We start from the raw sequence: 57,671 nt of genomic DNA, 5'->3' as shown, positions 1-57,671 counted from the left end.
GCTTGTGCCGTCGCGCGCTCAGTACGGCGACATTGAACGCGCCTTTGAGCGTCTTGGCGTGCCCTATATATTGTCTACGAACAAAAGCTACTTCGCGCGCGGCGAGATTGCGGACATGGTGAACCTTATATCGCTGCTCGCCGAGCCGGAGGACCCGCTTTATCTGGCTGGGTGGCTCGCCTCCGCCTTCAGCGGCATCTCTCAGGCCGAGGCGGAGCTTTTGCACGCGGAGGCGGAGGCCGCGTCGGACGGCAAAAAGGCCTTTCCGATCGCGGCGCTCGTTATGGAAAAATATCCGCGCGAGTGGGAGCGGCTTTTGTCGCTCCGCAGGCTCGCGCTTTTGAACGGCGTCTCTGCGCTCATCCTCGAGCTTTTAAAGAGGCCCTTCTTCCTTGAACGCTACGCGGGGCTTCGCAGAAGGCGCGTCAACGCGAACATAATATTCCTCGCGCAGCTGGCGGCGGAGTACGAGTCGTCTCAGGGGCGCTCTCTTTCCGGCTGCGCCGCCTATCTGCACGGCGCCGTGGCCGCCTCAGGCGCAAAAGAGGAGCCGGATACGGCGGACGACGAGACGGACGCGGTGCGCGTCATGACGATACACGCCTCAAAGGGCCTTGAATTTCCGGTGACGGCTCTTGTCTGCGCGGACAGGTCGAGCTGCAACAGAGATAGGCTGCGCGTCTCAAAAAAATACGGCGTCATAGCGCAGAGCGTGCCCGATTTTTTGAGCGGCGCGGGCGAAGAGATAAAGACCTCCGCGTGGCTTTGGGAGAGCGAGGAGGAGAACGAGGCCGAGGAGGCCGAACGCAGACGGCTCTGGTATGTCGGCTTCACGCGCGCGCAGGACAAGCTCATTCTTTGCTCCGCGCGCAAGAATACGCTGATGACGATGGCGGCGGAGGCGGGGCTGCCCGACGAAACGCGCGAGGCGGCAAAAGGGCCGGGCGAGCTTTTAAAGTACGCGCCTTATGTGCAGAAGCCCGAAGCGCCGCGCATGACGCTCAAAGATACGGCGCCCGCGATGCTGGCGAGGCTCTCCGCCTCCGCCTACGCGCTTGTTTCATGGTGTCCCGCCGCCTACAGGATGGTCTACCGTCAGGGGCGGACTATTGGCTGGACTGTGAAGGGCGGTGAGGGCGAAGGCTCTGAGTTCGGCAGCCTCACGCACTGGGCGCTTGCGCGCTGGGATTTCACGGCGGAGGCTCTGCCGCCGCTTTTGCCGCACGAAAACGGCGGCGCGGCCTTTGAAAGGGCCGCCGCTAAAGTTCCCGTGGAGCTTCGCGACGAATTTGCCTCCCGCGCGAAACGAGCCGAGATACGCCGGCTTCTTTCTGATTATTCACAGACGGAGGAGGCGCGCGACTTCGCGGCTATGGCCTCTTGCGACAGCGCCGTGAAGCTGTGGCGTGAGATGCCTTTTCGCGTGCCGGCCGCCGGAATGACGCTCATCGGCGCTACGGACCTTTTTTGGTATGACGGCTCCGTGCTGCATCTGCGCGACTGGAAAAGTTCCGACGAGCGCTACGCGCCCGCCTTCTATTATGAAAAGCAGCTTGATTTTTACGCCTATGCGCTCCGCCGTTTTTACGAGGCTGGGGGGACGAAGGGCCTTCCAATAGATTCCGCCGTCATTTATCTGCGTTCGCCTGAGGCGGCGCGTAAGGTCAAGGTGTACGGCGACGACGCCTTTGACGAGATAGAAAAAAGTATAGAAGAGGCGGCGCGCACGGCGCTCGCTTCAGAGTATGAGACGAGCGCCGCGCGCTGCGCCGCCTGTCCGTGGCGAAAAGACTGCACTGAACGCGTAAAAAAATAAATGCCGCGTCAACTTTGTGCGAAAGAATAAATAAACTCTTTGCCCCCATCTTTTGCATCAACGAAGAAGTTGCCCCTTAAATTTAAAAATCCATCAATTTATAAGGGGCATACTGCGTAATTTTTATAATCTCCACGGAAATGACAACATAAATCAATACATATAAAAAAGAGGCCTTAGCAGAAATAAGGCCTCTTTCTTTAAGCAAAAACAATATACGCGCTGGAATCGGCGAATTTTTGCAATTTTGCCGTGAGATTTGTTATACATTATTTTTTTATGTTTTTGACGATATAACAGCCTGAAAAGGTTTTTAAATAGTTCTAATAAACTATTCAGCGCCATTTATGCCTAATGTGTGAAAATTGACGCAATTTAAAGATAAAGGTAAAATCTATTTTGTATTATGGGTAACCCTATGATTATGGAGGGGAGGTGATCTTGTTGGCAGAGAATCTGGCACAGGAGATCAGAGATCAAGAGGCTCTTGCAAAGAGTATAGTATCCAACGCAAAATCGGAGGCTGCAAAGTCGGTGGCTGCCGCTCATGCAAACGCGGAGCAGTCTGTCAAAAGCACAAAACAGCAATGTCACAGACAGTGGCGCGAGAAAGTTGCCGCGGCGGACAAAGAGGCCGAAGAAAAAGCTCAGGTTATTACGGCTCGCGGTGAGACCGACGCGAAAGCGTTCTACGAAAAGAAGAAAAATGAAACGGAAGCAGTAGCAAAATGGCTGGTTAGAGAGGTGATGGCGGCTTATGGCTCTCGCCGAGATGTGTAAGGCGCGTATAGCCGTTCACAAATCTGTGGCGGACGAGCTGGCGGCAAAGCTTCAGGCTTTAGGCTGCTGCGAGTTCATCTACAGGGACGGCGACAGGGAACATGGCGGCGCTATGTTCCGCCTGCGTGAAAAACGTCATCATGTTGACGAGCTGATCGGCGACACAAAATTTATCCAGCGTCTGCTTGAACCCTACGAATCAAAAAAAGAGGGTTCGCTTGCGAAGATGCTGGGAGAGGTCCCGACTCAAAGCTTTGATCAGCTTGCGGCGCAGGTCAACGAAATAAAATTCAAAGAATTTACAACTTACATAAGAGATGTCGAAAGACGTCTCACCGAGACGCGCGCGGAGCTTTCCCGCCTCAGGGGGCTGCTTGCCCAGATTTTGCTTTTTGAGAGCATAAAGTATCCGCTTGAGTTCTTCACCACGGGAACGGATATGATAGCTGGCGCCGTCTATTCTGTGCCTAAGGTCTATGCGCCGGCGATGGCCGCGCGCATCACAAAGGACTTGGGCGATCTTGTGGAGTTTCAGGAGCTTTCCGGTTCGGAAAAAGATCCAAACGAAACCTTCGCAGTTCTCTATGAAAAGCCAAGTTTTGAAAGCGTCCAGGCGATAGCCGCGGACTTCGGAGCGGCGCGCATAGAGGTTCCGAAGGATTTTGCGAAGACAGCCTCGGTGGAAAAAGAACGCCTCGCTGAAAAAATAGGCGAGTGCGAGAGCCGCGAGGCCGTCTGCGTCAAGGAGCTGGAGGCTTCCGCCGACGAAGGGCTTGTTATGGCGCGCAATTACGGCGACTACTGGCTTATTCTGCGCGACAGGCTTGAAGCGATGGAGACTGGAGTTCCTACCGAGGACGTCCTCATTTGGGAGTTCTGGGCGCCCAAGGAGCTTTGGAAAAAGGTCGAGGCGGTCGTTCACGACTACGACGCTTTCACGGAGTTTGCGGAGGTGGCGCCCGAGGAGGGAGAGCTTCCCCCGACGCTGCTAAAGAACAAACCGTGGTCGTCGTGCCTTGAACCGCTTACGATAATGTACGGCACGCCCACTTACGGCAAGGTGGATCCGACGTCGCTTATGGCGCCGTTCTTCTTCGTCTTCCTGGGCATGTGTTTCGGAGACGCGGGCTACGGTCTGCTCGTCGCGGGCATTCTGGGCTATCTGCTCGTCAAGCATCAGCTTTCGCCGACTCTGCGCAAGTTTTTCATAATGATGACGGTCGGTATGCTGATGTCGGTCATATTCGGCGCGCTGACGGGCTCATGGTTTGGAGACGCGGTGACGGCTTTCCCGTTCCTTAGCGGCGTGGCTCCGTTCTTTAAGAGTATGCAGAAGCTCGACCCGATGAACGACCCGATAACGCTGCTTATGATCTCGCTTGCGCTGGGCTTCATCCAGGTCATTTTCGGGCTGCTCATCGCCTTTAAGGACAACTGGAAGGCGGGCGACAAGATGGCGGCCGTTTCCGATCAGGGCGGATGGATAATCTTCCTCTGCGGGCTTGTGCTTATGGGCTGCGCTATGACTGGGAGCATCCCAGCCTCTCTTGCGATGCCGTCGAAGCTTATTGCGGGCGCGGGCGCTCTTCTTCTCGTAGCCACTCAGGGCAGGGAAAAGCAGGGTATTGGAGCGAAGCTCTTCTCCGGCGTCCTCAGCCTTTACAACGTTACGGGCTTTCTGGGAGACGTGCTCAGCTACAGCCGCCTTCTGGCGCTCGGACTCGGCTCCGCCGCAGTGGGCATGGTCATCAACCTTCTGGCGAACCTCGTGTCGTCTGCGCCTTATGTCGGCATCCCCTGCGCGATACTGATTTTCGTGCTGGGACATCTTTTCAGCATCATGGTGAACCTCTTAGGCGCGTTCATACATTCGCTGAGGCTCCAGTATGTCGAGTTCTTCGGCAAGTTCTACAACGCAGCGGGCAAGGATTTCACGCCGCTTCGCAACGCCGCGCAGTATTCGCGGATACAGGAAGATTCGTCTGTAAACTAACAAAATATTAGGATCATTCATTCAAGGAGGTAAAGTTCATAATGGAAACAATAATCGCAACAATGACAGAACAGCTTGGACAGATGCTTGTAATACTTGGAGGCGCTCTCGCTGTGGGCTTTGCAGGTTCAGGCTCGGCGTGGGGCATAGGCATAGCCAATGAAGCGGCCGCAGGCGTCATGACAGAGGATCCAAAGAAATTCGGCTACGCGCTCGTGCTTCTCGCGCTCCCGGGCACACAGGGCATCTACGGACTGCTCGTCGCGGTTCTCGCCATGCAGAAGGCCGGCCTTCTTGGAGCCGGCGGCGCGGTGCTTACCGTATGGCAGGGGCTGGGCATCTGCTTTGCCTGTCTCCCGATAGCGATTTCAGGCTTTTATTCCGCCATTTGGCAGGGAAAGTCCTCGGCCGCGTCCATCCTTATGATTGCAAAGCGTCCCGAACAGATAGGCAAGGCGGTCATCCTTCCGGCCATGTGCGAAACTTACGCCGTCTTTGGGCTTCTCGTCAGTATCCTGATGCTCAACGGAATCAAGCTGTAACCGAGAAGACGTGAAATTATGTCTTTAGCCCAGATCACAGAAAAAATAAAAAATGATGCTCAGAAAGAGGCTGATGAGGTTCTCTCAAAGGCTAAAGGACAGGTGGAGCTCATCACACAAAAGGCCGGTCAGGAGTGCGATGAGATAAAGGCAGGTTTTGACGCCCGTTTTGACGCTGAGCGTCCCGAAATAATCAGGCGCAGGGAAATAGTGGCGCATCTTGACGTTGAAAAGATGAGCCTGCGCGCGAAGAGAGATCTCATTGAAGACGTCTATAAAAAGACGCTTGCAATGATGAAGGTCCTTCCTAAAGAAGAATATCTCGATTTCTGCGCGCGCCTTCTCGACGAGGCGGTCTCCTCAAAGGATGAAAAGGTCTCCGTCGCAAAGGATGAAAAGTATCTGGACGGCGAGTGGCTGCGCGTCTACAACGAACAGCACGGCACGAACCTGGAGCTGGCGGAGGAGCCCGCGGAGATAGAAGGCGGCTTCATCCTCTCAAAAGACAAGATAAGCGTCAACTGCTCATGGGAAATGCTGCTCACCGTACAGCAGGAAAAACAGGAATCTGACGTTGTAAAGCGTTTGTTCCCGTCAGAATGATGAAGGAGGTGGTCTGATGTCAAGTAAGGAGGCTTATGGTTATGCCGTGGCTCGAATCCGCGCCATGGAACTGCGCCTTCTTGATGCCGCGGCCTTCGCAAGGCTGCTGGATGCCGATGATACGGCCTCCGTCCTCAAGATACTCGGGGAGACATCTTATGCGTCAGTGCTGACATCAGTCTCCGGCGACACCGCTTTTGACAAGATACTCGAAACGGCGCTGCATGATACTTATGAAGAGCTGGATTCGTTTGTCCCGAACAAAGAGCTGATCAGCCTTCTGCGTCTGCCGTACGATTTCAGCAACGCGAAGGTGATGCTGAAGAGCTATTTCAACGTAAGGAACGGGGGCAAAAAGAGATGGGATCTTCTGACATCGCTTGCCTCGTACCCGGTTGACAGGCTCATCGCAGACATTGAGGCTGAAGATTATCAGCTTCTGCCGTTCGGCCTAAACACTCTGTATCCAAAGTGCGTCTCGATATGGGAGCAGAGCAAGGACGTCCTGGAGACCGAAAGGCTCATGGACAGGCAGATGTACGATGTTATGTTGAAAGAGGCGGAGTCTCTCAATATGCCGGAGATACTAGGCTGGGTGCGCACTAGGACGGACGGGGAAAACATCCGCTCGCTCCTCAGGCTCAAAAGGTTCGGCTTCGACGCCGGACGCGCCTGGCCCTTCATGAATGATGGCGGCAGAATAGACTTAAACATACTGGTGCCGTTGATTTCAGAGCCATTTGAAACATGGGCTAGAATACTGGAATTTTCGGACTTCTCTCAGCTTCTGGGCTCTATAGACGCGGGCGCCGGATTTGCGGACGTGATAATGGATCTTGAAAGAGACCTTGACGATTTCTATCTCGATTCAGTGTCAAAGAGCAAATACAGCCCCGACGCTCCGGGGAACGTTATTGCGTACCTGTGGGCGAAAGAGCTTGAGGTCAAGAATATCCGCATGATCGTTGTCTCCAAATCTAACAAAAAAGACAAAGATCTGGTAAGGAGGCTCCTGCGCCATGTCTACGTCTAAACACAAGGCCCCGATGGCGGCCGTCGGCAGCTACGAAAGCATCCTGCCCTTTAAGGCTATTGGGCTTGATGTGGTGGTGGTCACCGAGGAAAATTATGACAGCACCGGCTTTGCGCTGCAAAAATTTTCCCGCTCAGGCTACGCGGCGCTCTTTCTTGAAGAGGAGCTTTTTGAGAGATTCAGGGATACGGTGGACGAGATAAACGAAAATTCGGATCTCAGCATCATCCCGGTCCCGAACCAGAGGGGCTCCCTGGAGATCGGTATCGAATCAATACGCCGCAATGTCGAACGCGCGGTGGGTATGGATATATTTGGTGATAAATGATGAAAATGATGGAGGCGATGTAATTGACTACACCCAACGCCGTTACTGGGTACATCGAAAAAATTTCCGGCCCGCTGGTAATTGCCGGCGGAATGGCTGGCGCCTGCATGTTCGATGTCGTTAAAATAGGCAACGCGGGGCTTATCGGAGAAATAATCGAACTGAAAGAGGACAAAGCCTCTATTCAGGTATATGAAGAGACATCAGGCCTTGCCCCCGGCGAGCCTGTCGTAAGCACGGGCGAACCTTTGAGCGTGGAGCTCGCGCCCGGACTCATCGAAGAGTTCTTCGACGGCATCCAGCGTCCGCTTGAAGCTATCGAAGAAAAGGCGCAAAGCCCCTATATATTGAGGGGCATCAGCGTTCCCGCCGTCAGCCGCACAAGAAAGTGGCCCTTTGAGTCATGGCTCAAAGAGGGCGACGAGGTGGCGCCCGGAGACATCATCGGTTCTGTAAAAGAGACGGTGCTTGTCGAGCATAAGATAATGGTTCCCCATCGCGTCAAGGGGAAGATAAAAGAAATCAAATCAGGCGAGTTCACGGTCGAAGAGACTGTAGCCGTCGTGGTCGACGAAAAAGGCCGCGAGCACCAGATCTCTCTGCTCCAGCGCTGGCCCGTTCGTAAGCCGCGCCCCGTCGTAAAACGCCTGCCGCCGGAGGTTCCGCTCGTAACAGGGCAGCGCGTGGTAGACACCTTCTTCCCGATAGCACGCGGCGGCACCGCCTGCGTTCCCGGGCCGTTCGGCTCTGGAAAGACGGTCATCCAGCACCAGCTCGCGAAGTGGGCCGACGCTGAAATAGTCGTTTACATCGGCTGCGGCGAACGCGGAAACGAGATGACGGACGTTCTTCTTGAATTCCCGGAACTCGAAGACCCGCGCTCCGGCCAGCCGCTTATGAAGAGGACGCTGCTTATAGCGAACACTTCAAACATGCCGGTCGCCGCGCGCGAAGCCTCTATCTACACCGGCATCACGATAGCGGAATATTTCCGCGACATGGGATACTCGGTCGCCCTTATGGCCGACTCCACCTCACGCTGGGCCGAGGCTCTGCGCGAAATGTCGGGCCGACTTGAAGAAATGCCCGGTGAAGAGGGCTATCCCGCCTACCTCGGCACACGTCTTGCCTCCTTCTATGAAAGAGCCGGACGCGCCATCTGCTTTGGCAAAGACGGACGCGAAGGCGCCGTTTCTGTCATCGGAGCCGTCTCGCCTCCCGGCGGCGACCTTTCCGAGCCTGTCACGCAGAACACGCTCCGCGTTACGAAGGTCTTCTGGGGCCTCGACGCGCAGCTTGCCTATCAGCGCCACTTCCCGGCCATCAACTGGCTCAACAGCTATTCTCTCTACGCTCAGAAGCTCGGAGAATACTGGGACGGCTTCTACGACGGAGAGTGGAGCGTCTTCCGCACGCAGGCAATGGCTCTGCTTGAAGACGAAGACAAGCTCAAAGAGATCGTCCGCCTCGTTGGCGTCGACGCGCTCTCAAAGGACGAACGCATGGTGCTTGAAACCTCAAAGTCCATTCGTGAGGACTTCCTGCATCAGAACTCTTTCCATGAGATAGACACCTACGCCTCGATGGACAAGCAGTTCAAAATGCTGCGCAACATCCTTTCGTTCCATGAACTGGGGATGCAGGTGCTGCAGCGCGGCGGCACGCTCCGCTCCGTATTCGACCTGCCGGTCCGCGAAGAGATTTCGCGTATGCGCTACGTCGAAGAGGGCGACATCTTCAAACTCGACGAACTTGATACAAAGATAAAAGCCGAATTCGGCAAACTGCTTGCAATGGGAGGTGAGCACGATGAGGTTGCCTGAGGAATATAGAACGATTACCAACCTGTCGGGCCCGCTTATGATGGTCAATAAGGTCAGGGACGTCAGCTTTGACGAACTGGCCGAGATCACGCTCGCCGACGGCGAACACCGCCGCGGACGCGTTCTTGAAATAGACAAGGACAGGGCGCTCGTACAGGTCTACGAAGGAAGCAGCGGCATCGACGTAAACTCGACGCAGGTGCGTTTCCTTGGCGACGTTTTGAAGCTGCCAGTCTCAAAAAACATGCTCGGACGCATCTTCAACGGACGCGGCGACCCAATAGACGGAGGACCTGCCATCATTCCCGACGCCTACCTTGACGTCAACGGAAACCCGATGAACCCCTTCTCGCGTGACTTCCCGTCGGAATTTATACAGACGGGCATCTCCACCATCGACGGCATGAACCCTCTAGTCCGCGGCCAGAAGCTCCCCATCTTCTCTGGAAGCGGTATGCCCCACAATAAAATGGCGGCGCAGATAGCGCGTCAGGCGACCGTCATCAGCGGACATTCCGACTTCGCCGTCGTGTTTGCCGCGATGGGCATCACGTTTGAAGAAGCCTCCTTCTTTATGGAAGACTTCCGCAAGACGGGCGCTCTCGAACGTACCGTCATGTACGTCAACCTCGCGGACGACCCTGCGATCGAACGTATCTCCACGCCGCGGCTTGCTCTGACGGCGGCTGAATATCTCGCGTTTGAACAGGGTATGCACGTCCTTGTCATAATGACCGACCTTACAAACTACAGCGAAGCTCTTCGCGAGATCTCCGCCGCGCGTAAGGAAGTCCCCGGACGCCGCGGCTACCCAGGCTACCTCTACACCGACCTCGCTACGATGTACGAGCGCGCCGGACGCCTTCGCGGCAAAAAAGGCTCGATCACCCAGATACCGATACTGACGATGCCCGAAGACGACAAGACCCACCCTATCCCCGACCTTACCGGATATATAACGGAGGGACAGATAATCCTTTCGCGCGCGCTGCACCGCAAGGGCATCTACCCGCCGGTCGACGTCATGCCGTCGCTCTCAAGGCTCAAAGACAAGGGTATCGGCAAAGGCAAGACGCGCGAAGATCACGCGGACCTCATGAACCAGCTCTTCGCCGCCTACTCGCGCGGTAAAGAGGCCAAAGAGCTCTCCGTCATTCTCGGCGAAGGCGCGCTCTCAGATGAAGACAAGGCCTTCGCAAAGTTCGCGGATCAGTTTGAAGACCGCTATGTCCGTCAGGGCGAATACGAAAACCGCACCATCGAAGATACTCTTCTTCTTGGATGGGAGCTTCTCACGATCGTTCCCGTCCGCGAACTAAAGCGCGTAAGAGACGAGTACATAGAGAAGTACCTGAAACCGCTAGAGGCGGCAAAAGAGGATCTCGAACAGCTGGCACGGCCGTAGGAAGGGGTGACCTCTGATGGCAAAGGCGCTTAATGTCAACCCCAACAGAATGGAGCTCTCGAAGCTCAAAAGACAGCTTGTCACCGCGAAGAGGGGCCATAAACTTCTGAAGGACAAGCAGGACGCGCTTGTAAAAGAATTTCTCGAACGCGCGCGTTCCGTCTACGACCTCCGCCGCGAGGTGGAGCGGGAGCTTGGCGACTGCTATGGCGGATTCCTTATGGCGCGGGCGCAGACGCTTCCGCAGATGCTTGAGCAAACGCTCATGGCATCAGGCGGAGACCTAAGAGTAGAGGTGGAGCACAAAAACGTAATGAGCGTAAGAGTGCCGAAGTACGAGCTTCCCGAGCTTCACGCGGAGCTCAACTACGGACTCGCTACCTCTCCCGGAAGCCTCGACGTAGCGCTTGAGAAATTTCTCAAAGTCATGCCGAAGCTGGTTCGTCTGGCCGCCGCCGAAAAGGCGATACGCGCTATGGCCCTTGAAATAGAACGCACCCGCCGCCGCGTCAACGCGCTCGAACACGTCATGATACCTTCGTTCACGGAGGCCATACGTTCGATCACGATGAAGCTGGACGAAATGGAACGTTCCACGCTCAGCAGGCTCATGGTCATAAAGGAAATAGTCAGAAACCACTAAAGGCAAAAGACGAAACAATGACAAAGGCAGCGCGTTCCCGCAAATGGACGCACTGCCTTTTTATTTTAAGCTGTGTTATAATGTCCGTTCGGAGTACTCGATCCGGTCGCTGGCGTTAAACGCGAGAGGAAAGTCCGGGCTCCAAAGGGCAGGATGCAGGAGAAATTCCTGCGGGTGCGAACCCAGGGAAAGTGCCGCAGAAAAGCAAACCGCCGCGCGTGCGCGGCAAGGGTGAAAAGGCGGGGTAAGAGCCCACCGGACGCGAGGGGAACCCGCGTGCCTGGCAAACCCCATCCGGAGCAAGGTCGAATAGGGAAGGATGAGGCGGCCCGCCGACTTCCGGGTACGACCGCTCATTCCTGTCTGCAAAGGCAGGGTTAGATAAATGACCGGAGGGAGCGCAAGCTCCTTACAAAACCCGGCTTACTGAGTGCTCCGACCGCAAGTCAGCCGCAACGTAACGTTGCGGCTGACTTGCGGTTTAAGGCTTAGTGCTAACGTTCTGTTATAAATCCTAAGTTAATGATTTAAGTTAAATGTGACAGCAATAAGCCACGGCGTACGCCGTGGCTTATTGCTGTCAGCATAGGGCCGTTTATGAGGTGTTTTTTGCCGCGGGGGGCTTTGTCATATCTCATTCTTAATGTTTGATAAGTGATATGTATTTCTACCTATTTAAATAAAGAATCTTAAAAAAACTTGTATGCATACACTGAGGCAATACTCTGCGTAAATGCGCCTCTAAAGTACCCAAAAGCCGCGCGCAGTGTGGGTTTGTAAATATAATAGGCCTAGAGGCTCAATAAAATTTATGACTTTGTAAAACGAAGCTGTTGCGTATTGCCTCTTGTGAGGGTAATGTGTGACGTAGTGGGGTAAAGTGTCAGAAAGTGGGTGTATTTGGTATGCTGGTGGGTAGTTATAACCATAAACTTGATGGAAAAGGCCGCACGGTTCTCCCCGCGAAGTTCAGGGGCGAGCTTGGCTCATCGGTTGTGGCAACTATCGGCATAGACCGCTGCATCGCTTTGTATCCTCTTCCCCGCTGGGAAGAACTTATAAATAAATTAAAGGAACTCTCAACGTTCAAAAAAAAGACGCGTGATTTCAGGCGCGTGCTTCTGTCGATGGCGACGGAGCAGGAGATAGACGGCGCGGGACGTATCCTTATCCCTCAGGTGCTGCGCGATTACGCGGGCACGGAGAGCGACGTTACTCTGATAGGCGCGGAAGACCACATGGAGTTGTGGGACACGCAGAAGTGGGAGGAACACCGCGGCGAAGTGCTGGCGGATTTCTCTGATATGGCGGAAGAGCTGGACGAAATATGAAAGAACATCTGTCGGTGATGCTGAACGAGGTGCTTGAGGCCATTGACGAACCTGAAAAGGTCTTGTGCGTCGTCGACGCCACTTTAGGGCTTGCCGGCCACAGCATCAAGATACTTGAAAAATGCGCAAGCGCCCGTCTTTTTGGCTTCGACCAGGACGCGGAGGCGCGTGAAATAGCGGGAGAGCGGCTTGCTCCGTTTGAGGGACGCTTTGAGATCGTGGCGCAGAATTTCCGCACGATATCGGAGCTTCGCGAAAGAGACGATTTTGACGGCGCCGATGTGATCCTCTTTGACCTCGGTGTTTCAAACTTGCAGATAACGGAGCCGGAACGCGGCTTTTCATTTCAGAATGACGGGCCGCTCGATATGAGGATGGACTCCGAGGATTCTACGGAGCATCACAGAAGAGCCGAAGAGATCCTTCAGAACGCCGACATCAAGGAACTTACGGAGATTTTTCGCAATTACGGCGAGGAGCGCTACGCCTATGAGATAGCAAGGGGCATCGTCCGCAGCCGTGAGCACGGGGGCGAACTGCATACGACGACGGAGCTTGTGGAGCTTATCCGCCGCATCCTGCCCGCGCCGGTGCAGCGAAAGATGGGCGGACATCCTGCCCGCAAGGTCTTTCAGGCGCTGCGCATAGCCGTCAATGATGAGATAAACGCTCTTAACGAGGCGCTTGACGGTGCGCTGGAAGTGCTGAAGCCGGGCGGCAAGATGATCGTCATCTCCTATCATTCGCTTGAGGACAGAATGGTCAAGCTGCGTTTCCGCAAGTGGAAGGATGAGGAAGCGGGGGAGCCGGCGCCAAGGAAGGCGCTCGTGCCATGCGAAGAGGAGATAGAGGCGAATTATAAGTCTCGCAGCGCTAAGATGAGGATTTTTCAGAAGTACGAAGAAGATACAGAGTATGAGACGGATGGCTCAGAGGAGGACAGTGAAGATGCGTAATACCGAATTTAAACATGAAGATGAAACAAGACAGTCGTCGCTTTTGTTGCTTAGTTTTCTTTGCGTCTTTTTTTGCGCGGCGGCGCTTGGATCGCTCAGGCTCTACGGACTTTATCTTGAAAACCGCATATCCGAGACTACGGGACGCATTGAGGCCTGCAAGGAGGAGAATCTCGAGCTTTCACGCAGATATTCTCAGCTTTTGTCTCCGGCGAGGGTCTATAACTACGCCCGCACGAATCTTGGAATGGTCAACGCGGAAAATGTAAAGGTCGTAAGGATAGATCCCAGCGAGGTGCGTGTAGCTCAAGTCAGTGAAAAAGAAGAGATTCAGGATGGAGGCCTTTTTGAGAATCTGAACCCCTTCGTAAAGAAGGCACATGCCAAAAATTAGGAAAGAGCAGGAGAGAGGCCCCCGCCATTCTAAAGCAGTATGGTTCGCAGCTTTCCTGACATTGTTTGTCTTAGCCGCCGGAACAGCCAAGATCCAGCTTTGGCCTGACCGGCGAATTGTCTTACAGTCACAAAAACAGTATTGGGCGAATGTGGCGGTGAGCCCGTCGCGCGGCAGGATAGAGGACAGAAACGGCATCCCGCTTGCAATATCCGTTCCGACTACAAGTTTTTTCATCGACCCTAAATTCTGGGACCCCGCAAGCTCTGATAAAGTTCTGTCGCCCTTTTTCGGGAAGGCAGTAGGCTCTAAATTCGCGCAGGAACGGCCCGGACGTTTTTACTGGGTGGCGCGCAACATCCCGGTGGACAAGGCGAACACGCTCGCAAAGCAGAAGGTTCCCGGCCTCTATACCCAGACGGAAAAAAGAAGGATATATCCGCACGAGTCGCTGGCGTTCCACGTCCTCGGCTTTTGCGACATAGACCAGTACGGCCAGGCGGGCGTAGAGCTTGCCTGGAATCATATTTTATATTCGCCGCCGCGTTCGAGGTTCATGACGAGGGATTCCAAGGGGAACGCGCTTGACATCATGAGCGGAAAATCTGGAGTTGTGAAGGATACGGCCGGTTCAATAAAGCTGACCATTGATTCGCGCATCCAACAGATACTTGAATGGCGTCTGAGTGAAGGGGCAAAGGCCTCCGAGGCGGGATGGGCCGCCGGCGTCTGCGTCGACCCGCACACAGGGCAGATAATCGCACTTGCAAGCTACCCGACGCTGAACCCCAACAACAGAAAAAATCTCATCCACACCGACGCCGTGCGCAACAACGCTGTTGGCCGCGTCTTTGAGCCCGGCTCCGTTTTTAAGCCGATAACGATGGCGATAGCGATGGAGACGGGCGCAGTTAGTGCGAACAGTACGTTTCAGTGCGGCGGTTCGATGATACTCTTTGACAAGACGATGAGTGAAGTGCACAGAAAGGCGCACGGCGTTCAGGACCTCACTCACGTTCTTATGAATTCCTGCAATATCGGGATGTCCAAAATGTCTATGGGGGTGCCAAGGTATCAGGCCTATGGTATGCTTAAACAGTTTGGCTTCGGCGACAAGACCGAGGTCGAAATAGCCGGCGAAGAGGCCGGGCTTATCAAGCAGCCGGAAGAATGGCTAGGCACTGTGCCCGCCAACATATTTATCGGACAGGGCATTGCTGTTACGCCTCTTCAGGAGGTGATGGCCATCGCCTCTATCGCAAACGGAGGCACGCTGCTTAAGCCGTATATTGTGGAAGAGGTAAGGGACAGCGCCGGGAAGATGATCCATAGAGGAACGAAGCGCGCGCGCTATCAGGTGATCTCTCAAAAGACCTCCGATTTTGTGAGGCAGGCTATGAAGATGGTCGTCGCGGAGGGCGGCGGAAAGCTGGCTAAATCCACTAAGGTGGCCGTTGCCGGAAAGACCGGAACGGCGCAGGTGGCTCAGTCCGGCGAGTATCAAAAGGGGCAGTACGTGGCCTCGTTCGTCGGTTTCTGGCCCGCGGACAGACCGCAGTATGTGATGCTGATATCCATAGGCGAACCAAAGGGCGCCAGATATTACGGAGGGCAGATAGCCGCTCCGGTATTTAAGTCTATAGTGGAAGATATCGTTCAGATAAATCCTGGGAAAATATAAGAGGGGGGTATATGTTATGTTGTTGAACAAAGTGGCTCAGGCGGCCGAAAAACTGCCTATAAAGGTTAGACTCCATCTTCCGGAAGGTTGCGTCCTTGAGGCTATAAATGTGGAGGGCGTGGTGTGCGACAGCAGAAAAGCTGCCCCGGGCATGATGTTCGCGGCCACCAAGGGCGGACATGTCGACGCACACGACTTTATCGCGGGCGCTGTCGCAAAAGGAACTTCCGCCGTTTTATGCGAAAGAGAGACAGACTGCCCCGTTCCGCAGCTTATAACGGACGACGTTCGCGCGGCTATGGGGTATATATGCTCGCTCGTCCACGACGAGCCTGCGAAAAAATTGACGATGATAGCGCTTACCGGCACGAACGGAAAGACGACCTCCACCTTTATGACGCAGAGCATACTGAACCACGCCGGCATAAAGACGGGGCTTATGGGCACCATCATCTACGACGACGGGAAAACGCAGGAAGAGGCGGAGCACACGACGCCAGAGGGCAGCGACGTTCAGAATATACTTGCCAGAATGACGGAAAACGGCTGCAAGGCCTGCGTCATGGAGGCGTCGTCCCACGCCATAGACCAGGGGCGCATAAACGGCATAAGCTTCGACAGGGCCGGCTTTACGAACCTCACTCTGGATCATCTCGACTACCATAAGACTATGGAAAATTATTTCCTCGCTAAAAAGGCGCTCTTTGACAAATATATGAGAAACAACTGGAAGGCCTGCGTCAACATCGACGACGCATACGGCCAGCGGCTGCGCGACGCATTGGGCGCGCGCGCCATTACCTACAGCATGGTGAACGAAAGCGCAGATTTCTGGGCCTCTATCAAAAATATAAGCGTCGGCGGCCTCGACCTTGAGGTCAAAACGCCGGACTTGCCGAAAACACAGAAGGTCACTCTGCCGGTGCTCGGCGCCTACAATGTCTCGAACGCGCTGCAGGCGCTCTCGCTTGCGTGGTCTCTAGGCGTCTCGTCGCAGACCGCGCTTGAAGCGCTTGAAAATATGCGGCAGGTGCCAGGACGGCTTGAACGCTATGCGATAGAGGGTTCAGGCGTATGCGTCATCGACTTTGCGCACAGCTCCGACGGGCTTGAAAAGGTGCTGACGGCGGTGCGCCCCATCTGTAAAAAGAAGCTCTATGTGCTGTTTGGAGCGGGCGGCGACAGAGACACGACGAAGCGTCCCGTTATGGGCGAGATAGCGTCGCGCCTTGGCGACTATGTGGTGGTCACCTCCGACAACCCAAGAAGCGAAGACCCGACCGCGATCATGAAGGCCATAGAGCCTGGCGTAAAAGAGCACGACACGCCCTATGTGATGATAGAGGATCGCCGCGCGGCCATCTATTACGGGCTGGAGCAGATAGGCGAGGGCGACATGCTTGTGATAGCGGGGCGCGGCCCCGAGACGCACCAGATCTTGAAGGATGGGCCTATCCCTCTTGTAGATAAAGAAATAATGGAGGACTGGCTTGCCGCGCATGGAAAGAGGACGGCAAGGTGACCCCCTTTACTGCCTCCGCCGCCGCATCCGCGTGCGGCGGGAGCCTCTGCGGCCCTGATATAAAAATATGCCGTGGGTGGAAGAGCGACAGCCGTGAGGTTTCGCACGGAGACGCCTTCGTCGCCATAAAGGGCGACGTGACGGACGGCCATCTATTTTTACAGCAGGCGGTGAACAACGGCGCGAAGCTGCTGCTCGTCAACGCCTCCGAGATGGAGCGCCTTGAACTGCGCCGTCCAGAATACGCCGGCATCACCTTCATCGCGGCGGAGGATACTGTGCGGGCTTTGTCGAAAATAGCGGAAGAATATTTAAGAGGCGTAGCGCCGCATGTGACGGCTATAACAGGCAGCGTTGGAAAGACGACGACGCGCGAGCTGACGGCGGCGGCTATGAAAAAGCGTCTGCGCCTGCACAGCGCGATACGCAGCTTCAACACGCTCATCGGATGCAGCCTGACCGTGCTTGCGATGCCGGAGGATACTCAGGAGCTTGTGCTAGAACTCGGCACCAACCATTTTGGGGAGATATCGGAGCTTGTGGAGCATTTTCAGCCGCAGACCGTGATAATTACGGAGGTCGTTCCCGCGCATCTTGAAGGCTTTGGTGACATCCATGGCGTTCTGCGCGCCAAAATGGAGATATGCAAAAGCCCGGCGCTTGAAAAAATCATCTTCAACAACGACAATCCGCTGATTCGCGAGTATATGTCATATAATTATAATAACATTACAAAATATTCCATAGGTTACGACGAGGGAAGCGACATCAGGATAATCGACAGCTATATCACGCTGGACGAGGGCGGCCCGCGCACGACGGCGCTCTATGAGGAAAAAGGAGAGCGCTTTACACTGGAAAGCACGCTCTTTGGCATCCAGCACGCCTATAACATGGCCTATGCCTGCTGCGCGGCGGAGCTTTCCGGAGTTTCCAAAAAAGAGACGGCGCAGGCCTTCGCCGCGATGCCGCCGATATCGGGACGCGGCCTCTGCCGCAGGTGCGGCGCGCAGGGCTGGGTGATAGACGAGGCCTATAACGCAAATCCGGCCTCTATGTCGGCCGCCATAAAGAACGCGCGCTCCGCGGCGGAAAAGCTCGGCGTAAAAAAATGCGCTATTCTTGGCGGCATGAGGGAGCTTGGCGAAAGCACCGCCGAGTGGCACGCTAAAATCATTTCCGAAGTGTCGGATTTTGACGCCGTGATGCTGCTTGGCCGGGAGTGGGCGGAGTGCGGAGCGCCTGTCGGCAAGAGCGCCGCAGTCTACCTTTCGCTGGAAGACATCATAGGCGCCATCGACTACACAGACCTCTCCCGCCGCGTCATACTTGTCAAAGGCTCCAATTCCTATGGCCTGAAAAAAGTGGTCGGGGCTTTAACGGAGGCGTAAGATGCTTATAGAATTTACTCTGCTTCTCATGTTCGCCTTTGTCTGCGAACTTGTCTTACAGAAATACTGGATAGCCGTCATGCACAAGATGAAGATAGAGCAGGTGACGAAGCTTTACGGCCCCTGCTGGCACGAAAAGACGAAGATGGGTACGCCCACGATGGGCGGCATCGTCTTTATTCCCGTCATTCTTCTCTGTCTGCCTCTTTTTATGACGTTCGCTCCTGATTTTTCATGGGAGGCGGCCGGCAGGATAATCTCCTATCCCGTGCTCGCCGCGGCGGTGGGCTTCATCGACGACTGGCTCAAACATACGAGGCGTTCAAGCGACGGCCTTACCAGCCTTCAAAAGCTGGGGCTGCAAATTTTGGTCACTGTTCCGTGGGCCGTCTGGGTTTCCGTGCCTCCATATATGATAGTGCCAGGCTTTGAACTGCCCAGAATATTATATATCCTCTGCGTCGTCTTCGTCGGCGTCGGCCTGCAAAACGCGGTCAACGTGACCGACGGCCTTGACGGGCTTGCCGCGGGCTGCACTCTGATTTCGCTCATAGCGGCGCTTTCGTTTATAGAATGCGGGCCGCTTATGATGCTTGTCATTTCCGCCTCGTGCGGCGTCTGCCTAGCCTTTTTGTGGCACAACGCAAACCCGGCCTCCGTTTTTATGGGAGATGTCGGCGCGCATTTTTTTGCGGGGCTGCTGCTTTCGATATGTATAAATTCCGGCGTCTTTGTCTTCGTCATACCGCTGGGATTTTTCTTTGGAGTTGAGATATTTTCCGTGGCCGTCCAAATAATAGCCATTCGCCGCTTCCACAGGAAGGTCTTCAAAATGAGCCCGATACACCATCATTTTGAAATGTCCGGCTGGAAAGAGACGGAGATCGTGACGCGTTTTTGGATAATCCACATCCTGGGCATCTGCCTGCTCATGTCGTGCCTCTTTTATTTTACGCTTAGAGACTTTTGAGGTATGATTATATCTTGATTTTTTATTAGAACGTTCTATTCGGAAGGTCGTTGGTTGTAGTGACAGAAGATAAAGTTTTGACAGGCAAACGCATATCCGTGATAGGCGCCGGAGTGAGCGGCAGAGCCCTTGCCGAACTTGCGGCCTCGCTTGGCGCGGATGTATTTGTCTCCGACGCAAAAGAGATAAAAGAAGAGACGAAGGCCGCTTTCGCCGCCTCCGGGATAAACTGGGAAGAGGGCGGCAACACCGACCGCGCGCTCTGCGCTGACCAGATAGTGGTAAGCTCCGGCATATCGCCTAAGATACCGGTCCTAGCCGCCGCCGGCAAAAACAACGTGCCAGTCACAGGCGAGCTGGATTTTGTAAACCCGTATCTTTCGGGCATAGTGATAGGCGTCACCGGAAGCAACGGCAAGACGACGACTACCTCGATGATAGGCTATCTGCTTGAAAAACTTGGTTATTCCGTAATGACCGGAGGGAACATCGGCAACGCTGTGGCGCTTGCCGCCGGAAAAGATTTTGACTTTATCGTGCTCGAACTTTCGAGCTTCCAGCTTTACTGGGCGAAGGATTTTATGTGCGACCTGGCCGTCGTCACCAACCTCGCCCCAGACCATATAGACTGGCACGGCTCTTATGAAAATTACATAGCGGCGAAAGCAAAGCTCATATCATGCCTTGCGCCGGGGGGAGCTGCCATCTATCAGGAGCGCGACGAAGAGGCGCTTGACATAAAGGCCGGCGTCGAACGTTTCCCGCTTGCGTGGGGCGAAAGCGACCCGCACAAGCAGGGCGTCTATCTTGACGACGGCGTTCACGCGGCTTGGATAAACGGCGGCGGCTGCCGCATGAAGCAGAAGCTTTTTCTCTTTGACGACGTGAAGCTGCTTGGAAAACACAACCTCGAGAACGCAGGGATGGCGCTTGCGGCGCTTGCTCTCTTCAACACGCCTGAGGTGACGGGCGAACTGCTCGCCTCATACGTGCCGCCGAAGCACAGATGCGCGTTCGCGGGCAAGACGGGCGGCGTCTCCTTTGTGGACGACTCAAAGGGCACGAACGTGGCGGCCACTATCGCCGCAATGACCTCTCTTGCCGGCGACAAGGTGATCATTCTGGGCGGTCAGGGCAAGGGCGAGGACTACGCTCCGCTTGCCGCAGCAGTAAAAGAATATACTCACGCGGCGGTGCTTCTTGGCTCCGAAAAGCAAAAAATGGCGGAGGCGCTAGCCGCGGCGGGCGTTGTAAACTACAGGCTGGTAAATGATATGGAAGAGGCGGTAAAAGCCGCCTTTGACGCGGCCGTTCCCGGCGATACGGTGTTGCTTTCGCCGGCCTGCACCAGTTGGGATATGTACCCCAGCTACAACGCGCGCGGCGATCATTTCTGTGCTATAGTGAAAGAACTTGCCGCAGCCGGAGAATAATATATGGAAATAAATCCGCTGGGGCAGGAGGGAAGCAGATATAAAGCCAATCCGTTTATATGGGCGATACCGCTCATTTTAAGCGGCATCGGCATTTTGATGATAACCTCCACCACCAGTCCGACCTCGTTCCTATATACGGGCACGCCTTTTCAGATGGGCATAAAGCAGACTCAGTGGCTCTTTATTGCGATGTGCGGCATGTGCGTCATATATTCCATACCTGTGCGCATCTGGTACCGTTTTTCCGCCCCGCTGCTCATTTTGATGTGGGTGCTGGCGTGGCTGCCGCTTGTGCCAGGCATAGGAGAGGCGATAGGAGGCGCGCGGCGCTGGATAAAGCTCCCGGGGCTCGGCGTCTCTTTGCAGCCGGGAGAGTTGCTTTGCCTTGCCGTTGCGCTGCATCTAGCGAAACTTTTCGCCCGCGATGGCGACCGCGATCCTTTGAAAAGCTTTGTAAAAACTATTGTTATTATAACTCTCGCCGTGCTGCCGCTGCTTGCCCAGCCAGACCTCGGCACTACGATACTTGTCTTCACCGTGTCGATGGGAATGTACGTCGAACGCATCGGCTGGCGCTATCCGCTGATTGCGGGGGGCGTCCTTGGAGGCGTCGTTTTCCCACTGCTCATATTGATAGAGCCTTACCGCATGAGGCGCGTCGCCGCCTTTCTCGACCCGTGGCAGGACCCGCTGGATAAGGGCTTTCAGGCTATACAGGGGCTTATCGCCTTTTCAAACGGCGGAGTGTGGGGCTCGGGCCTGGGGCACGGCTTTCAAAAACTGAACTATCTGCCCGCAGCCTATACGGACTTCATTTACGCCGCCGTCGGCGAGGAGCTGGGGCTTATAGGCACGCTCTGCATCATTTTGCTGTTCGGCTTCTGGCTGCTCCAGACCCGCGCAAGCTATTTCCGCACGCAGGACCCGTTTCGCGCCTCGCTTATATGGGGCATCTCGCTTACGGTGCTGCTGCCGCTCGTCATCAACGTCGCGGGCGTCACGAAGATGATACCGCTGACCGGCATGCCGCTGCCCTTTATAAGCTACGGAGGCACGTCGCTTGTGACTATGTGGTCGCGCGTTGGGCTTATGCTGCGGCTTGAAAAAGACAGCGTTCTTGAGGATACTTTCGATGAATGACGCAAATACGGCCGCTAAAAATTTATTGCTTGCGGCGGGCGGCACTGGCGGCCACATCTGGCCCGCTATCTCGTTCGGCCGCTGGATAAAATCCCGCCACCCTGAATGCCGCGTGCGCTACGTCTGCGGCAGCAGGCCTTTAGAGCGTGAGATATACGCCGCGGCAGGCGAAGAGCCGCTTGTGCTGCCTATAGACGGTTCGCCGCTTTCTGGCAGAAACGTCACACAGAGGCTCGGCCGTCTTTGTTCGCTCTATTCGTCATACCGTTTTGCGCGCGACGCGTTTTCGCGATTCAAGCCGGAGGCGGCGCTGCTTTTCGGAGGTTATCTCTCATTTCCGATGATGCTTGCCTGCAAACGCGCCGGCGTCCGCTGCGCTATGCATGAGCAGAACGCAAGGGCTGGCAAGGTGACTCGGGTCGCCGCGAAGCTTGGCGTCGATATTTACTGCGGCTGGGGTGAATGCCCGCCGCTTTCAGAGGCGCGCGTCCTACGCACCGGAGTGCCGGTGCGTCAGTTCGCGCGCACGCAGCAGGCCTCCGCGTGGAAGGCGCTGGAGATTGCGGAGGAGATGCCCTCCGGCCCGAAGGTGGTCGTCTTCACCGGCTCTTTGGGCAGCCAGTCTATAAAGGATAAAATATGCGAGACGGCCCGCAACGCCGCCTTTGCGGATTGGGGCTTTATACTGCCCGCGGTCTCAGATACGGTGCGTAAGGCGGAGCGTAACGTCTGGCTCCTGCCTAAAGTATGGGACGCGTCGCCGCTTTATTCCGCGGCGGACATGCTGGTGCTTCGCGGCGGAGGCTCCACTTTGACGGAGGCGGGAGTGCTAGGCATTCCGGCGCTCGTCATACCGTGGAGGGGCGCCGCCGACAATCACCAGTACCACAATGCGCTTGCATTCGTCAGCGAAAATATAGGAGTGCTTTTTAACGAGGAAGAGGACGCCTCTGCGCTTGCCTCCGCCTTGAAGGAACTTAATAAAATAAGAGAAAACAAAAACGGGGGCGGATGCCTCAAAGGACAGGAAAAGGTCATCTGTGAAAATTTATGGAGCGCGCTTTTTCCTGCGGGATAGATAAGGGAGCCTGATGAAGATGGAAAACAGGGACAGCGGTTTGAAAAATAAGAGCATACACTTGATGGGTGTAGGCGGAGCTGGCATGAGCGGTCTTGCCATACTTCTTGACCAGATAGGCGCGAAGGTCTCTGGATGCGACTCTATCAAAACCGCCTACATGAAGCACATGGAAGAACGCAACATCCCTGTGATCATTGGACACGACGCGCGGCATATCGACGAGTTCATGCCGAACATTCTGGTATATTCAAGCGCCATCCCGAACGACCACCCGGAGATACTCAAGGCGTGGCAGCAGGGGATACAGGTCTCACGCAGGGCCGAGGTCTTAAGCCAGATATTCAACGTAAGGCGCGGAGTTGGAGTGGCCGGCACGCACGGAAAGACGACCACGTCGTCGATGATCTCGCTCATTGCGGAACACGCGGGAACTGACCCGACCGTGGCCATCGGCGGAGAACTGCTTCAGATAGGCACTAACGCAAAGCTCGGCAAGAGCGACTTTATGGTGGCGGAGCTTGACGAGAGCGACCGCTCGTTCGTCTACTTCCACCCGGAGATCTCCGTCATAACGAATATCGACTGGGACCACAGAGACCACTACATGACCTTTAAGGCCGTTACGGACGCCTTTGCGGAGTTTCTTTCGCACTCAAAGACCGGCGGCAAGACGATCATGTGCATGGAGGACGGCGGAGTGCGCCGCCTCTGCGAAGAGTACAGCGTCTCAAAGAACATAATCACCTACGGCTGGGGGCGCGGATGGAACTGGGGCGCCGCCGAGGTGACGCACTTTGCCGGAGGCGGCGTCTCCTACAGGCTCTTCTGCAACGGAGAGGACAGGGGCATAGTCGAACTCAAAGTTTCCGGCGAACATAACGTGCTGAACTCGCTTGCCGCTTACGCGGCGGCTGTAGAAATGGGGATAGGCGACGACGATATCCGCGAGGGGCTTAAACTCTTCATCGGAGCGAAGCGCCGTCTTCAAAAGTGCGGAGAGGTGAACGGCATCCTCATCTACGACGATTACGGACATCACCCAAATGAAATATCGGCTACGCTTAGCACGGTCCGCAAAATATTCCCCGAGCGGCGCGTTGTGGCTATCTTCCAGCCGCATCGCTTCAGCCGCACAGCCGCACTCTATAAAGAGTTTGCGGACGCACTTTCCCTTGCGGACAGAGCGTTTATACTGCCCATATATGGCTCAGACGAAAGGCCTATAGAGGGAGTCTCCTCAAAGCTCATCTTTGACGCCGCTTCGGACGACATGCGCTCGCACTACGAGCTGTCTGGAAATTTTGACGACCTCATCACCTCTGTCTGTCAGGCGGCGCGTTCTGGAGACATAATACTGACGGTGGGCGCCGGCTCCATCGGAACGCTTGGAAATAAAATAGTCGACAAGCTGACAGAGATGCAAAAATAAATGTCACAAACGCTTCGCATCCGCGATTATCCATTGAGGGAGCTTAACAGCTGGGGCTGCGGCGGCCGCTGCCTCTGGTTCGCCGCGCCCGCGTCCGCGGACGAGGCGGCTGGGCTCATACGTTCCTCCGCAAATGACGGAACGCAGCTGTTCGTCCTTGGCGGCGGTTCCAACGTGCTTGTGCAGGAGGGGCAGATAGAGGCTGGAGTGCTTTCTTCCTCAAATCTTGCCGACGTAACGGCGGAGGCGGGGGACGGCTGCGTATACGTGCAGACAGGCGCCGGTTTTTCCGTAAAGGCGCTGCTAGCCTTGTCGTTTGCAAACGGCTGGGGCGGCACGGAATTTCTTACCGGCATCCCGGGCACGGTGGGCGGCGCGCTCTTTGGCAACGCTGGAGCTGACGGCCGCAGCTTCGCGCCCTCCGTAGAAAGCATAACGGCGGTCACGGAGGACGGAGAGGTTCGGAAATGGGAGCGCGGCGAACTTGAGTGGCGCTACAGAAATTCTCCGTGGAAACGCCCTCCGCTTTTTATAACCGGCGCGACTTTTCGTTTTCCTCTTGAGGATAAACAAAATATTATCAAGAATATAAGACATTTTGCAAAACTTAAAAAAGGTCAGCCGATAGGGGCTATGACCGCGGGCTGCGTCTTTAAAAATCCCGCGGGAAACGCCGCGGGCGCGCTGCTTGACTCGTGCGGGTGCAAGGAACTTTTCGTAGGCGAGGCGCGCGTCTGCCCCAGCCACGCGAATTTTATAGAAAACCGCGGCGGAGCGAAGGCGGACGACATCTTCAAACTGGCCGAGCTGTGCCGCGCGCGCGTCTATGACAGATATGGAATAAGGCTTGAATATGAAATTAAGATCATTGGCGAGTTTCCGGCGCTATAGAAGACTGAAAAAATTTCTGCTCGTTTTGGCGGCAGCCGCGCTTGGCTTCATGGCGGCGGCAGAGGGACGTTTTTCTGTGATGCGCATAAGCGACATACAGGTGACGCCGGCGCACATCCTGCCGCAGTATGCGGTGTGGGGGACGCTTTCGCCGGCGCAGGAGGCATTCTGGCCCTCCTTCTGGTTTGCGAAAAACGAATATAAGGGCCTCATAGAGGCCTATTATCCGGTGACGGTAGCGCCCGAGATCTGCGGCTGGGGGAAATTCAGCCTGACCGTCGCGCCTCTTTCTCCGCTTTATAAGATTTTTTGGGCGGGGAAATTCTGGTACCTTGCGGAGAACGGAAAGGTCTGGCCCTCTTCGCTTGCGGCAAATACGCTGCTTGCGGCGCACAACGCTGACAAGCTGCCCATATTGTCATGGTCTGAAGAACGCGCAACGCCAATAAACCTCGCAGGTGCGCCGGGGAACATCTTTACCTCCAGCCTGCCGCTGCCTCTCATAAAAAGCTGGTACTCAAAGACGGAGCAGCTTGGCTGGAACAGGTCCATCAAGTTCATCCAGGCGGCCATTCGTGAAGGCACGCCCGTCGTGCGCATAATATTCTATACGGCGGGGGATGAGAACGGAGCCGCGATGATACTGCCGGAGGACGCCAAACTTTGGGACGAGGCGGCCGTTGCCATCAAAAAATTATACGGCGGCATAGCAAACCTGCCTCCCGACCTCTATATAGACTGTACCTATAACGGCAAGATACTTATCAAAAACGTCAAGCCGCAGAGCGCGGACATCAGCGGCAATAACGTAGGCGCTTTTTCTAAAAAGGCGGTACAATGAATGTAATATATATACATATTTTTAAATTTTATTCGGATGTTACGGAATATATTTATTTCTAAAGTCAGAGTTTTAGGGTAGAATATGAGGGATATATAATCCCTAGGAAGAGGGGGCATTTTCTTTGTTTAAAAAGCAAGCGGCTTATCAGCAAAATAGAGAACCTGATCTGCTCGTCGGCCTTGATCTTGGAACCAGTAAGGTTACAGTGGTGGTAGCGGAACGTGAACTTGACGGAGAAGAAGCGCAGGTCATCGGAGTTGGACAGGCGCCGTCAAACGGAATAAGAAAAGGCCTTATCGTAAATCTCGACCAGGCCGTAAGGTCGGTGCGTCAGGCGATAAGCGACGCGCAGAACATGGTCGGGCAGGATTTGAACGAAGTCACCGTAGCCTTCGGCGGCGGCGAAGTGACGAGCATCCGTTCAAAGGGCATGGTCTCTCTTGGACGCACGCCGCGCTCGGTCATGCGCCTTGACATCGAACGCGTCATAGACGCGGCGCAGGCTGACGTCGTGGTGCCGACCAATCAAAGCATACTGCACACCATTCCAGTCGAATATTCGCTTGACGGAAACGTCGGCATCGACGACCCCCTCGGAATGAACGCTATGCGCCTCGACATCGAACTACAGTCGATAATAGTCCCCACTGCCACAATCCAAAACGTACTGAACTGCGTCAATCGCGCGGGCCTTGAAGTGACGAGCCTCGTCATCAAACCGCTCGCCGCGGCCCTTGGAGTGCTCTCGCCAGAGGACGCGCTGGCGGGCGCCGTCGTCATCGATATAGGCGGAGGCACCACTGGCATAGCGGTCTTTGCGGACGGACGCCCAAAACATCTGGGCCTGCTTCCAGTTGGCGGCGACCATATCACAAACGACCTTGGCAGCGTTCTGCGCCTGCCCCTCAACAAGGCGGAGGAGATAAAGCGCTCCGTCTCATTGAAGCATGACTTTGAACAGGGCGAGACGATGGACTTCACGCACAAGACGCGCGACTACAGCATCGCTAAAGAAGATCTGTACGAGATCGTCAAATGCCGTCTTGAAGAGCTGGCTGAGGTGCTGATACGGCCCGAGATAAAAGCGGCGAAGATTTCCCTTCTGCCCGGCGGCATTTTGCTCACGGGCGGCGTCTCAAAGACCGACGGCATAGATGACTTCGTCGTAGATATGATGGACCTTCCGGCAAGGGCGGTGATGCCGCTTGACGCGAACAGAATGCCTCCCGGCCGCAACACGCAGGAATACGCCTCGGCCGCCGGCATCATCAAATACATATTGGAGCGCGAACGCGACCCCTTCCGCTATCTCGACAATCCGATGATAGGAAAGAACGAACAGCCGAAGTCCTCACCGGTCTACGTGCCGCCGCTTTCCGGCACGCCGATGTCCGGCAAGGAGAAGGACGGCCCAAGCTTCAGTCCCGTCGACGCGTTTAAAAAACTCTTTGGCGACCTCTTTTAGAGGCCAGTTCTGGAATCAGGAGGCATACCATGGGCTCAATGTCAGAAATTTTTCAGCTTGATAAAGCGAACTTCCCGACGAGGGAAGTGATAAAGGTAGTAGGCGTCGGCGGAGCCGGCAACAACGCGCTCAACCATATAATCCGCGGAGGCGTATCCGGCGTCGAGTTTATAGCGGCAAACACGGATATAGCGCATCTGGAGCTTTCTGAGGCGCCTTGCCGCATCATACTGGGCAAAGAGCTGACGAAGGGCCTGGGCGCCGGCTCAAACCCCGAGATAGGCTGCAAGTCGGCGATGGAGTCGCGCGAGGAACTTCGCGCCGTAGTCGACGGCGCAGACATGATCTTCGTAGCCGCGGGCATGGGCGGCGGGACTGGCACTGGAGCTGCGCCCGTAATAGCCGGCATCGCAAAAGAGGCGGGCGCGCTTGTCGTGGCCGTCGTCACAGTCCCCTTCACCTTCGAGGGGCGCAGGAGGATCAAGCAGGCTGAGGCGGGCGTCCTCCAGCTCAAAGACAAGGTGGACGCGCTCATCATAATACCAAACGACAGGCTGCTGGGCATCTCCGATAAGAAAACCTCCGTCAACGACGCGTTCAGGATGGCGGACGGAGTGCTGCATCAGGCTGTGCAGGGCGTCACCGACCTCATCAAACGCCCCGGCCTCGTGAACGTGGACTTCGCGGACGTCAAGACTATAATGTCAAACGCCGGCACCGCCATCATGGGCATAGGCGAGGGCTTTGGCGAAAAACGCGCGGCCACAGCCGCCTTCAACGCCATAAACAGCCCGCTCATGGACAGCAGGATGACGGGCGCAAAGGGCATCCTCTTCAACATCACGGGAGGCGCGAGCGTCGGCATCCATGAGATAAACGAAGCTATAAGCATAATAACAGAAGCGGCCGACGAAGACGCCTTCATCATCTGGGGCCACGTCTTTGACCCCGAGATGGAAGATTCCATCCAGATAACAGTAATCGCAACCGGATTTGACGACGACATCGACGCCCAAGCGCAGGTGGAAGAGTTCGTGGAAGCCCCGGCGACGCGCAGACAGCCAGCCCCAAAAAGCGCCTCAAACGGCGTCACCACTCAGGGACTCGACCTCGCCGCGGTAAAAACTCTGAATAACTACACCGCAGCCAAATCGGCGGCGGCCGAAACGCGTAAAGAGCCGCAGGAAAACGCCGACGGCGTCGTCACGAAACAGGCTGAAGCGCCGCAGAAGACGACGCCCATCACACAGCCCGCGGGAATAGACGAAGACCTTTTCAAACAAAGCGGCGCGCCTACGGATCAGTACGACATCCCAGCCTACCTCAGACGGAGGCAGAAATCCTGAAACAGCGGCGCGGGCCAGCTAAAAGGCCGGCAAAAATAACGGCCTGGCAGAGCTGGGAGGATTACAGAAGAGACGAAGAATGGATAACGGAGCTGCCCAGGGGAGGAGATTTGCCTTGGGCGCTCTTTTATCCTGCGGATTATTCCATTGGCTCCGCAAATCTCGGCTTCCATTATGTTTTTCAGACGCTTCGGCGTCTGGGAGCCGCCGCTGAACGCTTTTTCGCGGCGCCTTTCCCATACCGTTCCGTTGATTTCGACACAATGCTGGAGCGCTTTTCCGTCATCACCGCAAGCATAGCCTACGAGGGCGACATACCGGTATTTTATAAATGGCTTGCGGACGGCGGCGTGCCGCTTTCGGCAGCGGCGCGTGAAAACGGAGCTTTTCCCGTAGTCGGCATGGGCGGCGCGCTCACCTATATAAACCCGCTTGCCGCATCGGGCGTCTGCGACTTCATCATTCTTGGCGACGGCCTTGACGCGCTGCCTCACGTGGCCGATTGTCTGCGAAGATACGAGCGGGGCGCCTGCACGAGGCGCGGCCTGTGGGAGAATCTAGCCGAAAATCCAAACGTCTTTGTGCCTCCTCTTGATGTCGCGGACGGAGGCCTCGCGCGCCCCCTTGCCGTATCGCGCACGCTTGACCTAAACGGCGCCTATCCGATGCACAGCGCGTGGATGACGCCTCGCGGGGCCTTCGGCAAATCGCTTTTGCTGGAGCTCCAAAGGGGCTGCGCGCGCTCGTGCAGCTACTGCACACTGCCCAGATGTTTCGGCCGTATGCGTTTTCGCGGATACGAACTTATCAAAAACGCGCTTGATGAGATAACGGGGCGCTTTGACGTGCCCCAGGCCGGCCTAGTGACGCCGGAGGCGGGCGACTATCCGTTTTTGCCGCGTCTCATCGACGATCTTCTTGATAAAAATATCGGAGTTTCTTTTGCTTCGCTCCGGCTTGACAGGCTCAACAAAAAAATGATAGAGGCGCTTGCAGGAAGCGGCAGAAAAAGCATCACGGTAGCGCCGGAGACGGGCGGAGAAGAGCTTCGCTTTGCCTGCGGCAAAAAATTCACAGACGACCTTATAATCGAAAAATTGTCTCTCGCAAAGGAACTTGGAATTGACAAGGTGAAAATGTATTTCATGATAGGCCTTCCCGGCGAGACTGACGAGGATATAACAAAGATGACGGAGCTTTGCCGCCGCGCAATAGCTGAAACGGGACAAAGCCTGACGCTCTCCGTCAATCCGTTCATACCAAAGCCCGGCACTCCGTGGGAAGGCGAGATTTTCGCAGGAAAACAGACAATACGGCAAAAATATGAGAAAATAAAAAAAGAGATGCGCACCATCGGCAAACGGACGCCGCAGCTTCGGCTGACAGGGATAAAAGAGGCCGAGACTGAATTTAATCTCGCGTGGTACGGCTTTGCGGAAAGCGCGGCGCTTGCGGAAAATATCGAAAACGACGTTTTTGCGCTGCCTCAGTCGGAACGAACGCGGACGATGGACGAACTGAGCCGTTTTTCATAGAGGACGAATGATTTAAAAACAGGACGAAAGGAAGTGGCCCCTTTTGGTTACCCGCAGGACACGAACCTATAAAGAAAGAAAGCCTATAACGGCCTTTGGACGGATGATTCTGCCCCTTGCGGCCATTATGGCGCTTGCGCTGCTGTACCTGAGCGTCAAGTTGTTTTTCTTCGCCCCTTCCGAAATCGCAATGAACGTCACAAACGAGGCAACTACGGCAGAAGCGCCTGCGCCGCAGCACTCCTTCGAGCACCCCGCCGAGGATATCGACGAGGCTGACGCCGCAGTCGTCACCCCCAAAAAAAGAACCGCGGCAACAACGACGGTGGAAAAGCCCATCCAAAAATCCCAGAACAATGATAAAAAAGATAAAAAAGAGGACAGAGTGCAAAAAGAGACGCCAAAGCCCGCAGCAAACGCCGGCGTTAAAACAGAGGTCAAGGTTTTGCGCGTAAAAAAAGAAGAGAGCAAGAGTGCCGTTAAAAAAGAAACGGCGCAAAAAGAAAGCGTACAGCAGAAAATTCCGCGCACAACGGCAAAAAATACCGTCCAAATAAAAGAACCGGCAAAGTTACAAGAGCGCTGGGACGTACAGATAGGCGGATTTGCCGAAAAGGCCGGCGCGGAACTTACGATAAAACAGGCCAAAGAGGGCGGTTTTGCCGCCTATGTGGTTCAGGACGTGCGCGACGGCAAGCCGTTTTACAAAGTGAGGGTGAAGGGCGCGGAGGATAAAACCGAGGCGGCCGTCACTGCGGCAAGGCTCTCCGCCGCGGGTTTTCCCGTATACATCATTGCGGTGAAACGTTAAATTTTAAGAATTAAAAACGAAAGGTCGTTGAAACAATGGCCGGATTTGTAAAAAAAGTCATCTCAAGAAAAGAGGCGCTGGATGAAATTTCGCTTGCGCTCTCTTTTCCGTGGAACGTGAGGCAGACGGTCCTGCCGCTTGGCGACGCGATAGGCAGGCGCTGCGCAGCAGAGGTGACGAGCGCGGAGGACTACCCGCCCTACAGCAGAAGCCTGAGGGACGGTTACGCGGTGCGCCATGCGGACGCGAACGGCGCTACGCAAGGCACGCCCCTTTTTCTGAATAAACGCGGCGAGGTCCGCATGGGCGTCGTGCCTGATTTTGCCGTTTCAGCATCGGAGGCCGCCTCCATTCCTACCGGCGGCCTGCTGCCAGAGGGCGCGGACGCAGTAGTCATGCTTGAAGACACGGACTGCACCGGAGGCTGGATAGAGGTGCGCCGCGGCGTTCAGGCCGGAGAAAACGTCATCCATAAGGGCGAGGAGATAAAGGCGGGGCAGAGGCTGCTTGAGAAAGGCAGCCTCGTAGATTTCAAGACTATAGGGCTGCTCGCCACCGCGGGCCTCACAGAACTTTCCGTGATGGCTCCCAAAATTTCTATTCTATCTACTGGCGACGAAATAGTGCCGTCGGAGACAAAAGAGGTACCGCCCGGCTCCATACGCGACGTCAACGGCTGGAACCTTAAGGCGCTGCTTGCCTCCTACGGCTTTCACGCGGATTACCGCGGAATAGTGAGCGACGACGGCGCGGAGTTTGAGGCGCGTTTTCACAAAGAGCTTGCCTCGTGCGACATTCTTATACTTAGCGGCGGTTCCTCCGTCGGGATGCGCGACCGCTGTTCGCAGCTCCTGGAGGCGATGCCCGCCCCAGGGCTGCTTGTACGGGGCCTCAACATCGTGCCGGGCAAGCCTACGCTTGCCGCAGCAGACGCCTGCGCGCGCAAAATCGCGGTAAGCCTGCCCGGACATCCGCTTTCGTGCCTTACGGCGGCCTTTGTCTTTCTGCTTCCACTGATTGCGCGAATGGCGTGCGAAGAACCATTTTTCTGCGGCGTGCGCACGCGGCTTCCGCTTGCCTGCGACGTTGCGGCAAGAACTGGCCCGGAGGAGTTCATCCCCTGCGCCCTCACCCCGGACGGCAAAGCGCGCCCGCTTTCCGCGAAATCAGGGTATATATCGGTGCTTTCCAAGGCGGACGGCCTTATCCGTATAGCTGAGGACGCCGAAACGAAAAGGGCGGGAGAAGATACGGAGGTATGGCTGTGGCAGTGAACTTTCCTGAACATATAACTTTAGATGAAGCGTGGAAGATACTTTCTTCGACATTCGCAAAGGGCGCATTCGACCCGGAGCGCATGACGGAGATAACGGCGGCTCTCGGACATGTGCTTACGCGCGATATAACGGCGGGGCGCAACGTTCCGCATTACGCGGCCTCCGCGGTAGACGGATACGCGCTTGCGTCGGCCGCTACAGCGGGCGCGTCCGCCGCTACTCCCACGCGCGCAGCGAGTGGACAATACCAGTGGATGAACACTGGAGCTGCGCTGCCGGACTGGGCCGATTCTGTGCTTATGGTGGAGGACTCATCGCTTGAAGATGATACGCTGGTCATTTATAAGCCACTGACGCCCTCCGCAAACGTGCGGCCTCTTGGAGAGGATGTGATGGCCGGTCAGATAATAGCGCGCGAGGGCGACGTCGTAACTCCGGCGCTCGTGTCTCTTTTTCTCTGCTCCGGCATCGACGCCGTTCCTGTAAAAAGAAGGATACGTTCACTCTTCATCCCTACGGGGGATGAGATAATATCCCGCGAGGAATGGCTTGCAAAAGAACATCAGAAGTCCGGCACGGTGGCGGAGAGCAACTCACTTTTTGTCTCGGCCTCGTTCAAAGAGTGGGGCTTTGAGGTGGACGTTGCACCGATACTGCCCGACAATCCCCAGATATTAAAAGAATACGTCAAAAAGGGCGCGGAGTACTATGACCTCGTAATGGTGGGCGCAGGCTCTGCAAAGGGCAAGCGCGACCACACGATAGAGGTCTTTTCGGAACTTGGGCGCGTTCTTTTCAGAGGCGTGCGCATGAAGCCGGGACGTCCGGCGATGGCGGCGGAGATAGAGGGCAAGCCCGTTATATGTCTGCCCGGCTTTCCGATGTCCACCACGGTCGCGCTGTGGTCGCTCGTATATCCGCTGCTTTTGCAGTTTTCTGGAGAACGGGAGGCGCTTGTCTCTCAGATAAAAAAAGCGCTCGGAACAAAAGATATATGGCATACGAAGCTGCTTGTGCAGCATTCTTCGGGGCAGGGCATTGAAGAATGGCTGCGTATGAAGACGGCCCTTGTCGGCGGCACGCTCTACTCATGGGCGCTGACATCGGGCGCGAGCGTGCTATGGGCGCTCGCGGAGGCGGACGGCATCGCGATGCTTCCTGCCTCCGCCCTTGAATGCGAAAAGGGGACGGACGTAGAACTCTGGATGACGCGCAGGCCGGATATAGAACGCCGCGCGCTCTTTCAAGGCTCGGACGACCCGGCTATACAGCTTCTTGTGACGCCTATACGCAGGCGCGGAGCGGATCTTGCTTCGCGCGCTGTGGGCAGCATGGGCGGCCTGGCCGCGCTCTCGCGCGGAGAATGCCACGTGGCGGCGGCCCATCTTCTTGACGAAGAGAGCGGCCTCTACAACGATTCCTTCATCGAGCGTTTTTCAAAGGGGCAAAAGTGGCGCCGCGTGCTCGTCTTCTACAGAACTCAGGGCATCATCGTCCAGCGCGGGAACCCGAAGCAAATAGAAAATTTCAAAGACCTATGCACAAAGGATATAGTTTTTTCAAACAGACAGCCGGGGGCGGGCACGCGGGTGCTTTTTGACCACCTTCTGCGCGAAAACAAAACCGCGCCGGAGGCGATAAAGGGCTACTCGCAGATATGCACCACGCACATGGAGGCGGCAAACCGCGTATACACCGGCCTTGCGGACGCGACGCTTGGCATAAAGTCCGCGGCCGACGCGCTTGGCCTTGACTTCATCCCTCTTGCCGAGGAGCCGTACGAGCTTGTCATTCCAGAGGCATTCATCGGCCACCCCGGCATCGCGGCGCTGCTTGAGGCGCTGAACGACGAAGAGTGGCGCAAAAAAGTTGACGAAATGGGTGGATACAGATGGCCCAACTAACGGAAGCAAAGAGGGAGCTAAAAGACGATTTCGGCAGGCGCCTCAATTACGTTCGGATATCGGTGACGGACAGGTGTAATTTCAGATGCACCTACTGTATGCCGGAAGAGGGCGTCACCTGCCTCAGCCATTCCGACATTCTGCGCTACGAGGACATCATGTTTCTCTGCGGCATCTTTACGAAGCTCGGCGTCGGCAAATTTCGCTTCACCGGCGGAGAGCCGCTGGTGAGAAAGGGAATGGTCCCCTTTCTTAAAGAGCTTAAAGAGGCGTATCCAAATATAAAGACCGCGATAACCACAAACGCGTCGCTGCTTCGCAGATACGCCCCCGAACTCGCGGAGGCCTCGCTCCATTCAATAAATATCAGCCTCGACACGCTGGACGCCGATAAATTTAAAAACGTGACGCGCATCGGGACGATTGACGAGGTGCTGGACGGCATCAGGGCCGCAAAAAGCGCCGGCATAAACAATATGAAGCTCAACACAGTCCTCATAAGGGGCTTCAACGACCATGAGATAACCGACCTGCTCCTCTTTGCGCGCCGCGAGGGGCTGCTGCTGCGGCTCATCGAATTTATGCCGCTTGAGGAAGAAGTATGGAACAAAGAGTCCTTCATAAGCGGCGAAGAGATACTTTCGATGCTGCCGGACGGCGCCTCATGGGTCAAAAATACCAACAGCTCATGCGAAGACGGCCCCGCGCAGTATTATTTCAACGAAAAGACGGGAGACACCATCGGCATCATCACAGCCGTCTCAAACCATTTCTGCCAAAGCTGCAACCGGCTTCGCGTCTCCGCCGAGGGCAAGCTCCGCACCTGCCTCTTCAACCCGAAAGAGACGGAGCTGAAAGAGCTGATAATAAGGCGCGACGGCGCGGCGCTCATGGAAAAGATACTGGAAAGCGTGCGCGAAAAGCCGCGCTGCTGGAACGACATAAACACGGGCAATCTGCACATGTCCGGAATAGGGGGTTAAAAGATTGGGCGAATACACGCATTTTGACGCGGAGGGCCGTCCCACGCTGGTGGACGTAAGCGGCAAGTCCGTCACGAAACGCACAGCATGGGCCGAAGGGTGGCTCGACCTGCCTGACGCGATCTATGACACCGTCTCGCAGGGCTCGGTAAAAAAGGGCGATCCGTTTTCCATAGCGGAGCTTGGCGGCATCATGGGAGCCAAAAGGACGCCGGAGCTTATTCCGCTCTGCCACACGATAAGGCTTGACAACATAAAGGTGAGATGTGAGCTGGACTGCGAAAAACGCGCGCTGAAAATAACCTGCGAGGCGACTGCCTCCGAGGTGACCGGCGTCGAGATGGAGGCGCTTACCGGCGTCTCCGTGGCCGCGCTCACCTTCTACGATATGTGCAAGGGAATAGACAAAGGCATGGTGATCCGCGACATACGCCTGCTGCGCAAGACTGGCGGAAAAAGCGGAGAATGGAACGCCGAGGGAGGATATAATAAATGAGGATATTGAGATTATGGGCGCCGTCGCTCATTGGCGACCACACGCTTTGCTACGTTCATACAAACAAAGAGGGCAGCACCTGCATCAACGAGGTGGCAACGCCGGTCTGCGCGGCAGTAGCAGGCGAACCGCTTGACGGGGAGCTGTACGAGGGTTCGATGACGATAGTCCTTTCGCCGGAGGCTAAACTTCACGATGGAGATTTTCTTTCTGTTGGCGACGCCGGCACGCTGCTTTTGTGGCACGAAGAGACGCGGCGCTTTTCCGTCTGCACGGCGGGCTTTCTCGGCGTCTCTGAATCCGTTGAGATATGGCGTCCAATAAGATGCGCCGTGCTTACTGTGAGCGACAAAGGCAGCCGCGGCGAACGCATAGACACGGCTGGCCCTGAGCTTGAAGCGCTTGCGCTTTCGCAGGGCTGCGTAACAGAGGCGAGAAAAATAGTGCCCGACGACAAAGACGCGATATGCGAAACGGTAAAAGAATGGGCGGCCTCCGGTATAAACCTCATCCTGACCACAGGCGGAACTGGCCTTTCGCCGCGCGACAACACGCCCGAGGCGCTCCTTTCAATAGCGGAGAAGACAGTCCCCGGCTTTGGAGAGATGATGCGCATGGAGACGCTGAGGTTCACGCCGCGTTCGTTCCTGACGCGTTCGGTAGCGGTCACGCTGGGCGCCTCTCTTGTCATAGCCTTCCCCGGCAGCAGACGCGGAGCGGGGCAGTGCTTCGGCGCGATAACTGGCGGCCTGCGGCACGCGGTGGAAACGCTCATCGGAAGCTCCCGCGAATGCGGAAACGCCGGAAAATAACGCAATAAACTATCGTCGCTTTGATGCTTCTAGGCGAAGTGGCGGTGGGTTGTGTGTGGCAAAGGAATAATAAGAGATAAGATAATAAATACGAGGCAGCTCCGCTCAAGGAACAATAGCGGAGTTGCCTCGTTTGATGTGGGCGTACTATGCGGGCTGTAATTGGTTTTTGCTAAAAGACGGCGCGCTCGCCATAGAGGCGACCATCTTAGAGCCCGGCTCCAATGAGCGCCGCTCCAATAGCCCCAACGAACTGCGCCCGGTCTGGTGTTACCACTCTTCGTTTAGTCTTTTTCTCAATGAGCTTTCTGAGCAGCTCGTTTTGCGCGCAACCTCCAGAGAAGCAAATGTCTCCGTGTTCTGAAAGTCTTGAAAGCAGGTTGACGGCGCGCTGAGCTACTGAGTCAAGCAGCCCCAGGCAGATGGCCTCCTTTGAGACGCCCTGCGATATAAGCCCTATGACTTCAGATTCAGCAAAGACGGCGCACATATTGTTTATGGGGTGCGCCGCAGCGCTTTCCGTGATACAACAGAAGTCCGAAAGGGTGTATCCAAGATGCACAGCCATATTTTGCAGAAAGCGGCCCGTGCCGGCAGCGCATTTGTCATTCATCAGAAAATCGGTTACTTTGCCGTCTGGTCCCAGAGAGATCACTTTTGAGTCCTGCCCGCCTATATCAAGCACTGTCGTTGCCTCCGGCAGGAGGTAATGCGCGCCTGCCGCATGGCAAGTTATCTCAGTTACGCGTTTATCCGCTTGAAAAACGTTTCTGCCGTAGCCCGTCGCGGTGATAAAAAGGCCGTCGTTTTGCATGATGCGCCCGCGTTTTTGGATTTTCGCCACGGCCTTTTTCGCGCTTTCATTGGGCGTCCAACCGGTCGGCGTAATATAAAAGGAAAAGCTCCGACCATTCCATAAAACTCCCTTTGTCGCGGTCGAACCTATGTCTATACCGATGCAGGCCATTAGAGCATCTCCGAAAAGGCGCCGAATCTTGTAGAAAGCTGACCTGTATCGCTTTGAGAATAATCGGTTTCGACCGCCAGATAGGGCACGCCTTCCTCCGCTAAGAGCTGTCTTATTGAGTGTGATTCGACATTGTAGGTGTGACAGGCCTGCAAAATGACGTCAATGACGCCGTTCGCCCTGTATTTGTCGATGTAGTGCTTTAGTAGTTCTTTGCGGCCGTAGTTAGGCGACATGACGGAGCATGGGATCGAGAGATATTTTTCAGTAATCGCGTCGATGGGGGAAATGTCGGTGCGGACTGGAAAGTGCGAACATTTCAGATTGCCGCAGTTTTCAAACCCTACAACAATGGCCCCACATTCTGGAGATTCAATGGCGTCTACAATTTTCTCAAGAGATTTACCCATCGGACATCCGGTTATCAGTATTCGGTGCGCCGCCATATCCTGTCGCCGCTGTCCATCTATATAGTTGGCAAGCAGTTTGTCAACAAGTTCGTTGACCTTAGCGATGCTTGTTTCGTAATTAAATGAAAATTTCAGGTAGTCTGAGATCAGCATGATTTCTTTTCCTGTGACAATTGGTTCAGGAAGTGTCGCTAAGTCGTAGACGCGCATAGCCGTGGCATGTATGGAATTGCGCAGCGCGATAGATCTCGCCAGCTTTTCGTCGGTTATCTCCGTGCCGAAGCGCATTTCAAGATGTTTCTTAAGGGCTGTTATCTCATGGCGCCATAGTTCAAAACTCAACGGGTGATCTTTGCACTGCGGCAGCTGCATCACATGCGTCTCGCGGAGGTTTGCCAGTAATTCATACATTTTTTTCTTGCCGTCGCAGGTAGTTTCTCCGACGACCATATCGCAGAAATGAAAATATGGGCAGCTGTCTGTGAGCGCGAAGCCGTAGCTTGCCTTTATGAGCGGGCATAAATTGCGCGGGAGGTGCTTTTCCGCAGCGGCTATCGGCTTGTCGCTTGTGCTGCAAAGTGAGACGGAGACGCCCCCGGCTGCGTTTATTAATTCCCATGGAGTGAAGGTACAGTATGTTCCTATGATAGGAACTCCCGCTTCTTTTAGCGCCTTTACTTCAAGAGGCGCGTTGTGAATTGCGTCGCGCATTTCATTTAAATTCTTGTCTATATCATTGTACATTTGAAAAAATCTCCCCTAGCCTTTTGTGTGGTATTAAGAATCAAAGCAATAAGGGAGGAGGAAAGGTTTTTGTTAAGCAGCCCGCGCTCTCCCTATCACAAAGTCGATATGTTCGCAGTTTAATGCAGTCCCTGCACTAAAGCCGCATCATGTATTTTCTATCGTATTTGGATGCACAGCGCGTCACCGCCTTTCGTTTGTTATATTTTACTATAAATCTCACCCTATCAAGTGTTTTCTGTAAGTTTTTGTTATAATGCACATAAATGCGGTTGTGTATAATTTCGCTTGGAATATTCAGTTATGCGGTGTATGCTGATATACTAATACAAGAGCGGTTACACCAAAGATCTGAGGCTTGCGCCTGCGAAGAGAGATGGTCAGTTTGGAAAACAAGAAAGAGATAAAACGCTGTATTATCATTACAGGCATGTCAGGCGCGGGGAAATCCTCCGCGTTGAATATCTTTGAGGATCAAGGCTTTTATTCGATAGACAATTTGCCCCCGACGCTGCTTCCGCAGCTGCTTGACGTGCTGGAGAACCACCAGGCGGCCATTCGCTGCGGCGTAGCGGCCGTTGTAGACGTGCGCGGCAAAGAGCTGATGGACGACCTTGAAAACGTAGTGGCGCGTCTTCGCAAAAACGGCAGGCACGTCGAGATACTTTTCGTCGACGCCTCCGACGAGACGCTGGTGCGGCGTTTTGAAGCGACCCGCCGCCGCCATCCTCTGGCCGACTGTTCCACCATCCTTCAGGGAATAGAAAAAGAGCGCGCTCTGCTCAAAGAAGTTATAAAAAATTCAGACATCATGCTGGATACATCGGAATTAAAACTGCCCGATTTTAAGACGCGTCTGCTTGACGCGGCAGGCATGTCCGTGGAGGAGCCGGCCGTCATCGTAAGCTCCTTCGGCTTTAAATACGGCGTGCCGCAGGACGCGGATTACATTTTTGACGTGCGCTTTCTTCCAAACCCCAATTACGTAGACGAACTGCACATGCTCTCGGGGCGCGACGCGCCAGTGCAGGATTTTCTTTCGGCGTGCCCCGCGCTTGACGAGTTTCTTTCCAAGGCGGCGCCGCTGCTTGAATTTGTCTCTTCGGTCTACAGCGAAACTGGTAAAAAACAGCTCCATATCTGCATTGGCTGCACAGGCGGCCGTCATCGCTCCGTCGCAGTCGCGGAGCGCATAGGCGCGCGCCTGACGCAGGCGGGCCGCCGCGTAAAGGTACAGCACCGCGACATAGATAAAGGAAATATATGGTGAACGCGGCGGGAGTGGTCGTCGTCTTCATAGCTGCGTTTCTGCTCGGAGGCGCCGCCGTTTATTTTTCGGCGAAGCGCAAGTTTCGCGTGAAGATAAAACAGTCCGCGCGCAGGAAGATAATGACTAACGCGATGGAGTACCGGCTCTCTATGGGGCCGCACGTCGTAGCCGTAGGTGGAGGCACCGGCCTTTCGACGCTGCTTGGCGGCCTTAAGGGCTTTACGCGCAATATAACGGCGGTGGTTGCGGTGACGGACGAGGGCGGAAGCTCAGGCAGGCTTCGTCAGGAGTGGGGCGTCCTGCCCCCCGGCGACATACGCAACTGCATCGTGGCGCTTGCCGAAAACGACAGCTCTTTGAACAGCCTGCTCAATTTCAGATTCGACCGAGGAGAGCTGAAAGGCCACAGCCTCGGCAACCTCATCCTGCTTGCCACCACTGAGATGATGGGAGATTTTCAGCGCGCGGTGGAGGAGCTCAATAAAATGCTCGCCATCCGCGGGCAGGTGCTGCCAGTCACGACGGAGAACGTCACGCTCAAAGGCGAGACGGATGACGGCCGCAGGCTTTCTGGAGAGCTTGAAATTTCGGACAACGGCAGCCATCTTGCGAAATTATGGATAGAGCCGTCAAACGCGGAGCCGCTTGACGGAGTAAAACGCGCCTTTGAAGAGGCGGAGATAATAGTGCTGGGGCCGGGCAGCCTCTTTACAAGCGTGCTCCCGAACCTGCTTTTGAGCAGCATGACGCAGATGATGCGCGATTCAAACGTTCCCGTCGTCTATATAGCGAACCTCATGACGCAGCCCAAGGAGACGGAGGGCATGAACATTGTTGCGCATGTGGACTGGATAGCCGGCATTCTGGGCACGGTGCCTAACTACGTGCTGGCGAACCAGTCGGCGATACCGGAGGAGTTCCTTTCGAGATACAGCAAAATAGGGGCCGAGCCTTTGTATCTTTCCGCTAAGGAAGAGGCCTATCTTGAATCGCTTGGCGTGACGGTGGTCTACGGTGATTACTGTGAGATCAAAAACGGCAAATATCTGCGTCACAACGCGCAGCATCTTTCAGAGACCATTCTGGAGCTGGTGCGCGAGAATAAGAAGAATTGAGGCGCGGCTGTGATAGAGGGGCTTAACCATACAATATGGGACGAATGGAGCGGACTTGCGGCCGCAGACCCAGTCTGTGACGAAATAGCTGGAATAATTGACGGGCTGAGCTATAATGTAGAGGGTGACGATTATTACTTCACCTCGTCGAGGCTCTTCGCCGTGCGCAGGCTCATGCGTCTTTGGAGCGACTCGAAATGGAAGGAAAGCGAAGGGGAGAACGCCGGCATCCGGCTTATCCATACGCAGCAGAAGGGGCGCATAGTATTTGCGCTCAGAAAACGCACCGCGCTTGAGATATTTTCCGTCACTCAGTCGATGTCCAAGCGCACAAGAAACTGGAGCTGGGTCCGCGGCCTTTTCGGAAGCTGCGGCGCGCTGTATATCCCAAAGGCCGGCTACTATCTCGTGCTGAGGCCGCCTTCGGGCAACGGTTCTGCCGAGAGGATACGCGCGATTTTAAAATCCTGCGGCTTCACGGTGGGGCTTAGGAAAAAGCTTGGCGGTCAGGAGCTGATGCTGCGCGACCAGCAGCAGATAGTGACTCTGCTTTCGCGCATAGGGCTCGTCAAGACGGCTCTTTCGCTTGAAGAGACGGCCATATACCGCTCCATGCGCAACCACGCGAACAAGCTGGTCAACTGCGACGCGGCCAATATCAACAAAAGCCTCGAAGCTGCGCGCAGCCAGATGAAGCTTATACGCCAGATGGAGGACATGGGCATGGTCGACGAGCTCCCAGCTCCGCTTAGGGAACTTATATACGCGCGCAAAAGAAATCCGAGCATATCTTTAAAAGAACTTGGGCAAAATTTACCGCGACCAATTAGCAAAAGTACGGTAGAATATAGGTGGCGGAAGTTAGAAGCAATGCTAAAAAAGCAATCAAAGGGGGATGAAGCCAATGTACTTAGGAAAGGCAGACGTTAACACCTATGACAAAGGCGCCGGAAGGGAGTTCCTTATCTCGAATGGACGCGGAAATTATGGGTTTTCCACTGTAATAGGCGCGAACACAAGAAGGGAACATGGTCTTCTCGTCGCCAGGCCGGAGGATGGCAAGCAGCACTCAGTTTTAGTGAGCAAAATAGAAGAGACGCTGTTTGACCACAACAAGAAATACCAGTTGTCCACAAATCGCTACAAAGATCTGGTTTATCCTGACGGCTACAGATATCTGCAGGAATACCAGGGAAATCCATTCCCAAGCATGTTGTTTGTAATCCATAGTATCCTCCTCAAAAAGTCCATATTCATGCCTCACGGAAAAGAATGCACAGTGGTAAAATACGAACTTCTTGCCGCGCCCGACAAGGTACGTCTTGATCTGCGCCCGCTCTTCGCGCACAGAAAAAGCGACGAGGTCTGCTCCGAATCCACAAGGAACGAATTCAGCGTCTCCGCCGTGAACGAACACAGCATCAGCGTCACAGGCAGAGCAAATACAAGCTGCTGCTCAGTCACCGGCGGTATGTGGTCGCTGAAGCCCCTGTGGTTTGAAAACCTCATCTACGAACAGGACGACCGTCCAGAATCTCAGTCCGTAGACCACCTCTGGTCGCCCGGATATATCACAAACGAAATTTCAGAGGGCGACGTAGTTTATGTCGTTCTTTCCGAGAAACCGCAGAGCTTCACCGCGAAAGAGCTTGCGGCGATGGAAAAAGAGGCTGTGGACCGTTTTGAAAACATCCTCGAAGAGTCCAACCTCCCCGCCAACAGCAGCGCGGAGCAGGATATGATAGCCGCCTCCTACAATCTGGTGGACGACCGTCCAGAAAGCGCGGCTCCAATATATACCGGATACCCCTCGGCCGACGTCAAGGGCCGCGACACCTTCATCGCGCTTCCCGGACTTCTTCTTGCCACAGGCAGAGAAGAGACGGCTGCCAAAACTCTCAAATTCTGGCTTGAAATAGCGGAAAAAAGCGGCTGGGTGATGCCGGAAAAAATAGCGGACGACGGATCGAATATCTTCGGCGCGATAGACAACGGACTTTGGTTCGTCTACGCCGTGGATAAATATCTTAGCCACGTGCCCGACGCGCCTGATGGAAAAGAGCTGTACGCCGCCGTCAAAAACATAACTGAAAAATATCTGGCGGGCGCCGCGGAAATAGATACGGAATGCACGCCGAACATGCTCCTCAAACTTACCTCCGACAACCCCGCGAGGCAGTGGATGAACGCCGTAGCGGGCGACGAGGTCGTAGTGCGCCGCAAAGGCTATCTCGTAGGCGTAAACGCCCTGTGGTACAACGCACTGCGCACCGCGGAAAAATACGCCGCGAAGTACAAAGATGCGGAAAGCGCCGCGAAGTTCGGAGCGGCGGCCGAGAAATGCGCAAAGGCCTTCAACGACACCTTCTGGAGCTTCGACATGAACGGGCTCTACGACAGCGTGGACGCTGAGACCTTCAAAAACGACACGGCCATCCGTCCCAACCAGATACTTGCCGCGTCGCTTCCGTTCAGCGCGCTTTCCCCCGAAGCCGCGCAGAAGGTCGTTCGCCTTTGCTGGAACGAGCTTTACACGACCTACGGGCTTCGCACGCTCGAGCCGCGTCACGATAAATTCAAGGGACGTTCCGAGGGACGCATCGACCAGCGTCTTAAGGCGCGTTTTCGCGGGATGGCGTGGCCTTGGCTTTTGGGGCAGTTTATTACGGCCTACCTCAAATACAATCCGTCACGTAAAGACCTTGGATGGATATTCATGCGCCCGTTCAACTCGCATCTGCGTCACGGATGCCTTGGCGGCGTAGCGGAAGTATTTGACGGCATCATGCCGTACAGACCGCACGGAGATGTCCTGAGCGCCATATCTCTTGGAGAGATGCTGCGCGTTCTTCACGAAAATCTCGAAACGGAGCAATAAAAAAGCGTAAAATTGATGAAAACCGACGAAATTGTCGATTTCATTTGACATATTTCGAATATAGTAGCAAAATCATAAAAGAGGGATAAATTATACGTTTATCCCTCTTTTCACAAACTATTGGCGTAAAAATTTTAAGGAGGCACTTACAATGGCTAAGTACAAGGTTGCAATCAACGGGTTTGGACGTATAGGACGTCTTTCACTCCGCGCGTTTTTCACGAACGGGAAAGAGAATGAATTTGAAATCGTAGCAATAAACGACCTGACACCGCCGGCATCTCTTGCATATCTGCTTAAGTACGACTCAGTATTCCACCGTTTCCCCGGTGAAGTCTCAGTAGACGGCGATTACCTCATAGTCAATGGCCAGCGTATCAAGGCGCTTGCCGAACCGGATCCCTCAAAGCTTCCCTGGAAAGAGATGGGGGTAGACCTCGTCATCGAATCCACGGGACGCTACACAGACGCAAATCAGGCGAAAGCCCACATCGAAGCCGGAGCAAAGAAAGTTATAATCTCGGCTCCCGCGAAGAACCAGGACGCCACGATAGTCATGGGCGTCAATGAAGGCGTTTATGATCCCGCAAAAGACAACATCATCTCCAACGCCTCATGCACGACGAACTGCCTCGCCCCCGTATGCAAAGTCCTCCAGGACAAGTTCGGCATCAAAGAGGGCCTTATGAACACGATCCATTCCTACACCAACGACCAGAAGACGCTCGACTTCCCGCAGAAGAACCTCTCACGCGGAAGAGCGGCCGCGCTTTCAATCATCCCGACCAGCACTGGAGCCGCGAAAGCCATCTCCGAAGTAATGCCGGAACTTAAAGGCAAACTGAACGGATTCGCGCTTCGCGTCCCAACGCCCGACGTATCAGTCGTGGACCTCACCGTGATGCTTGAGAAGCCAGCCACAGCCGAAGAGGTAAACAACGCAATGAAGGAAGCCGCCGAAGGCGCGCTTAAGGGAATACTTGAATACGAACCCGAAGACCTCGTCTCGATGGACTTCGTAGGCGATACCCACTCGTCGATATTTGCGCCTATGCACACAATGGTAATGGGCGACAAAATGGTAAAGATACTCTCCTGGTACGACAACGAGTGCGGATACAGCAACAGAGTCATCGACCTCGCGAACTACATCTTCAAAAAGGGGCTGTAGGCGATGCGCCTGAAGACCTTTTCGCCATCTGACGTATCCGGTAAAAAGGTCCTGGTAAGGGTGGACTTCAACGTCCCCCTTGCCGACGGTAAAGTGAGCGACGATACCCGCGTAAAAGCCCATCTTGCTACGCTGCGCGCGCTTATAGAGGCAGGCGCTAAGGTGGCGCTCGTTTCGCATCTCGGCAGGCCGAAGGGCGCAGTCAACATGAAATACACGCTCGCGCCCGTAGCCGCTGTGCTTGAAAAGCTGACCGGATGGCAGGTGCGTTTTGTTCCCGACTGCGTTGGTTCCGCAGTAGACGACGCGGTGCGCGGCTGGAAGGATAACGAGGTGCTGCTCCTTGAGAACCTCCGCTTCCACCCAGAAGAGGAAAAAAACGACGCCGGATTTGCCAAAGAGCTGACCAAGAACTTTGACGTTTTCGTAATGGACGCCTTCAGCGCCTCGCACAGGGCGCACGCCTCGACGAGAGCTGCGGCGGAGCTTCTGCCTTCCTATTCAGGAAAGCTGATCGAAAGAGAGATAGAGATGCTCTCTGCGGCTCGCGACAACCCTCAAAAGCCTTTTGTGCTCATATTGGGCGGCGCCAAAGTCTCTGATAAAATAGCCGTGGTGGAGAACATGCTCCACAAAGCCGACACGATACTAGTGGGAGGCGGCATGGCCTTTACATTCCTAAAGGCGCGCGGACTCTGCATAGGCAAATCTCTCTGCGAAGAGGAAAAGCTTGATTTCGCGGCAAAAATGCTCAAGGACGCTGAAAAACTCGGCGTAAGGATACTGCTTCCTACGGACGTGATAACCGCACCCGAGTTCAAAGCTGACGCCCCCGCTGCGACGGTGGCCGCAGAGAGCATCCCGGCGGATCAGATGGGTCTGGACATCGGCCCTGAGACGGCGCGCAGCTTTGCCGCGGAGATACTGGCCGCGCGTACTGTGCTTTGGAACGGTCCGATGGGCGTCTTTGAAATGCCGGCCTTTGCCGCCGGTACAATGGCTGTAGCTCAGGCTCTTGTTGAGGCCACTCAAAAAGGCGCCCTCACAGTTGTCGGCGGGGGAGACTCCGCCGCGGCCATAGCGCAGTTTAAAATGGAAGACAAGGTTTCACATGTCTCAACCGGCGGAGGCGCTAGCCTTGAGTTCTTTGAAGGCAAAAGCCTTCCCGGAATAGAGCCTTACGTAATAGCCTAACTATCCATCACTTAAAATAGAAACGGGCGGATTTTTTGATCCGTCCGTTTTGTTAAAGAGGGGAATACTATGCGCAGAAAATTTATAGCAGGAAACTGGAAAATGTTCAACGGGCCCGCGGCCACAAGTGAATTTCTTAACAAGTTTAAAGAGGAGATAGCAGCCTCAAAAGAGGTCCAGGAGGCCGTTTCAGAGGGCAAGGAAGAGATAGCCTTCTTTGTGCCCGCTATATCGCTGCTTTCCGCCGCCACAGGCGCAAAGGAGATGCCAGTCATAATCGGCGCGCAAAACACTCACTGGGAGAAAAACGGAGCCTTCACGGGCGAAATATCCGTTCCGATGATCACCGAGGTCGGCGCGACGCATGTGCTTATAGGACACAGCGAAAGACGTCACATCTTCCGCGAAATAGACGAAGAACTTAACAAAAAGATGCACGCGGCGCTTGACGGCGGCCTTACAGCGGTGCTTTGCGTAGGCGAAACTCTTGAAGAGCGCGAGGCGGGCAAGGCGCACGACGTCATAAAAAAGCAGTTCTGCTGCGGCCTTAAAGACATAGACGAACACACTCTGGCCAAGAAGGTAATTATAGCCTATGAGCCTGTGTGGGCCATCGGCACGGGCAAAACGGCAAGCAGCGAGGACGCTGAAGCGATATGCGGCTTCATACGCGCGCTGGCCGCTGAAAACTTCGACGATAAGACGGCCGAAGCCCTGATCATTCTGTACGGCGGAAGCGTCAAGCCGGAAAACACGGCAGGTATAATGTCCCAGCGCGACATCGACGGAGTCCTCGTAGGCGGCGCGTCACTCAAGCCCGAGGTCTTCATCGACATAGTAAAGAACGCTCTGTAATAGAACAAGCGATTAATAAAATAACAGAGTCCGCGATTTCTTTTGAGATAAGCGCGGACTCTGTTATTTATTTTGTGATTTACGACTGATAATATGACGTATAAAACAACAAAGCGTCTTTGTTAAAAAAGGCTGAAAAATCGTCGAAAGCCCTCTCAAAAGGCCAAAAATCAGTTTTCGGAAGGGGCTTGTATAACATAAGATAAATTATAGGACATTATATTATTTCCACTTCCCCGCACAGAGCGCGCCTGTAAAACTTGAACAAACTAGAAAAATCTAGAAAAAAAAGATATCCGAAGCTTACTCGGATATCTTTTTTCAATATTTATTTACAACGCTGAGCTTTTATAAAACTGAGCGCTAGAAAGATGAAGAATTTTTGTGAGGCGCTTTATTGTTTTGTGTAAAACATTTTTTCTGGTATGACGCCGCGCACTCCGCCTAACGGCGACTTCGTGTCTCCTTTGAATCTGGGTATCAGGTGCATGTGTACGTGCATCACAGACTGTCCTGCGCATTCGTTGCAGTTGACTCCGACGTTGTATCCGTCCGGCTTATATTTTTCGTCCAGTATTTCTTTGCATTTGTGAAGAAGCTCCATCATCGCCGCCTCTTCCTCTTTTGTCAGTTCAAAGAAGTTCTGTACGTGGCGCTTTGCGATGATGAGCATGTGTCCCGGACTGACCGGCATTGCGTCAAAGACCGCGTAAGCGAGGTCGTTTGCGGCTGCATGATCTTTTAATTTACAGAAGATGCAGTCCATACGTTAATCGTCCTGGTCGTGGAATCTCTTTGTAGGCGCGTCGCCCCAGAGTGAATCAAGCCTGTAAAAGTCGCGGCCTTCGCGGCTTAATATGTTTACTATAAGGTTTCCAGCGTCGATGAGCGTCCATTTTGTGCTGCCTTCGCCCTCGACTCTGTATGTGATGCCCATTTTGTCCAGCGCCTCTTCGGCTGTGTCTTTGAGGGTCCTGCCGTGTATGTCCGAGCGCGAGACTGCGACTATGAAGATGTCCGCAAAGCCCGATAACTGGCTTAGGTCGTGGACCGACACCTCAAGCGCGTGCTTGTCGAGCAGCGCATCTACTATAGGTTTGTATTGTTCTAAAAAATCATCGTTGTGTTGTGTCATAAAAGTTATCCCTCCTGGTTTGTCTTTTTCTGAGTTGAAATTTTCAGCATGTCGTCCAAAATAACGACAAGCTTTTTGTAATCGTGCCCCGCTATTATCGACGCATAGAAGGCCTGGTTGCTGGGCCTCACAAGGTTTTTAGGTACCTGAAGCAGGCTTCCCAATATCGTTGCCGTTTTTACGACGCCCGGCGCCGCCTTCGTCGGATAGATGACGTTGCAGTGCTGATAGTCAAAGTGTTTCGCGTTTCCGGAATACGTGACGTCTACTCCAAGCTGCTGGAGCCTTGTGGAGATTTCCGAGCTGACGCCGTTCTTCCCTGTTCCGTTGAGCACCGCGACCGATTCAGGCATTGATTGGATGATAGCAATTATATCTTCTTTTGTCATCTGCTTTGTCTGCGCTTCCTGCTTGCCGGGAGCCGGAGCGCCTTTGTCCGCCGACGCTGCGGCCGCTTTGTTCTTTGTTCCGTCGTCAAGTTCGTCAAGCGCGTTTGAGAAATGTACCTGACGCTTGCCCTTCCCCACGTTTTCCGTGATGTCTCCTGAGATCAGTTCGGCAATAGGCGCGTTGATGAAGGCGTGCGCCGATTTTACGTCGCCAACCCAGTAACTGAGCCTGTTTATCATGGCGGGTTCGCCGTGGAGCGTCGAGAAGTACATGTTGTCGCGGCCAAGTTCGTTCTGGACGAAGCCGGCAAGCTGTACGGCAAGCGTGGGCGACATGTCGGTTTTAAATATCTTCATGGCCTGTGTGGCAAGCTCCGGGAACTTTATGATGACTCTGGGGTCGTAGGCCTTTTTGATCAGCGCCTTTATGAACTGCTGCTGTCTTTGGATGCGTCCGATGTCGCCGAGCGCGTCTTTTCTGAAGCGGACGAAGTGCAGGGCGGTCGTCCCGTTCAGCACCTGCTTGCCGGGCTGGATATTGATGTCAAGCTTGCCGGCGCGGTCGACGTAGCGCATTCTTTTTTGGACGTCCACCTCTACCCCGCCCAGCATGTCTACAAACTCGGGAAAGCTGTCATAGTCAACAACTACGGTGTACAGGATAGGCTCGTCAAGGTATTTTTCAACTGTGGCCTTCATGAGGTCCGGCCCGCCGAATGCAAAGGCGTGGTTCAGCTTCTGCGTGCCGTGGTGCGGTATCTCCACCCTTGTGTCGCGCGGCAGCGACATGACCCTCATGTTTTTGTCGTCTATGTCGATGGTTATGAAGAGGATGGTGTCGGATCTCCTAGAGCCTTCGACGTCGTCTTCCCCCATCAAAAGGATGTTGAATTTCCCCTGGTCTTTTAAGGCTGTGTAGTTGGCGCTCTCTTTATTGATGTCTTTTTCGAGAGCGCTTTTGATGTCGCCGCCCTTTGCATGCCACGCGAAGTAGAGCCTGAGCCCGGCTCCCGCGGTTACGGCGAATAGGCCGAGTATAACAACCAGCATAATTGTTTTGTAACGCTTCAAAAGTACTCCTCCGTCTTAGTTCTGATAAAGGGATTTTTTCATTATGTACTGTTCCACGGCGGGCGGGACCATAAAGCGGATGCTTCTGTTCTGCCTTATCCGTTCCCGCAGCTCTGTGCTGGAAATAGCGAGCAGCGGTATCTCAAGCGGGATTATCTTTGCCTGCATCTCAAGCGGCAGTTCTTCCATCCTTTTCCTGGTGTAACCGTGACGGCTCACGGCTACAAACTGGCACATGTCCATCAATATTTCCGGGTTTTTCCATGTCACGATGTCCAGGACGGCGTCCAGTCCTGTGATGAAGTAAAATTTGGCGCCGTTATATTCCGGCATGGCTTTGAGTTCACGCAGCGTGTCTATCGTGTAGCTGGCGCCGTTTCTGTCTCTCTCAACGCGCGAAACGCTGAAAAAGGGGCAGCTTACTGTGGCAAGTTCCGTCATAATGAAGCGGTCTTCTGCGGAGGTCACCTTTTTGTCGGCTTTGTGCGGCGGCTGTCCCGTGGGAACGAATATGACCTCGGAAAGGCCAAAAGCGGCCCTCGCTTCGTCAGCGGCCAAAAGATGCCCATAGTGGATCGGGTCGAACGTTCCCCCCATTATGCCGATCTTTCGAATTTCTTCGGTCATATCCATTGCTCCCATTCAGTTATTTATTGGTCCTGCGTTTCTGCGTTTGCGGCCTCTGCTTCGTCTTCCTGCACGGCGTCGTTTTCCGATGCTCCGTCTTCTGTATCGGCTTCGTTTCCTGATTCCGTCTGGCAGAGGGCTTCCTGCGCGCCGTCGTCTGTGTCGGCATCGTCGTAGTCCGTCTCGTCCGCCGGCATTTCTTCGGGATAATAGTCGGGATAGAAGTTAAATTCTTTGTACCCGATTGCTACCGCATCTCCCGGTATGGCGCCCGCCGCGGCGAGCAGCTCTTCTACTTTGAACTTGCGAAGCAGCCTTGTAAAGCGCGCCGCGTTCTCTTCCTGGCTGAAGTCGTAGCGTTCCGCCGCCTCTTCGAGCTGATGGTGCATGACCCTGAAGCCGCCGCCGTGGAGTGTGATTATCTGTATTTTGTTGCGCCTTCTTACCGGCGTCTTTTCCGGAGTTCTTTCTTCGAGCGCAAAGAGCCTCACGTTGCTTTCGGGGCGCGGATGCTCGTTTGTAAACGAGATTATCTCTTTTACAAGCTGCGGTATCCCCTCTTCGGTAAGCGCGCTTGAGGCTATGAGCCTTACTCCGAGGTTCGCGAAATGGGCCGTCAGCTTTTCAACGAGCTGGTGTGCCGTGTCATCGTCTACTTCGTCGAGCTTGTTTGCCGCGACGAAATATGGGCGCTCTTCCATCTCTGGATCGTAGCTCTTCATTTCATTCCGAACGATCTCAAAGTCTTTGATTATTGTATCATAATCTCCGCTTTCAAGGCTCAAAACATGGATAAGAAGGCGCGTGCGGTCCACGTGGCGCAGAAATTCGAGGCCGAGGCCCTTGTTCTCCGAGGCGCCCTCGATGAGGCCGGGGATGTCGGCTATGACGATGTTTTCATCGCCGGTATTCAGAACGCCCAGGTTGGGCGAAAGCGTCGTGAAGGGATAGTTCGCTATCTTCGGCTGCGCGTTGGATATGGCGGCAAGAATGCTTGATTTGCCGACGTTGGGAAGTCCTATCAGCCCTACGTCCGCTATGAGGCGCAGCTCAAGGCGCAGCTTCACCTCTTCCCCGAGACGCCCCTCTTCGCTGAAACGCGGCGCTTTGCGCGCCGAGCTTGCGAAGTATCTGTTTCCGCGCCCTCCGCGTCCGCCGCGCGCGGCCATAAAGCGGTCGTGCGGCTCAACGAGGTCCGCGTAGCCTTCGTTTGTCTCCGCGTCGTAGATGACCGTTCCGCATGGAACGTAGATTATTTTATCTTCGCCGGCGGAGCCGTTTCTCATGGAGCCTTTGCCGTGCCCGCCGTTTTCTCCCCGTATATGATGCATATACTCAAGGTCGGCTAAGGTCTGCAGGTTGTTTGTAGCTTCAAATATGACGCTGCCGCCGCGTCCTCCGTTTCCGCCGTCCGGTCCTCCGTTTGGCTTGAACCGTTCGCGCAGAAAGCTCATGCATCCGTTTCCGCCGCGTCCGGCCTTGATGGACATACGCATTGAGTCGATAAATTTCATAGCTTCACCTCATTTCATAAAAATCTATAGTATCATAATCCTAATTTACCTAAAAAGCGTCCGGTAAATATCAGAAAAAAAGAGGGCCTGCTCCGATTGAGGGCCCCCTGTACAATAGTCTTGTTAAACTGTTATTAGAGTGATTCAGGCTCGATGGTTACGTATTTGCGGTCAGCCTTTGTCAGGAAACGAACCTTGCCGGGGACGAGCGCGAAGATAGTGAAGTCGCGGCCAAGTCCTGTGTGCTGTCCGGGGTGGAACTTAGTGCCCCTCTGACGCACGATTATTGTGCCCGCGTTTACAAAAGAGCCGTCGCCGCGCTTTACGCCAAGATATTTAGGCTGACTGTCGCGACCGTTGGTTGAACTTCCTTGTCCTTTTTTATGTGCCATAATCAGGTATCCTCCTTGTGTAGAAAACTAACCGTTTACTGATTCGATCTGAATGAGCGTGTACTGCTGACGGTGACCGCGGAATTTGCGGTAGTTCTTCTTTCTGCGGTACTTGAAGACGATGACTTTGTCATCCTTTCCGCTTTCGAGAACCTTTGCCGTTACCGAAGCTCCGTCCACATAAGGAGCGCCGATTACCGCGCCGTCGTCTTTGCCGAGGAGAATTACCTTGTCAAACGCTACCTGTGCTCCGTCTTCAGCATGGATCTTTTCCATTCTGAACTTGTCGCCCTCTGTGACTCTGTACTGCTTACCGCCCTGTTCGATTACTGCATACATACTTATCAATACCCTCCTCCGCTGTGTGTCAGGCAGCCCTATGGCTTTTAAGGCCCGCACCAAGCGTATTCTAGAACCTCGTAATTATAGGCATAAAGATACGACCTGTCAATGGCTCTCGCCGACCGCCCCCGGCGTTTCTGTGTAGGTTTGTCAAACCTCTGTTACACGGCAACCAAAAAAGCCTTCTATATATAATAATATAAATATAATAATATAATATATTTTTTTGATTCGCCGGTTTCTTCCTTGTCAATCCCCTTTTCTCGGTACGCGATAAAGTGCAGCGATGCTTCTTGAGTACCCGCGATCTCCCAGCTTTGCCCAAAGGACCACAAGGCCGCATTGTTGACTTCGTCTGCACATGTTTTACAGGACGATGAAAAGTGACATAGTTTCAGACGATTTAAGGCTCGTTTGAGTGACATTTTCTCATACATTTGAGACTGGATTGGCGCTTTACTGTGTTGCCGCTCTGGCGCGCAGCGCGGATTCTGAAAATACCGCCCGCCGCTCGCGGCGAGCCTTCCAGTATTAGGTGGATAAAATAAGGTTTTGCATGCCGTGCGGTACTGGTGCGTCCTTGTGTGTAATATTTCGTGCAAATGGCATTGCCAATTGTAATAACGTGCAATAAAATGCGCACAACGGCCGAAATTTATATTATAATAAGCGGATAATAGTAAACGCGGTTACAAAACAAAAGCTATCTTTTTGCCCATATTTTATTACGCTGTTCTCGAAGGTATGCTGCGCCAAGGCGCGGTATACAAGACAAAGAACGGTGGAGGAGGATGTTGCGATGTTGTCTGGTTTGAAGAAGTGGAACTTCCCCGCAGCGAAACGTCTGGGGACATGGTTTGGCGCGTTGTTTTTCTCTTTTGTGATTTTAGCTGCCGTCTGCGTGGCCTCGGATATTACCGGCCTTCCCACAGAGCTGCAGGTCGACCCGATGAACGGAGCCTGGAAGTCGAGGATACTGCCGCATCATAGGCTGCTCGTCTCCTACCGCGACGCGGCATTCAACATCAAGACCTTCGTCGGCTCGAAGGAAGATGACAAAGGAAAGCTGAGCGTCTTTTCCCCAAGTGCCGGAAACGAAGAACATGTCAGAATGGCTGTAGAATACGGAGCGGGCGACTCTAATAATTACATCTTCGCCTCCTCCGTAGCCGAAGGAACGGCTCCGGTGAAGACGGTGACGCTCTCTGCGGATCAAGCGTTCTACGGCGTCACTACGTTTACAGGAGTGCCGCAGAACGTGCTCGTCACCTCCTATCTGGTGCGGCACAACGGCGGGACAAACAGTATCTGGCTTGACATGTGGGCTGACGGGAAAAACCTTGGCCTATACCATTTGCCCGAGCATCTGTATTCCCCCGTATACCAGTTTAAGTACAACCGCGACGGTATTATGGGCGACGCCCCCGCGCTCGACCAGAACACCGCGCACGACCTGGTCGCCTCTGACTGGAACGGCGACGGCTATACGGATTATGCCCTCACCTATGTGAAGAACAAAGACAAGCCGCTCGTGAAGATACTGCTTGTCGACGGCAAGTCGCTCTACAACTACATGTCGACGGGCTCTGGCGACGTCATCACTACGGAAGTCAACGGCAGCGAAAGCAGCATCCTCGCCACCGGCAGCAGCGTAGTCGGCGGCCAGTCCGGCGTTACGCCAGCAAACAGCATCCGTATGACGAAGGGCGACTTTGACGGCGATGGACGCGACGAGATCGCCATCTATTACACGCTCATCCACGGTGGCGGCGCCAACCAGAGCCGCGCCAACCAGCTTGAGATATACCGCGTGAATTATGATATTGAGAAGGGTTATCAGGGGGAGTGCGTCTACAACACTCAAAACATGGCGGACGGCAGCAGCTTCCTGCAGCATAACAGCGTCGGTCTTGCGGCGGGCGACATCAACGGCGATGGCAGTGACGAACTTGTCTATATCCATGCCGATTCACCGAGCGTTACCGACAAAGATTCCTATGTATATATGAGCATTTGTTCGCTGAAAAAAAACAAAAAAGACAATAAAGACAATAAAGGCTATACTTTGATCCGGCACGTCGACCGCAGTTTTCTGGGTAAGTTGGGTTTCTACCTTACAGACACGACCGCGTGGAGTTCTGTGCCCTCCATCGAGGTCAAGATAGCCGACTTTGACGGAGACAGCTTGGGCGAGCTTGTCTGGTCTACTGGCACGGGCGACGGAGGCACCGATCTCAAGCTCTGGGTGCATGACTGGGATATCACACAGGGCGGGGCTATTGCCAACACGGGAACTAAGTATGAGTACAGCGCCACGAAATTAGGCTGGTGGCTCAATAAGCTCCACAAGCACCACAGCCTCGCGACGGGCCTCTTCAGTTACCCAACAAATGGTTCCCTTGTGCGGCATCAAATCGCGCTCGCTCACATGGGCAACGGGGAGAATGGTACTGCGAATATGGATTTCGGAATTCTCTCCTGGTCAAAGGATAAAGGCCTCTTGTCCCAGGTACATACCAGCTATAACAACGTCCAGATGGACGGCAATATGGGAGCCAGCGTCGCCGCCGTGGACTTATACGGCGAGAGCCTCGTGCTCGGCTCGCCGAGCGTGCTCACGGTGGAAGACAACATCGAACTCTCCATGGTGACGCAGGCGCCGCCCAAGCATTGGGATAAGGTTTCGGCCGCGGACAGCGAACTGCTCCCCCTCGCCGACGCAAGCGGCGACGTGACGCTTGATGCCTTCGCGCTCTTCCAAACGCAAGATTATTACACAGCGATGGCGCTCAATGACAGCTACGGTCAGGCCAGCACAACGACAAAGGTTTCCGAGGGCAACTTTGGTCTCGAAGGCTCCTATGCTTTGGAACGTAGAGAGGGTTTGCTGAAAAAAGCGTTCGCGAACAATAATGCACAGGACGATCCGCTACTGGACCTTGGCATGCAGTACTCAAGAAACGAGGTCCATAACCAAACGAAAAATTATGCGTCGAGTCTAAGCTTCGAAGTTAAATACAAGGCTGACAGGGATGACCAGATCTATTACAAGAGCAACAGCTACAATCTTTGCCGCTATCCTATCCTGCTGCCCGAATCGAAGCGTTATTCTACGACCTCTGACGACAAGACGGGGGAGATAGTATCCCTTCAGAACTATGTGCAGTACGTGGTGCCTACTACGACCGCTTCGGTCTTCACGCCGACGCCGGGGCGAAAAATTTCGTGGTATGAGCCGCTGCACGACACCTACAACCTCTTCACCTACCCCAAGCGGCTGGCCGACATAACAGGCTACCCGCAGGGTAAGGAGGCGAAGCTAGAAGCAGATAAATACGATCCGTGGGCCGATTTCAACGGCAAAATATTTGTCAGCGGCCAGAATAATCTAATCGGCAACTCCGATGCCAGCGAATTTACGATGAAGACGAGCGCATCTAGCGGCACTCAGGATTACGATTCGATCCGCCAAACAGCTGGGGGGCATGTCTATTTCCATCCTACCTTTGGCCACAATGATCGGCAGCACCTCAATATCGACCTCACCGGGGACTACGCGTGGGGCACCGACTCTACTACGACCGCCGACGCTTCAAAAATGCTCGATGTGACAATGTCCTGGCCAGGCGCGGTGAATTATACGCAGCACACGAAAGACTGGAGCGCGTCAGATATGCAGTTCTACGTGGATGCCGCCTATTTCACGCAGGACGACGGCGCGATTTGCGTCGGTTACGCGGTGCCCAAACTTAAGCAGGCCGGGAGCAAGATCTGGGGGCCGTCCAGCCCCTACGCCACACACCCCGATCCTGGGCTGCTGCTGCCCTTCCGATGGAATAACGATATTAAGAACGGAGGCGCGGCCGGACAGCCAGATTCCAAGGGCAACTACCTTCAGGAGAACCAAGACAAATATACGTCAAACCAGATGCGCGGCATAACCTTTATAAAATCTGACTCGACGGAGAGCGCCGTAACCGCCACCACTGGAGACGGTCTTTCGCCCAAACTGTTGGAGAAGGGGAAGGATTATAAGGTTAAGCTGCGCGTCATCAATTACAGTTTTGTAACAGCTGTTGGCGTAACGGTGAAATTCTACTTCCAGCCGTGGAACAATGAGAGCGGGACACGAAATTATCCCTCCACCGACCCTGCGCGCGACGGCTATAAGCCATTTGATTCCAAGACGCTGGGCGTAATATTGGGGCGTACTACGAACTTTGACACAGGGGACAACTGGGTCAACACCGAGGCCACCTTCCGCGCCCCCGATATAGAGGGACTAGGCTGGGTGCACGCCGTCGTCGAATGCAACGATAAAGAGCTCAGCACGAAGAACAATCACGGCTGGGTGCTGGTCGGCGCTTATGATCCGGCGCTCTTCAAGGGAGGCGCCTCGGGCAACACCGTTTCCAACGGCCCGGCTGCGGCGCAGGCTTCGCTGCCGGCCGCCGAGCGTCCCACTATCAGGGTCAAAGAGGTCAAGGTATATGAGATAAAGCGCGACGCCAGCGGCGACATCAGCTACGAGGAGACGAAGCTCGACGAACAGGCGCGCCACAAGCAGCTGCGGATCGACGCCACAGTGGGCTTCAGCGGAGGAAAGATCATCAGGGGCGGCAAAGAACGGCAGATAGCCTATGTACCGGCGCTGCGCTGCGCCCTCTTTGCCGGTAAGGGTGAGGATTCTGCCGCTATCCTCGGAGCCGCCGATCGGCCAGTGATGAAAGAGGGTCACGACTACACCTTCAGTTTCGTATACGACCCGTCGCAGTGTCCAACGGATAGCGGTGTGACGGTACGAGCTTTTTCGCCCTATCTCTCTCGCTCCGAGCAGGGCGACTCCACCAGCCAGTCGCAAGAGTTATGGAGGCCGCTTGACTCCTCCAGCGGCTCCGGCTGCAACGCCGGGTTCGCGGTGCTGTCGCTTCTGGCT

At 54.7% G+C, this 57,671-nt stretch carries 49 protein-coding genes and 1 other RNA gene (1 of these 50 running past the window's edge); 41 read left to right on the top strand and 9 right to left on the bottom strand.

The genetic code is table 11. The features are described from left to right. From RRY12_06725 to RRY12_06565, 33 genes are all read left to right on the top strand, one after another. On the top strand, positions 1-1,816 hold the 3' portion of the coding sequence (locus RRY12_06725; protein MEG2184354.1) for a UvrD-helicase domain-containing protein. Its footprint begins 1,736 nt before the window's first position; only the last 1,816 of its 3,552 coding nucleotides appear in the window; the start codon falls outside the window, past its left edge; it ends in the stop codon at positions 1,814-1,816. Positions 1,817-2,260: 444 nt separating this feature from the next. Then, entirely contained in the window at positions 2,261-2,596 is a 336-nt protein-coding gene (locus tag RRY12_06720; GenBank protein MEG2184353.1) for a cell envelope biogenesis protein TolA, read from the top strand. Next, positions 2,574-4,589: a V-type ATP synthase subunit I gene (locus RRY12_06715; protein MEG2184352.1), complete on the top strand. Its 2,016-nt coding sequence runs from the start codon at positions 2,574-2,576 to the stop codon at positions 4,587-4,589. Before RRY12_06720 ends, RRY12_06715 begins: the two co-directional genes overlap by 23 nt. Before the next feature lie 41 nt (positions 4,590-4,630). Beyond that, positions 4,631-5,131, top strand: coding sequence for a V-type ATP synthase subunit K (locus tag RRY12_06710; GenBank protein MEG2184351.1), 501 nt, complete (start codon positions 4,631-4,633; stop codon positions 5,129-5,131). Positions 5,132-5,149: 18 nt separating this feature from the next. Further along, positions 5,150-5,734, top strand: coding sequence for a V-type ATP synthase subunit E family protein (locus RRY12_06705; GenBank protein MEG2184350.1), 585 nt, complete (start codon positions 5,150-5,152; stop codon positions 5,732-5,734). 16 nt (positions 5,735-5,750) lie between these two features. Then, positions 5,751-6,767, top strand: coding sequence for a V-type ATPase subunit (locus RRY12_06700; protein ID MEG2184349.1), 1,017 nt, complete (start codon positions 5,751-5,753; stop codon positions 6,765-6,767). Beyond that, on the top strand, positions 6,754-7,095 hold the full coding sequence (locus tag RRY12_06695; GenBank protein MEG2184348.1) for a V-type ATP synthase subunit F: 342 nt from the start codon (positions 6,754-6,756) through the stop codon (positions 7,093-7,095). Before RRY12_06700 ends, RRY12_06695 begins: the two co-directional genes overlap by 14 nt. A 23-nt stretch (positions 7,096-7,118) precedes the next feature. Then, the gene (locus RRY12_06690; protein MEG2184347.1) at positions 7,119-8,918 is read left to right on the top strand and encodes a V-type ATP synthase subunit A; all 1,800 of its coding nucleotides are present in this window, start codon (positions 7,119-7,121) and stop codon (positions 8,916-8,918) included. After that, complete coding sequence (locus RRY12_06685) at positions 8,905-10,323, top strand: V-type ATP synthase subunit B (protein MEG2184346.1); 1,419 nt, start codon at positions 8,905-8,907, stop codon at positions 10,321-10,323. The genes RRY12_06690 and RRY12_06685 overlap by 14 nt, the downstream gene beginning before the upstream one ends. Before the next feature lie 16 nt (positions 10,324-10,339). Next, positions 10,340-10,966 (top strand): V-type ATP synthase subunit D, encoded by a 627-nt coding sequence (locus tag RRY12_06680; GenBank protein MEG2184345.1) that lies wholly within the window; start codon positions 10,340-10,342, stop codon positions 10,964-10,966. Between the two features lie 89 nt (positions 10,967-11,055). Further along, positions 11,056-11,408: RNase P RNA component class A (rnpB, locus tag RRY12_06675), an RNA gene on the top strand. Positions 11,409-11,871: 463 nt separating this feature from the next. Next, positions 11,872-12,297: a division/cell wall cluster transcriptional repressor MraZ gene (gene mraZ, locus RRY12_06670; GenBank protein MEG2184344.1), complete on the top strand. Its 426-nt coding sequence runs from the start codon at positions 11,872-11,874 to the stop codon at positions 12,295-12,297. Beyond that, positions 12,294-13,253: a 16S rRNA (cytosine(1402)-N(4))-methyltransferase RsmH gene (gene rsmH, locus RRY12_06665; GenBank protein ID MEG2184343.1), complete on the top strand. Its 960-nt coding sequence runs from the start codon at positions 12,294-12,296 to the stop codon at positions 13,251-13,253. The genes mraZ and rsmH overlap by 4 nt, the downstream gene beginning before the upstream one ends. Continuing rightward, positions 13,246-13,647, top strand: a complete 402-nt coding sequence (locus tag RRY12_06660) for a hypothetical protein (GenBank protein ID MEG2184342.1) — start codon at positions 13,246-13,248, stop codon at positions 13,645-13,647. The genes rsmH and RRY12_06660 overlap by 8 nt, the downstream gene beginning before the upstream one ends. A gap of 157 nt (positions 13,648-13,804) precedes the next feature. Next, a complete protein-coding gene (locus RRY12_06655; GenBank protein ID MEG2184341.1) occupies positions 13,805-15,328 on the top strand; it encodes a penicillin-binding protein 2 in 1,524 nt (507 codons plus the stop codon). A gap of 16 nt (positions 15,329-15,344) precedes the next feature. After that, positions 15,345-16,850 carry a UDP-N-acetylmuramoyl-L-alanyl-D-glutamate--2,6-diaminopimelate ligase gene (locus RRY12_06650; GenBank protein MEG2184340.1) on the top strand — a complete coding sequence of 502 codons (1,506 nt, stop codon included), beginning with the start codon at positions 15,345-15,347 and terminating at the stop codon, positions 16,848-16,850. Further along, complete coding sequence (gene murF / locus RRY12_06645; GenBank protein ID MEG2184339.1) at positions 16,847-18,241, top strand: UDP-N-acetylmuramoyl-tripeptide--D-alanyl-D-alanine ligase; 1,395 nt, start codon at positions 16,847-16,849, stop codon at positions 18,239-18,241. The genes RRY12_06650 and murF overlap by 4 nt, the downstream gene beginning before the upstream one ends. Before the next feature lies 1 nt (position 18,242). Next, the gene (locus tag RRY12_06640; GenBank protein MEG2184338.1) at positions 18,243-19,211 is read left to right on the top strand and encodes a phospho-N-acetylmuramoyl-pentapeptide-transferase; all 969 of its coding nucleotides are present in this window, start codon (positions 18,243-18,245) and stop codon (positions 19,209-19,211) included. A gap of 59 nt (positions 19,212-19,270) precedes the next feature. Beyond that, a complete protein-coding gene (murD, locus tag RRY12_06635; protein ID MEG2184337.1) occupies positions 19,271-20,644 on the top strand; it encodes a UDP-N-acetylmuramoyl-L-alanine--D-glutamate ligase in 1,374 nt (457 codons plus the stop codon). A 3-nt stretch (positions 20,645-20,647) separates the two neighbouring features. Further along, on the top strand, positions 20,648-21,787 hold the full coding sequence (locus tag RRY12_06630; protein MEG2184336.1) for a putative peptidoglycan glycosyltransferase FtsW: 1,140 nt from the start codon (positions 20,648-20,650) through the stop codon (positions 21,785-21,787). Next, positions 21,780-22,865: a UDP-N-acetylglucosamine--N-acetylmuramyl-(pentapeptide) pyrophosphoryl-undecaprenol N-acetylglucosamine transferase gene (locus tag RRY12_06625; protein MEG2184335.1), complete on the top strand. Its 1,086-nt coding sequence runs from the start codon at positions 21,780-21,782 to the stop codon at positions 22,863-22,865. Before RRY12_06630 ends, RRY12_06625 begins: the two co-directional genes overlap by 8 nt. Positions 22,866-22,884: 19 nt before the next feature. Next, positions 22,885-24,297: a UDP-N-acetylmuramate--L-alanine ligase gene (gene murC, locus RRY12_06620; GenBank protein ID MEG2184334.1), complete on the top strand. Its 1,413-nt coding sequence runs from the start codon at positions 22,885-22,887 to the stop codon at positions 24,295-24,297. Then, positions 24,298-25,188: a UDP-N-acetylmuramate dehydrogenase gene (gene murB / locus RRY12_06615; protein MEG2184333.1), complete on the top strand. Its 891-nt coding sequence runs from the start codon at positions 24,298-24,300 to the stop codon at positions 25,186-25,188. After that, entirely contained in the window at positions 25,151-26,029 is an 879-nt protein-coding gene (locus tag RRY12_06610) for a hypothetical protein (GenBank protein MEG2184332.1), read from the top strand. Before murB ends, RRY12_06610 begins: the two co-directional genes overlap by 38 nt. 124 nt (positions 26,030-26,153) lie before the next feature. Further along, a complete protein-coding gene (ftsA, locus tag RRY12_06605; protein MEG2184331.1) occupies positions 26,154-27,497 on the top strand; it encodes a cell division protein FtsA in 1,344 nt (447 codons plus the stop codon). 38 nt (positions 27,498-27,535) lie between these two features. Next, on the top strand, positions 27,536-28,843 hold the full coding sequence (gene ftsZ, locus RRY12_06600; GenBank protein MEG2184330.1) for a cell division protein FtsZ: 1,308 nt from the start codon (positions 27,536-27,538) through the stop codon (positions 28,841-28,843). A 110-nt stretch (positions 28,844-28,953) separates the two neighbouring features. Beyond that, positions 28,954-30,378 carry a radical SAM protein gene (locus RRY12_06595; protein MEG2184329.1) on the top strand — a complete coding sequence of 475 codons (1,425 nt, stop codon included), beginning with the start codon at positions 28,954-28,956 and terminating at the stop codon, positions 30,376-30,378. Positions 30,379-30,481: 103 nt separating this feature from the next. Beyond that, positions 30,482-31,189: an SPOR domain-containing protein gene (locus RRY12_06590; GenBank protein ID MEG2184328.1), complete on the top strand. Its 708-nt coding sequence runs from the start codon at positions 30,482-30,484 to the stop codon at positions 31,187-31,189. Between the two features lie 35 nt (positions 31,190-31,224). Further along, positions 31,225-32,463, top strand: a complete 1,239-nt coding sequence (locus RRY12_06585) for a molybdopterin molybdotransferase MoeA (GenBank protein ID MEG2184327.1) — start codon at positions 31,225-31,227, stop codon at positions 32,461-32,463. Next, the gene (locus RRY12_06580; protein ID MEG2184326.1) at positions 32,454-34,370 is read left to right on the top strand and encodes a molybdopterin biosynthesis protein; all 1,917 of its coding nucleotides are present in this window, start codon (positions 32,454-32,456) and stop codon (positions 34,368-34,370) included. The genes RRY12_06585 and RRY12_06580 overlap by 10 nt, the downstream gene beginning before the upstream one ends. Then, on the top strand, positions 34,358-35,353 hold the full coding sequence (gene moaA / locus RRY12_06575; GenBank protein ID MEG2184325.1) for a GTP 3',8-cyclase MoaA: 996 nt from the start codon (positions 34,358-34,360) through the stop codon (positions 35,351-35,353). The genes RRY12_06580 and moaA overlap by 13 nt, the downstream gene beginning before the upstream one ends. A 4-nt stretch (positions 35,354-35,357) precedes the next feature. Beyond that, a complete protein-coding gene (gene moaC / locus RRY12_06570; GenBank protein MEG2184324.1) occupies positions 35,358-35,849 on the top strand; it encodes a cyclic pyranopterin monophosphate synthase MoaC in 492 nt (163 codons plus the stop codon). Further along, positions 35,846-36,661: a MogA/MoaB family molybdenum cofactor biosynthesis protein gene (locus tag RRY12_06565; GenBank protein ID MEG2184323.1), complete on the top strand. Its 816-nt coding sequence runs from the start codon at positions 35,846-35,848 to the stop codon at positions 36,659-36,661. The genes moaC and RRY12_06565 overlap by 4 nt, the downstream gene beginning before the upstream one ends. A 208-nt stretch (positions 36,662-36,869) precedes the next feature. Here RRY12_06565 and RRY12_06560 read toward each other — a convergent pair whose 3' ends face one another. Next, positions 36,870-37,628 (bottom strand): acyl-CoA dehydratase activase, encoded by a 759-nt coding sequence (locus tag RRY12_06560; protein ID MEG2184322.1) that lies wholly within the window; start codon positions 37,626-37,628, stop codon positions 36,870-36,872. Next, positions 37,628-38,782: a double-cubane-cluster-containing anaerobic reductase gene (locus RRY12_06555; protein ID MEG2184321.1), complete on the bottom strand. Its 1,155-nt coding sequence runs from the start codon at positions 38,780-38,782 to the stop codon at positions 37,628-37,630. Before RRY12_06555 ends, RRY12_06560 begins: the two co-directional genes overlap by 1 nt. A gap of 376 nt (positions 38,783-39,158) precedes the next feature. Between RRY12_06555 and rapZ the strand changes: the two genes are divergently transcribed. The 7 genes from rapZ (at position 39,159) to tpiA (ending at position 47,265) form a co-directional block, all read left to right on the top strand. Beyond that, positions 39,159-40,052 carry an RNase adapter RapZ gene (gene rapZ, locus RRY12_06550; protein ID MEG2184320.1) on the top strand — a complete coding sequence of 298 codons (894 nt, stop codon included), beginning with the start codon at positions 39,159-39,161 and terminating at the stop codon, positions 40,050-40,052. Next, positions 40,046-41,167 (top strand): YvcK family protein, encoded by a 1,122-nt coding sequence (locus RRY12_06545; GenBank protein ID MEG2184319.1) that lies wholly within the window; start codon positions 40,046-40,048, stop codon positions 41,165-41,167. Before rapZ ends, RRY12_06545 begins: the two co-directional genes overlap by 7 nt. A 9-nt stretch (positions 41,168-41,176) precedes the next feature. Next, positions 41,177-42,097, top strand: a complete 921-nt coding sequence (gene whiA / locus RRY12_06540) for a DNA-binding protein WhiA (GenBank protein MEG2184318.1) — start codon at positions 41,177-41,179, stop codon at positions 42,095-42,097. Continuing rightward, the gene (locus RRY12_06535) at positions 42,072-44,045 is read left to right on the top strand and encodes an amylo-alpha-1,6-glucosidase (GenBank protein ID MEG2184317.1); all 1,974 of its coding nucleotides are present in this window, start codon (positions 42,072-42,074) and stop codon (positions 44,043-44,045) included. The genes whiA and RRY12_06535 overlap by 26 nt, the downstream gene beginning before the upstream one ends. A 151-nt stretch (positions 44,046-44,196) precedes the next feature. Continuing rightward, complete coding sequence (gap, locus tag RRY12_06530; GenBank protein ID MEG2184316.1) at positions 44,197-45,216, top strand: type I glyceraldehyde-3-phosphate dehydrogenase; 1,020 nt, start codon at positions 44,197-44,199, stop codon at positions 45,214-45,216. A gap of 3 nt (positions 45,217-45,219) precedes the next feature. Continuing rightward, the gene (locus RRY12_06525) at positions 45,220-46,410 is read left to right on the top strand and encodes a phosphoglycerate kinase (protein ID MEG2184315.1); all 1,191 of its coding nucleotides are present in this window, start codon (positions 45,220-45,222) and stop codon (positions 46,408-46,410) included. Between the two features lie 69 nt (positions 46,411-46,479). Further along, a complete protein-coding gene (gene tpiA / locus RRY12_06520; protein MEG2184314.1) occupies positions 46,480-47,265 on the top strand; it encodes a triose-phosphate isomerase in 786 nt (261 codons plus the stop codon). Positions 47,266-47,659: 394 nt separating this feature from the next. Here the strand turns inward: tpiA and RRY12_06515 are convergent, their stop codons facing one another. From RRY12_06515 to rplU, 7 genes are all read right to left on the bottom strand, one after another. Further along, a complete protein-coding gene (locus RRY12_06515; GenBank protein MEG2184313.1) occupies positions 47,660-48,031 on the bottom strand; it encodes an HIT family protein in 372 nt (123 codons plus the stop codon). Between the two features lie 3 nt (positions 48,032-48,034). Next, the gene (rsfS, locus tag RRY12_06510; GenBank protein MEG2184312.1) at positions 48,035-48,400 is read right to left on the bottom strand and encodes a ribosome silencing factor; all 366 of its coding nucleotides are present in this window, start codon (positions 48,398-48,400) and stop codon (positions 48,035-48,037) included. A 5-nt stretch (positions 48,401-48,405) separates the two neighbouring features. Then, on the bottom strand, positions 48,406-49,860 hold the full coding sequence (locus RRY12_06505) for an LCP family protein (GenBank protein MEG2184311.1): 1,455 nt from the start codon (positions 49,858-49,860) through the stop codon (positions 48,406-48,408). A 15-nt stretch (positions 49,861-49,875) separates the two neighbouring features. Next, on the bottom strand, positions 49,876-50,487 hold the full coding sequence (gene nadD / locus RRY12_06500; protein MEG2184310.1) for a nicotinate-nucleotide adenylyltransferase: 612 nt from the start codon (positions 50,485-50,487) through the stop codon (positions 49,876-49,878). A gap of 23 nt (positions 50,488-50,510) precedes the next feature. Then, complete coding sequence (obgE, locus tag RRY12_06495; protein MEG2184309.1) at positions 50,511-52,001, bottom strand: GTPase ObgE; 1,491 nt, start codon at positions 51,999-52,001, stop codon at positions 50,511-50,513. Positions 52,002-52,135: 134 nt separating this feature from the next. Then, positions 52,136-52,393 (bottom strand): 50S ribosomal protein L27, encoded by a 258-nt coding sequence (gene rpmA / locus RRY12_06490; GenBank protein MEG2184308.1) that lies wholly within the window; start codon positions 52,391-52,393, stop codon positions 52,136-52,138. Positions 52,394-52,420: 27 nt separating this feature from the next. Beyond that, complete coding sequence (rplU, locus tag RRY12_06485) at positions 52,421-52,732, bottom strand: 50S ribosomal protein L21 (protein ID MEG2184307.1); 312 nt, start codon at positions 52,730-52,732, stop codon at positions 52,421-52,423. Between the two features lie 802 nt (positions 52,733-53,534). Between rplU and RRY12_06480 the strand changes: the two genes are divergently transcribed. Continuing rightward, on the top strand, positions 53,535-57,671 hold a 4,137-nt coding region (locus tag RRY12_06480), incomplete at its 3' end, for a hypothetical protein (protein ID MEG2184306.1).

Source organism: Cloacibacillus sp., from assembly GCA_036655895.1.
In the GTDB taxonomy this organism is placed as follows: Bacteria; Synergistota; Synergistia; order Synergistales; family Synergistaceae; genus JAVVPF01.
Note: the sequence above shows the minus strand (reverse complement) of the source record. Positions and strands in the feature narration are given on the sequence as shown.

What these genes read in the sequence shown, in the direction of transcription:
- RRY12_06555 (MEG2184321.1), bottom strand. Translation starts at nt 38,782, where the DNA reads ATGTACAATGATATAGACAAGAATTTAAATGAAATGCGCGACGCAATT.
- gap (MEG2184316.1), top strand. Translation starts at nt 44,197, where the DNA reads ATGGCTAAGTACAAGGTTGCAATCAACGGGTTTGGACGTATAGGACGT.
- RRY12_06705 (MEG2184350.1), top strand. Translation starts at nt 5,150, where the DNA reads ATGTCTTTAGCCCAGATCACAGAAAAAATAAAAAATGATGCTCAGAAA.
- RRY12_06640 (MEG2184338.1), top strand. Translation starts at nt 18,243, where the DNA reads ATGCTTATAGAATTTACTCTGCTTCTCATGTTCGCCTTTGTCTGCGAA.
- RRY12_06685 (MEG2184346.1), top strand. Translation starts at nt 8,905, where the DNA reads ATGAGGTTGCCTGAGGAATATAGAACGATTACCAACCTGTCGGGCCCG.
- tpiA (MEG2184314.1), top strand. Translation starts at nt 46,480, where the DNA reads ATGCGCAGAAAATTTATAGCAGGAAACTGGAAAATGTTCAACGGGCCC.
- RRY12_06525 (MEG2184315.1), top strand. Translation starts at nt 45,220, where the DNA reads ATGCGCCTGAAGACCTTTTCGCCATCTGACGTATCCGGTAAAAAGGTC.
- RRY12_06700 (MEG2184349.1), top strand. Translation starts at nt 5,751, where the DNA reads ATGTCAAGTAAGGAGGCTTATGGTTATGCCGTGGCTCGAATCCGCGCC.
- RRY12_06515 (MEG2184313.1), bottom strand. Translation starts at nt 48,031, where the DNA reads ATGGACTGCATCTTCTGTAAATTAAAAGATCATGCAGCCGCAAACGAC.
- RRY12_06535 (MEG2184317.1), top strand. Translation starts at nt 42,072, where the DNA reads ATGTACTTAGGAAAGGCAGACGTTAACACCTATGACAAAGGCGCCGGA.
- murC (MEG2184334.1), top strand. Translation starts at nt 22,885, where the DNA reads ATGGAAAACAGGGACAGCGGTTTGAAAAATAAGAGCATACACTTGATG.
- ftsZ (MEG2184330.1), top strand. Translation starts at nt 27,536, where the DNA reads ATGTCAGAAATTTTTCAGCTTGATAAAGCGAACTTCCCGACGAGGGAA.
- RRY12_06715 (MEG2184352.1), top strand. Translation starts at nt 2,574, where the DNA reads ATGGCTCTCGCCGAGATGTGTAAGGCGCGTATAGCCGTTCACAAATCT.
- RRY12_06565 (MEG2184323.1), top strand. Translation starts at nt 35,846, where the DNA reads ATGAGGATATTGAGATTATGGGCGCCGTCGCTCATTGGCGACCACACG.
- RRY12_06590 (MEG2184328.1), top strand. Translation starts at nt 30,482, where the DNA reads ATGATTCTGCCCCTTGCGGCCATTATGGCGCTTGCGCTGCTGTACCTG.
- RRY12_06680 (MEG2184345.1), top strand. Translation starts at nt 10,340, where the DNA reads ATGGCAAAGGCGCTTAATGTCAACCCCAACAGAATGGAGCTCTCGAAG.
- RRY12_06710 (MEG2184351.1), top strand. Translation starts at nt 4,631, where the DNA reads ATGGAAACAATAATCGCAACAATGACAGAACAGCTTGGACAGATGCTT.
- RRY12_06695 (MEG2184348.1), top strand. Translation starts at nt 6,754, where the DNA reads ATGTCTACGTCTAAACACAAGGCCCCGATGGCGGCCGTCGGCAGCTAC.
- rpmA (MEG2184308.1), bottom strand. Translation starts at nt 52,393, where the DNA reads ATGGCACATAAAAAAGGACAAGGAAGTTCAACCAACGGTCGCGACAGT.
- RRY12_06610 (MEG2184332.1), top strand. Translation starts at nt 25,151, where the DNA reads ATGAAATTAAGATCATTGGCGAGTTTCCGGCGCTATAGAAGACTGAAA.
- RRY12_06545 (MEG2184319.1), top strand. Translation starts at nt 40,046, where the DNA reads ATGGTGAACGCGGCGGGAGTGGTCGTCGTCTTCATAGCTGCGTTTCTG.
- rsmH (MEG2184343.1), top strand. Translation starts at nt 12,294, where the DNA reads ATGAAAGAACATCTGTCGGTGATGCTGAACGAGGTGCTTGAGGCCATT.
- RRY12_06560 (MEG2184322.1), bottom strand. Translation starts at nt 37,628, where the DNA reads ATGGCCTGCATCGGTATAGACATAGGTTCGACCGCGACAAAGGGAGTT.
- RRY12_06585 (MEG2184327.1), top strand. Translation starts at nt 31,225, where the DNA reads ATGGCCGGATTTGTAAAAAAAGTCATCTCAAGAAAAGAGGCGCTGGAT.
- moaA (MEG2184325.1), top strand. Translation starts at nt 34,358, where the DNA reads ATGGCCCAACTAACGGAAGCAAAGAGGGAGCTAAAAGACGATTTCGGC.
- rapZ (MEG2184320.1), top strand. Translation starts at nt 39,159, where the DNA reads ATGGTCAGTTTGGAAAACAAGAAAGAGATAAAACGCTGTATTATCATT.
- rsfS (MEG2184312.1), bottom strand. Translation starts at nt 48,400, where the DNA reads ATGACACAACACAACGATGATTTTTTAGAACAATACAAACCTATAGTA.
- RRY12_06630 (MEG2184336.1), top strand. Translation starts at nt 20,648, where the DNA reads ATGGAAATAAATCCGCTGGGGCAGGAGGGAAGCAGATATAAAGCCAAT.
- obgE (MEG2184309.1), bottom strand. Translation starts at nt 52,001, where the DNA reads ATGAAATTTATCGACTCAATGCGTATGTCCATCAAGGCCGGACGCGGC.
- rplU (MEG2184307.1), bottom strand. Translation starts at nt 52,732, where the DNA reads ATGTATGCAGTAATCGAACAGGGCGGTAAGCAGTACAGAGTCACAGAG.
- nadD (MEG2184310.1), bottom strand. Translation starts at nt 50,487, where the DNA reads ATGACCGAAGAAATTCGAAAGATCGGCATAATGGGGGGAACGTTCGAC.
- RRY12_06660 (MEG2184342.1), top strand. Translation starts at nt 13,246, where the DNA reads ATGCGTAATACCGAATTTAAACATGAAGATGAAACAAGACAGTCGTCG.
- murB (MEG2184333.1), top strand. Translation starts at nt 24,298, where the DNA reads ATGTCACAAACGCTTCGCATCCGCGATTATCCATTGAGGGAGCTTAAC.
- RRY12_06625 (MEG2184335.1), top strand. Translation starts at nt 21,780, where the DNA reads ATGAATGACGCAAATACGGCCGCTAAAAATTTATTGCTTGCGGCGGGC.
- mraZ (MEG2184344.1), top strand. Translation starts at nt 11,872, where the DNA reads ATGCTGGTGGGTAGTTATAACCATAAACTTGATGGAAAAGGCCGCACG.
- RRY12_06650 (MEG2184340.1), top strand. Translation starts at nt 15,345, where the DNA reads ATGTTGTTGAACAAAGTGGCTCAGGCGGCCGAAAAACTGCCTATAAAG.